The following is a 55,944-nucleotide window of genomic DNA, read 5'->3' as shown; positions in this document are numbered from 1 at the left end:
TGGACGAGGAAGGCCCGTTGGCCGTAGCGGAAGCCGGAAGCCCGCTCCGCGTCGACGGCGACCGGTCCGTGGCCTGCCGCGAGGGCACGCGCCGCACGCCGGAGCCCGGCATCGGTGTTCACAACCGGCGGGACGCCATCGCGCGGTTCCGTCAGCGGGATCGGTTCCGGTACCGGTGGCGCCTGGTCCCCTTCGTCGGTGTGTTCAGGGGTGCTGTCGGTGCGCGAAATGGTCATGATGGAACCAATTCTAGTTGATTTAGTTCCTCCGGCGGAGGGGCAGGGCCGTGACGCCTTCCGGCAGGGGCGGCAGGCCGGCGAACGTGCACACCATGTCGCTCCACGCTTCCAGGTGCGCGCGCACGTCGGGGCCGTCGGGGGTCCAGGAGGCGCGCAACTCGATGTCGATCGTTTCCGCCCGTTTCTGGAGGCTGCCGAAGCTCTGGGAGAGCATGCGCGTCGCCGTGCCCCCGGCCTCGCTGTACCGGGCCTCGTTCTCCCGCAACGCGTCGAGCAACCAGGTCCAGGCGACGGAACCGAGCATCTGGTCGTTGCCCATGGCGGCATCGAGTTGTGCCCGGATATAGGTGACGATCCTGAAGGTTCCCTTCCAGAGATCCGAACCCTGGGGATCGTGGAGCAGGATGAATCGGCCGGTTGCCAGTTCATCCTCGTTGTGGCCCAGGGTGCGCGCCTCGGCCAGGGCAGCGGCAGCCGGTCCGTGGAGGGATCCGTGGCCGGCCGTCGACGGCTCGAACACCTCGGCGGACAGGGCCACGGCGAACGGCGCGAGCCGGGCCGGTGCGGGAATCTCCGCCAGATGCATTTCGGCACGGCAATCCGCCTGACGGAGCGCCGAGAGCGCCGTCATGAAGTCTGGGGGAACCTGCGCCAGGTTGCCAAGAGCGGTCACGCTCCCGGGGGGGGGGGGGGGGGGGGGGGGGGGGGGGGGGGGGGGGGGGGGGGGGGGGGGGGGGGGGGGGGGGGGGGGGGGGCGGTCGGCGGCGCGGTCCGGTCCCGGGAACCCGGGGACCGGTCGTGCACTACGGTGGTCTTCGGAACGGGACCGGCTTCCCGGGCCGCCGGTTTCGCGACGAGACGAGGACGAGGGGGAGGACGATGGTGCAGGCGGTGGCCGCAGCGGTTCCGATACTGGTCGCCGTGCTGTTGTTCTTCCTGGGCGTTCGCGCCACGCGCGTCTCCCTGTGGTCGCTCGGTGCCGGCATCGCCATGGCGCTGGCGTTCTTCCCGACGCCCTGGATGGTGGTCCTGGGATCGCTGGCCGCGTTCGCCCCGACGATCGTGGAGATCCTGCTGATCCTCTATGCCGGGGTCCTGCTCAGCCGCATCATGTCCAGCACCGGGGCCATGTCCGCCATCTCCACCTGGCTGCACTCCAGTGCGCCGTCCACGCACGCAGGGACCGTGCTGGTGGTGTTCGGGCTGGTCCCCTTCGCCGAGTCGGTGACCGGCTTCGGGATCGGCGTCACGGTCGGCGTCCCGATCCTGCGGCTTCTGGGGCACTCGGTGCCGCGTGCGACGATCTTCGCAGTGCTGGGGCTGTTGGCCGTCCCCTGGGGTGCCCTCGGCCCCGGGACCCTGCTGGCCTCGGAACTGTCGGGCACGTCGTTGCAGGACGTCGGCGTCCGCTCCGCCCTGCTGTCCTTGCCGGTGATGCTCGGCGCCGCGCTGCTGTTGACCGTGTTGTTGCGTCACGACGAGCGGATCGGCCGGCTGTTCCTGGCGTCCACCGGCAGTGCGGTGCTGCTCTGGGCGGGGATCCTCGGGGCCAACGCAGCCCTGGGAACTCCTTTGGCCGGCGTGCTCGGTTCGCTGCTGGTCATCGTCGCCCACCTGTTGGCCTACCGGATGCAGGGCAGCCTGGTCGCTGCCGGACGGGCGGTGGTGCGTGCGGCGGCGCCGTACGCCGTCATGGCCGTGGGCTTGTTGGCCGCGCGGGCAGCAACGGCGCCGCTGGAGGCGAACCTGGCGGTCCGGGCTGCCAGCAGTCCAGCAATCTGGCTCATCGTGGCGTGCGTTACCGCGCAGTACGCCGCAGGCCATCGAGGCGGAAGCGGTGGGCCCGAAGCGGGACTTCTCCATCGGGCCGGCCTGGCCTACCGGACGTGGAGGCCCGTGGGTGTCGTGACCTTATGCTTTACGGTGCTGGGATCCCTCCTGGCCGCCACCGGGATGGGGGCAGCCCTGGGCGCGGCATTGGCAGGAGCCGGAGAGGGCTATCTGCTGGCCGCACCGGCCATCAATGCGCTGGCGGGCTTCATCACCGGTTCGAACACGGCGGCCAATGCGATGCTGACCTCCACGCAATCGCAGGTGGCCACCGCGTTGGGCAGTTCGGTGCTGCAGATCGTCGCCGCCACCAACGTCGCGGCATCGCTGGCAACCATGGCATCGCCCTCACGACTCCTGCTGGCCTACGAGTTGGCGGTGGCTACTCCCGCCGGCGTGCGGGCCGTCCCCGTCGTGGGTTCGAGCGCGGACGCACCGGCCGCCGATGCCGAATCGCAGGTCAGCCGCTGGGTCCTGCCGCGGGTCTTCACCCTGGTCCTGGCGGTTTCACTGGTCCTGGGCGTGATCACGGCGTGGGTTTCCTAGCCAGGGGCCTGCGCAGCTGGGATCCGGCCTGTTCCCGGTGTGGTTCTTCCGGCGGATAGACCCAGGTCACCAGCACCACCGAAATGATCATCAGCAGCAGCCACGATCCGAGCTTGGCGATCGACACGGGGTGCCAGCCGTCGAGCTGGTCCGGGTAGGCCCAGGCGTTCGACCACGTGGCGATGTTCTCGGCCAACCAGATGAAGACCGCCACCAGCATGAAGGCGGCCACCAGCGGCATGCGCAGCCGGAGCCGGAAGACCCGGAAGTGCATCCAGCACCTGCCGAAGACCACCAGGACCGCCGCCAGCAGCAGCCAGCGCAGATCCCAGATGTAGTGGTGTGTGAAGAAGTTCAGGTAGATGGCGCCCGCCAGCAGCGCGGTCACCCAACGCCGGGGGTAGCGCTCGAAACGCAGGTCGAAGAGCCGGAAGACCCGGACCATGTAGGAACCCACGGCCGCGTACATGAACCCGCTGTACAAGGGGACGTTGCCGAGATGGAGCCCCCCCTCTCCCTGGTAGATCCACGAGCCGACGCTGGTCTTGAACACTTCCATGCCGGTGCCGACCAGATGGAACAAGATGATGACCCGCAACTCGCGCAGCGTCTCCAGCCGGCAAGCCACCATGAGGACCTGGATGGCCACCGCGGCCAGCGTTGACCGCGTCGTTGCGGGCCAGGGCAGCGCCGTCGGGGTACCAGAGACGCGTGGCGAACAGCACGGCCAGCATCGCTGCGCCGAACACGCAGGCCCAGGCCTGCTTGAGGACGAAGACCGCGAATTCGACGAGGACCTTCGTCGCCGTGCTGTCCGGGAACCGCTCGATCAGCCGGTGGGCTGCCGCATCGATGCGCTGCTCGAGCGGGGTGGTGGAGCGCTTGTTCACGGAAGCTCCTTCGAGCAGGACGGACCGGCGGAGGCCCCCGCCCGGTGAGAGGCGATCATATCCGCCCGGCCAGCGCGAACGGGGCTACCCTTGAAGCGGAATCGGCAGGGAGGGACCGCCATGGCCACGGTCAGGGTCAGATACATCGTCGACGACGTGGAGGAGGCACTGTCGTTCTACTGCACGGAATTGGGGTTCCGCGAGGTCATGCATCCGGCGCCCACCTTCGCCATGTTGTCCCGGGGCGACCTGCAGCTGGTGCTCAGCGCCCCGGGTCCGGAGGGCGGGGGAAGCCAGGGGGCGGCCGACGGACGCCGCCCGATACCGGGCGGATGGAACCGGTTCTCGCTGGAGGTCCCGGACGTGGATGCCACCGTGGCGACGCTGCGCGCGCACGGGGTCCGCTTCCGCAACGATGTGGTCTCCGGGGTCGGGGGCCGGCAGGTGCTGGTCGAGGACCCTTCGGGCAATCCGGTTGAGCTCTTCGAACCGACCATCGCCGAGGCGCGCCTGGGCGGGAGCTGAGGCGTCGGGGACGGCCGCCGTGGCGGCGGCCCCCGACGCCGGGGCCGGAGCTAGCCGGCGGCGACCTGTTCGCGGATCGCGGCGGCGAAGCGGTCGACGTCCTCCTCGGTGGTGTCGAAACCGCACATCCAGCGGACCTCGCCGGCGGCTTCATCCCAGTCGTAGAACCGGAAATCCTCGCGGACGCGGTCGGCCGCAGCCGGGGGCAGCTTCGCGAACACGGCATTCGACTCGGTCGGCTGGGTGACCTCCAGGCCATCGATGTCCTCGACCGCGGCGCGCAGCCGCTGGGCCATGGCGTTGGCGTGGGAGGCCGAGCGGAGCCAGAGGTCGCCGTCGTAGAGGGCGATGAGCTGGGCGGAGATGAAGCGCATCTTCGAGCCGAGCTGCATGTTCATCTTGCGCAGGTACTTCAGCCCGGTGGCCGCCTCCGGATCCAGGACGACGACGGCTTCGCCGTACATCAGGCCGTTCTTGGTCCCGCCCATGCTCAGGATGTCGATGCCCGCGTCGCGGGTGAAGGCGCGGAAGGGGACCCCGAGGGCGGCCGCGGCGTTGGAGAGGCGGGCGCCGTCCATGTGCACCTTCATGCCGCGCTCGTGGGCGTGCGAGGTGATCGCCTTGAGCTCGTCCACCGTGTACAGGGTGCCCAGCTCGGTGGACTGCGTCAGCGACACGGCCAGAGGCTGGGCGCGGTGTTCGTCGCCCCAGCCCCACGCCTCGCGGTCGATCAGCTCCGGGGTCAGCTTTCCGTCGGGTGTCGGCACGGACAGCAGCTTGATCCCGCCGACCCGCTCGGGCGCGCCGTTCTCGTCCACGTTGATGTGGGCGGTCTCGGCACAGATCACGGCACCCCACCGCGGCAACAGTGCCTGCAGCGAGGTCACGTTGGCCCCGGTGCCGTTGAAGACGGGGAAGGCCTCCGTGGCCGGGCCGAAGTGCTTCAGGATCACATGGCCGAGCCGCTCGGTGTATTCGTCCTCGCCGTAGGCGATCTGGTGCCCGCCGTTGGCGGCCGCCACGGCCTCGAGGACCTCGGGATGGACCCCGGAGTAGTTGTCCGATGCGAAGCCGCGGACCATGGTGTCGTGCAGGGAAGTGCTCACGTTTATCCTCAGAAGTTGCTGATCGGGAAATGGTGCCAGTCTATGCCCGCGGCACCAGGGACATGCGGGTCCCGTTCAGTGTCGCCGCATCCGCGTCGAACAGGCCGGCCACCGCGCGGGCGAAGTCGTCCACGTCGGTGAATCCGTCGAAGCCGCGCTCCGGGTCCTGCGCGCGGGCAGCGGCGTCGACGAACGCCTTGATGACCAGGACGACGGCGGCAGAATGTTGGGGCACCGGGTCCGACTTGTTGCCCGATTGGGCCGCCCGCAGCCCGGCGGCGGCGGCCATGGTCCAGGCCTCGGCCGCGGCCTTGGCCGCCACGTAGTTCGCGCCCGAGCCAGTGGGGCGCTGCACGGCTGTGGAGGAGACCACCGCCAGCCGCCCCACCGGCGAGGCGGCGATGTCGGCATAGAAGGCCCGGGAGGTGTTGCGCAGGGTCGTGACCACGTTGCGGTGCAGGAAGTCGTAGTCCTCGTCCGACTGCCCGGCGAGCCCCTTGCCGCCGCGCCAGCCGCCGACCAGGTGGATGAGCCCGTCGATGGGCCCGACCTCGTCGTGGATCCGGTCAGCCAGCGAGACCGTCGCCACGGGATCCGACAGGTCGGCCACGTAGCGTGCCGCGGCGAACGGCAGGCGTTCGGCGAGGCGTTCGGCACTGGTGCCGGCGACGAGGACCCGGGCACCGGCGTCGTGCAATGCCTGTGCGGCGGCGACGCCGGAGGCGGAGGTGGCTCCGGCGATGAGGACGGTGGGGGACTGTGCGGTGGTCATGGGTGCAGTCTAGGCCGCGGCCGGTTCATCGGCTGCGGTGATGCCCACGGTGGATTCGATCACCGGCTTCATCTTCTTGCCCAGCGCCTCGTAGAACATCGAGAGCGGGAACTCGTCGTCCAGGACCTGGTTGGTCATCTCCTTCAGCGGCTCCGTCAACGGCAGCGCGTCCTTGCCCTTGGCCCAGACGGAGGCCGGGTGCGGGGTGACGGTCGCGGAGACCAGCTCGTAGGCGGCCAGCCAGTGGGCCAGCTTCGGACGGTCGATGGAGCGCCAGTAGAGCTCATCGATGGCATCGCCCAGGGCGCTGACGACCTCGGGGACGGCATCCCAGTCGATGGTGAGCTTGGTGTCGGTCCAGTGCAACACGTGGTGCTGGTGCATCCAGGCGAAGAGCAGCTGCCCGCCGAGGCCGTCGTAGTTGCGCACCCGGTTGCCGGTGATGGCGAAGCGGAAGATGCGGTCGAAGATCACCGCGTACTGCACCAGGCGGGCGTGGCGGGCGGCCTCGGGGGCCGAATCCGGGCTGGCGGCGATCTTGACGCATTCGCGGAAGGCCGTCAGGTCGCAGCGCAGCTCCTCGAGCGAGTAGAGGAAGAAGGGCATGCGCTGCTTGATCATGAACGGGTCGAAGGGCAGGTCACCGCGCATGTGGGTGCGGTCGTGGATCATGTCCCACATGATGAACGTCTCCTCGGCCAGCTGCTGGTTGGCGACCAGCTCGGCGGCCTCGGCGGGCAGCTCGAGGTTGGTGGTCTCGGCGGCGGCGGCGACGACGCGGCGGTAGCGGGCCGCCTCGCGGTCCTGGAAGATGGCGCCCCAGGTGAACGCCGGGGTCTCGCGCATCGCGACCGATTCGGGGAAGAGCACCGCGGAGTTGGTGTCGTAGCCGGGGGTGAAGTCCAGGAAGCGCAGTGGCACGAACAGCCGGTTGGAGTAGGCCCCGGCCTCGAGTTCGGCGATGAAGTCGGGCCAGATGACCTCGACCAGGACGGCCTCGACGAAGCGGTTGGCGGAGCCGTTCTGCGTGTACATCGGGAACACGACCAGGTGGCGCAGCCCGTCGACACGGTCCAGCTGCGGCTGGAAGGCCTGCAGGGAGTCGAGGAAGTCGGGGATGCCGAAGCCGCCGTCGGCCCAGCCGCGGAAGTCCTCCACGAGGCGGTCCAGGTAGGCGCCGTCGTGTTCGAAGTGGTGGCGCAGCCCGGCAATGGACGCGGCGATCGTGGCGGTGAGTTCGGCGGCCCGGGCGTGGTCGGACGGCTCGGGCACGGAGCCGTCCTTGACCTGCAGTTCCTGCAGGGCGGTGGCCGCCGCCTTCAGCTCCAGCCAGGCCGGGTCCCGGGCCACGTCGCCGTCGTGTCCGTGGTGGGTCTCGTGCGTGATGGTTGCCTGGGACATCGTCCTGCACCTCGAATCGTCTCCGGGGCCGCGCCGGATGCTGCGGCCTGCTGCCGTGATGGTGCTTCCAGCGTAGGAGAGATCAAGTAGTGCTGGTGCGACAGCTGGCTGAGCCTAAGAATCTGTCGGCCTCTAGGGCGTGAGGGCCGGCGGCAGCCCCACAGACGGCCAGCCTGCTACGACTGCGAGGGCTGTAGCGTCAATGAAACCGAGTTGATGCAGAACCGCTGGTCCGTCGGGGTGTCGTAGCCCTCGCCCTCGAACAGGTGGCCCAGATGCGAATCGCAGGAAGCGCACCTCACCTCGATCCGCTCCATGCCCAGGGACGAGTCATGCAGGTAGCGCACGGTCCCCTCGGCCAGCGGGGCGAAGAAGGACGGCCAGCCGCAATGCGATCCGAACTTCTCGTTGCTGGTGAACAGCTCGGCACCGCAGGCGCGGCAGGCATAGACACCCTCGGTCGTGCTGTCCCAGTACTCCCCGGTGAACGGCCGCTCGGTGCCGGCCTGGCGCAGCACCTGGTACTCCTCGGGCGTCAGCTCGCGCTTCCACTCCTCGTCCGACTTGACCACGGGAAAGGACGGTGCGTTTGAATCAGAAAATGTACTCACACCCGCCTCAACGTCCGACACCGCCCGGCCATTCCCGAATTCGCGGACTCGGTCGATTCCGGCGAAGCCGTCATCGGCGCACGGGCGATCACCGTCGGGCTCTCGGAGGGCGGGGCACCGCCGTCGGCCTTGGTTCTCGTGCGGCCACCGTGGTTCCCAACTGTCCCGACGGGGGACTGTTCGCGGACGCGCGCGTACGATCAGACCCGGGACCGGGTAGCCGGTGCCCGCCACTACCCGATGCCTGGCGGCATCCCGGACGTGAAGGAGGCGTGGACACGATGTTCACGAAAAAGGGCGACGCGGCAGTGCTCGCCAAACTGGGCGCAACCCCGGCACCCTACCGGGAGATCGCAGAGCGCCTGCACCACATCATCCGGGAGAGCGCGCCCTCGCTGGAGCCGTTCCTGCGCTGGGGGCTGCCCTTCTATGTGAAGGACGGCAAGGACGTCTGCTACATCAAACCGGATCAGGACTTCATCGCCTTCGGGTTTGGCGAAGTGGTGAACCCCGCACGTGAGGAAGGTGCCCACATGCATCCGGTGGCGTGGACCATCACCTCCCTCGATGGCGCGACGGAGGCCAGGATCCGCGCGCTCGTCGAGAAGGCGCTTGCCTGAAGAACCGGAGCCACCGTCTGCCTGCGCGCGGTTTCCCCGGGTCCGGTGGTTCCTCTGCTGGCATCGATGCCGGACGACGCCGCGGATCCCGGGGAACTTGGCGGTGACGCGACGGCTTGCGATGATGGGGACATGCGCGAGGACACATCGGACGCCACCCCATCCGCCCTGAGGGCCCCGATGTTGCGGTGGGCGGCACTCGGAGCCGGCGTCGGAGTGGCCGCCGGGTCCGTGTTGGCCGCCAGTGCCTCGGCACTGGCCGGGTACTTCGCCCGACAAGTAGTCATCCCGGTCCGCAAGACGGAGGACCTGGCGATTCTCGCCGTCGTGCAGGGTGACCACTGCCAGGAGGTCATCCTCCCGGCCTCGGCCGACACCACGGCGCCCGGGGTCTATTCGCTCTACTTCGATTCCGGCCGCGGCCATGCCCGCATCGGTGCGGTGCTCTCCTTCACCCCCGCCGAGGGCACCGTCGCCCGCCGGGTCGAGCACGTCTACAGCGGGGACCTGGCCCGCGCCGTCCGCGGTTGGTGGTCGGGAGTGGTCTACGCATCACCGGAGGACGCCGGCTTTGCGGCCAAGGACGTCCTGGTCCCCACCAACGTCGGCGACGCGCCGGCCTGGCTGGTCCCCGGCACCGGCCGCTCCACCACCTGGGCGATCATGGTGCACGGCAGGGGAGCCGTGCGCACCGAGGGCCTGCGCGCCCTGGCCACCACCGACCGGCTCGGGCTGACCTCGCTGCTGGTGTCGTACCGGAACGACGGCGTCGCCCCCTTCGCGGCCGACCAGCGCTATGGACTGGGCAGCACCGAATGGGAGGACATCGAGGCGGCCATCGACTACGCCCTGGCCCACGGGGCACGCGACGTGATCCTCATGGGATGGTCCATGGGAGGGGCGATCTGCCTGCAGGTCGCCGACAAGTCGCGCCACAAGCGCCATATCCAGGCGCTGGTGCTGGACGGGCCTGTGGTCAACTGGATCGACGTGCTGCTGCACCAGGCCAAGCTCAACCGCATCCCGGAGGCCGTCGGGCGGCTGGGCCAATGGCTGCTCTCCAACCGCGCCGGCCGTGCCGTCACCGGGCTCGCCACCCCGGTCGACCTCAAGCAGCTGAACTGGATCGCGAAGGCCGACCAGCTGCGCGTGCCGACATTGATCCTGCACAGCGAGGACGACGACTTCGTGCCCGTCGGACCGTCGGCCCAGCTGGCCGAACTCAATCCCGACATGGTCGCGTTCGAACGCTTCACCGTGGCCGCGCATACCCGCGAATGGAACGTGGACCCGCAGCGCTGGGAACAGGCCGTCGCCCGGTGGCTGGACCGCGTCATGGGGGCACCACGACCTGGCACCAGGACCCCGGCCCGCTAACGGGGCCGGTTGCTACGGCGCAGCCAGCGGCGCCAGCATCGCCCCGGTGAGCCGCACCAGGTCCTCCGGCGGCACCTCGATCTCCAGCCCCCGTCGGCCCCCGGACACGTAGACCGTCGGCCAGTCCGCGGCCGACGCGTCGATGAGCGTGGGGCAGGGGCGGCGCTGGCCCAGCGGGGAGATCCCGCCGAGCACGTAGCCGGTGCGGCGTTGGGCTGCGGCCGGGTCCGCCAGCTGCACCTTCTTCACGCCGAGGGCGGCAGCGGCGGCCTTCAGGTCAAGGGACCCGGACACCGGAACCACAGCCACCGCCAGCGCATCGGCCCCGGGGCGTCCGGTGTCGACGACAAGGGTCTTGAAGACCCGCCCCGACTCGAGGCCCAGGGCCGCTGCCGCTTCCACCCCGTACGACGCCGTTGCCGGGTCGTGGGCGTAGCCGTGGGCCCGGTAAGGGGTTCCGGCGGCATCAAGGGCCAGGGTGGCCGGGGTGCCTGCGGTGTCCGGCGGGCGGTGTGCCTTGGGCATCTCCGGTCGGGACCTATCCGGCCAGCGACTCGTTGATCTTGCGCTTGATCCGGGCGAGCATCGAGGTCATCCCGCGCATTCGCAGTGGGGTGATGGCCCGTGTGAGCCCGAGCCGGTCGGGCATGTCGTCGGGCACGGCGAGGATGTCGGCTGCCGGCAGGCCATCGAGGCCCTCCTGCAGCACTCCGGCGAAACCGCGCGAGGTCGGCGCTTCCGGGGGTGCCGAGAAGTACAGGCTGACCTCGTGGGCATCGGTATCGGCGACCTCAAGGGCCAGGAACAGCGGGGACTGGCATTCCACGACCTGCTCGAGCAGCTCCGGGTGGTCGGAGAAGCGCTCGGGCAAGGCGGGCAGCTCGTCGGAGAATTCCAGCAGCAGTTCCAGGCGTTCACGTTCGGTCACCGCGTTGAAGTCGTCGATGATCTCCGCCAGGGCTGCGGGAACAGCGGCATCGCTCATGGGGGATACTCCTTGGTTGACGGGGTCGGGACGGTCAGTCGCGGGCCGGCGCCGGGGCTTCGCCGCGCTCGGCCCCGACGGTGATGGGCGCGCGGACGGCATTGCCCCATTCGGTCCAGGAACCGTCGTAGTTGCGCACCGTCTCGAAACCGAGCAGGTGCTTGAGCACGAACCAGGTGTGGCTGGAGCGTTCGCCGATGCGGCAGTAGGCGATGACGTCGTCGCCCGGCTGCAGGCCGGCCTCGTCCAGGTACAGGGCCTCCAGCTCAGCCCGGCTGCGGAACGTGCCGTCCTCGTTGGCCGCCTTGCCCCACGGCACCGATGCGGCGGTGGGGATGTGCCCGCCGCGCAACGTGCCCTCCTGGGGGTAGGCCGGCATGTGGGTGCGTTCGCCGGTGTACTCCTCGGCCGAACGCACATCGATCAGCGGCTTGCCGAAATGCGCGTTCACGTCTTCGCGGAAGGCCCGGATGGCATCGTCGTTGCGCGGGACCACGGGGTAGTCCGTGGTCTCGGGCTGCGGGGCCTCGCGGGTGGTACCGCGCTCCTCGGACAGCCACTTGTCGCGTCCGCCGTCCAGCAGGCGGACGTCCTCGTGGCCGAACAGGGTGAATACCCACAGCGCATAGGCTGCCCACCAGTTGCTCTTGTCGCCATAGAGCACCACGGTGGTGTCACGCGCAATGCCCTTGGCGGACATGAGGCGGGCGAACGCCTCGCCGTCGACGTAGTCGCGCGTGACCTCGTCGTTCAGGTCGGTATGCCAGTCGATGTTCACCGCGCCGGGGATGTGTCCGGTCGAGTACAGCAGGATGTCCTCGTTGGATTCCACGACGACCACGTCCGGGTCATCCAAGTGGTCTGCCAACCAGGAAGTGGAGACCAGGCGCTCGGGGTGGGCGTAGGCGGCGAACTTCTCGTTGGCGTCGGCGGCAATGCTCATGACAATTCCTCGATTCACGCGGCGATTGGGGGATCTGCCATCCAGCCTAGCCCTCCGCGGCGTGACGGTGCCTCCGGGCGGTCATCTGCCATGCGATATTGCGCGGGGGGCGTAAACTTGGACGTCATGCGCCTTGCGCGCCACCCGCCCCGACACGAAGGAACCGACGCCGCCCGTGGCACACATCGAACACCTGACCGAACGCACACCTCAGGTCTCCCCGGACGAACTGCTCGCCGGGTTCCACCCGTCGTACCGGTTTGGCGTGGTGTCCTTCGATACGTACCGCCCGGACCCGGCTCAGCCCTCCCAAACCGAGGCGGTCACGGCCCTGCGGGCGTTCGCCGCCGGCATCGGCATGGGCAAGAAATCCCTGATGGGCCGCATCTTCGGCGGCAAGGCCCCGCAGACCAAGGCAGGGATCTACCTCGATGGGGGATTCGGCGTCGGCAAGACCCACCTGTTGGCCTCCCTGTGGCATGCCGCCCCCGGCCCCAAGGCCTTTGGCACGTTCGTGGAGTACACGAACCTGGTGGGCGCGCTGTCGTTCCGCAAGACAGTGGAGGTCCTCAGCAGCTACCAGCTGGTCTGCATCGACGAGTTCGAGCTCGATGACCCGGGGGACACGGTGCTGATGTCCCGGCTCATGCGTGAATTGTCCGACGCCGGTGTGAAGCTGGCTGCCACCTCCAACACCCTGCCTGGCTCGCTGGGCGAAGGCCGTTTCGCCGCCGTGGACTTCCAACGCGAGATCCAGGTCCTCGCCGACCAGTTCGACGTCCTGCGCATCGACGGCGAGGACTTCCGCCACCGCGGCCTGGCCGACGCTCCCGAGCCGGAGGACGACGCCGCCCTCGAGGCCATCGCCACCGACCGCTACCCGGACAAGGTCCTGGCCGTCGACGATTTCGGCGCCCTGGTCAAGCACTTGGCGACCGTACACCCGAGCCGCTACCGCCAACTTGTCGCGGATATCGACGTTCTGGTGCTGCACAACGTGGACACGATCACTGAACAGGCGCTCGCGCTGCGATTCGTGGTCCTGGCCGACCGGCTATATGATAAGGACGTCCCCATTGTCGCGAGCGGCGAGCCGTTTAGCGCGCTCTTCACCGAGGAGATGATGGCAGGCGGCTACCAGAAGAAGTACTTCCGTGCGGTCTCGCGCCTGACTGCACTGGCACGGGAGGGCCAGCAGGTCGAGGAAGCCGCGCTCTAGGAAGCCGCTCCGCCCGCCGGTAGAATGCTTCTCACGGGCCTCTGGCCCACCGCGACCGCGCCCGCGGCCGCGACAGCAGGTGGTGGCGATGAGCGAAGCAATGGCACTCGGGCTGGCGCGAGCGGCCTTCAGGGAACATGCTTGGGCGGAAGCCCACCGGCAGTACGGTATGGTGGATCTCGCCGAAAACCTGGCATCAGCGGATCTGGAATCGTATGCCCAGTCCTCCGCATTGGTTGGCTGCGACGACGCCTGCGTGAAGCTATTGGACCGTGCTTTCCACCAGCGGCTCGACCGTGGGGAATGCGAACAGGCGGCCGAATGCGCCTTTTGGCTGGGGTTCAACTTGATGAACCAAGGCCAGATGGGGCCAGCTGGCGGTTGGTTCGCCCGATCGGAGGAGCTGGCGCAGGCCGGGCCCGGCACCTCAGCGTTGCGCGGCCTGGTGCTCCTGCCACCGGCGCTGCAGGCACTCATGCAAGGAGACGGGGCGAGCGCACTCGGACTTTTTTCAAGGGCCCATGAGTTGGGGCGCTCCGTGGGACAGCCCGAACTGTTGGCCCTGAGCGGCTTGGGTATCGGCCAGGCGAAGATCGCCTTGGGTGAGTGGGGCGCCGGCTTGGCAAAACTGGATGAGGTCATGGTCGCTGTCACGGCCGGCGAAGTCTCACCGATCGTCTCGGGGTTGGTGTACTGTGCGGTCATCGTCGCCTGCCATGACACCTTCGACGTCCGTCGAGCTGCGGAATGGACCGGGGCGCTCAGTCGGTGGTGCGAAGCGCAACCGGACCTGGTCCCCTTTCGGGGTGAATGCCTCGTCCACCGCGCCCAGATCCTCATCTTGAACGGCGATTGGCATGAAGCGACGGAGCAGGTGCGCGTGGCCTGCCGTCGTCTGGAGTCCCCTCCCGGCCAACCCGGAATCGGCACGGCCTATTACGAGGCGGGCGAGCTGCACCGGCTGCGTGGCGAACATGCAGCCGCCGAAAACTCGTATCGTCGTGCGAGCGCGTGCGGTCACGAGATCCAGCCGGGTTTTGCCTTGCTCCGCCTTGCCCAGGGCCGATTGGATGCGGCGGTTTCCGGGATCCGGCGGGCGCTGGACGAACCGGGGCAGGCGTTTCACCGCCCACGGGTCCTGGCCGCTTCGGTGGAGATTGCGTTGGCAGCCGGTCAGCTCTCGGACGCACGGGCTGCGGCTGAAGAACTCGCCGCAATCGCGGCCGCGGGGGAGGTGAGGTTCCTGCAGGCGATGTCCACCCAAGCCGTCGGTGCGGTGCTCCTCGCCGAGGGGCAGCCCCGCGAGGCACTCGACGAACTGCGCCGTGCCTCGGACAGCTGGCGGGACCTCAGCGCGCCCTACCAGAGCGCCCGCGTTCGTGTCCTCCAAGGCCGATGCTGCCGGGAACTGGGGGATCTGGACGCCGCTCAAATGGAGTTCGATGCCGCCGCCGCTGCCTTCGGGCAACTGGGCGCCAGGCCGGACACGATGGCCTTGCGGCGTGTGGCCACTCCGGGCGTCGAAGCAGAGTCCCGCGGCCTCACGCCCCGTGAGATCCAGGTGCTGCGCGCGGTGGCCACGGGGAACACCAACCGGGCGATCGCGGAGACGCTGTTCCTCAGCGAAAAGACCGTTGCCCGGCACCTCAGCAACATCTTCTCCAAACTCGACATTTCGTCGCGATCCGCCGCCACCGCCTATGCCTACCAGCATGAACTGATGTAGCTGCCGGTTCCTCCCACGCTGGCCTACATGAATTGACCCATGCCCCGGGGCATCCTGAATGGGGCGTTCTCCCGATGCGCCGACGGTCTCCACCGGCCTAACTTTAAGGAGTTGACGAGGCGGACGGGAGGTGGGTGTGGTGGAGCTGACCCTTCCCTTGCTCGCCGGCTCGCTGTCCACGGCGATCTTCGCCATCAGCACGCTGCCGATGCTCGTCAAGGCGGGACGGAGCAAGAACATGGCCTCCTACAGTCTTGGGAACCTCGCGCTTGCCAACGTCGGAAACATGGTGCACTCCGTGTACGTGTTCAGCCTGCCGGTCGGCCCCGTATGGGTCCTGCACTCCTTCTACCTCGTGTCCACGGTGCTGATGCTGATCTGGTACCTCCGCTACGAGGGCTCCGTGGGACGCAGGAAGGCCCATTCGGGCAGCCATCCGGCTCAGGCTCACGCCCCGGCCGGTGCCCCGGTCCCGCAACCACTGCGCTGACCGGCCACATCACTACTCAGGAGAAGTCATGAACACCCACGCAGAACACCCGAACCAACACCTCGACGCCGTCGTGATCGGCGCGGGCCAGGCAGGACTGGCCGCCGGATACCATCTCAAACGCCGAGGGGCGAAGTTCATCATTGTCGATTCCAACGACCGCGTCGGTGACAACTGGCGGTGCCATTGGGACTCGCTCAGGCTGTACAGCCCGGCAGGATACGACGGCCTCCCGGGGCTTGACTTCCCGGCGGAGCCGCACTCGTATCCGACGAAGGACGAAGTGGCCGACTATCTGGAATCCTATGCCGGGCGATTCGACCTTCCGGTGCGCCACGACAGCCCGGTGCGGCGCGTGGCGCGCAGCGGACCAGGATACGTCGTGGAACTTCCCGACCGCCGGTACGAAGCCGACAACGTCGTGATCGCGACGGGTACCTTCGGCCGCAGCCCGCGCCTGCCGTCGGCCGGTGCCGACCTCGACCCGCAGATCGTCCAGCTGCACTCGAGCGAGTACCGCAACCCCGGGCAACTGCGCGACGGAAAAGTGCTGGTCGTGGGGGCTTCGCACTCCGGTGCGGACATCGCCATCGAAGTGGCACGGTCCCATGAAACGGTCCTCTGCGGCCGCGACACCGGTCGGATCCCCATCCGCCCGGAATCCCTTCGATTTCGGGTCGTCTTCCCCATCATGTGGCAGGTGTGGGGGCACGTCCAGTCGGTGCGGACCCCGATTGGGCGTAAGGCACGGGCCTTCGTGCGTGCCCATGGTGCCCCTCTTCTCCGAGTCACCAATTCGGATCTGGAGGGCGCAGGCGTCGGACGCGTGGTCGAACGGCTGACCGGCGTTCGCGGGGGGCTCCCGGTCCTCGGCGAGGACCAGGTGGCCGACGTTGCCAACGTGGTCTGGTGCACTGGTTTCCAGCACGACTTCTCCTGGATTGATCTGCCGGTCATCGGTGACGACGGGTGGCCGATGGAGGAGCAGGGAGCGGTGCCCTCAGCGCCGGGACTCTATTTCACTGGCCTGTCGTTCCAGTCCTCGTTCCGGTCGATGTTGATCGGGGGCGCGGGGGCCGATGCCGAGTATGTCGTCAACCACCTGCTGTCTCGGCCCAATGCCGGCCAATCGTTCTCTGTGGCAGCGGCCTGAGGTTGACCACCGCGGTGACCCGGCAGCGGGGGAGCGGCAGCCCTCGGTCCGCCACAGTGTCCTCCGTGGCTCGGTGGCTCTTGGAATCTCGGCGCAACGGCACCGATTCCCGGTGTGGGGCTACTGCGTGGTGATCGGACCGGAGCGGCACGCCTCGCACGGGCAGCAATCGGCATCTCGACGCGAGTTGTCCTCGTCGCGGGGCGGGCCCTCGTTGGTCCAACCAACAACCCCGGCCTAGTCGTGGCGGGCGCAGGATCATTGACCCGGAAATCGACTGGTAGACATCTCTACTCGTTTGGCGACCATGCGGGAGGCGGGCTGACCATCATCGACCCAGCGCGGCCAGCATCGTCCGGACATAGCGAGGTGCCGGTCCCGCCTCGCGGCGGTACCGGCACCTCGTTGCCGCGCTCGTGGGCCGGCTTGCGTCCGACGCGGACGCTGGAAAATCTAGGCTGGGGTATCGGTGTCGGAGACGCCGGCCTTGTCGAGCAACCCGATGGCCGATTCCTGCAGGTGGTTCACCTGGTCGGAGTACTTGCCACCGGTCTTCTCGTCGACAAAATCGCCAACGCCATCCACGGCACCGCGGAGCATTTCGGCTCCGCCCTCGGCCACCTCGGTGGCCCTGTCCTTGAACTCCCCGGCCTTGCCCTTGAGCTCGTCAAAAAAAGCCAAGTGGCACCTCCTCTCTTCCGGGAGGCCAGCTACCGCCTCCGTGTAGACAACATCCTACGGAGGTGAGGCCCGCCAGTTCGAGGGTTGCGGGTGAAAAACTTCTGCGCCATCGGCGTAATGGGTGGTGCCTCATCCCGACATCCACCCCTCCCGGGGCCGGAATACAGAAAACCGCCGAACGGAATCAGCGTCCGTCCGGCGGTTGTGGAGCGGACAACGAGATTCGAACTCGCGACCTCCACCTTGGCAAGGTGGCGCTCTAGCCAGCTGAGCTATGTCCGCATAAAAAAACTCCGCCGTGGCGGAGCCTTTTCAGTGGGCGATACTGGGTTCGAACCAGTGACCTCTTCCGTGTCAGGGAAGCGCGCTACCGCTGCGCCAATCGCCCTCTTCAGGGTTGCAACATTACCGTATGCGAGGTGGGGACGGGATTCGAACCCGCGTATACGGCTTTGCAGGCCGCTGCCTAGCCACTCGGCCACCCCACCGTGACCCGAACTGGTTTCCCAACTCCGGCTTGATCGACGAATCGACCATTACAGTGACTTGCGAGCGGACAACGAGATTCGAACTCGCGACCTCCACCTTGGCAAGGTGGCGCTCTAGCCAGCTGAGCTATGTCCGCATGTTGATTTCCTGCACCGTTCCGACCCTTTCCGAGCTGCCGTTCCGCTGCGTTCCAACGAGTAAAAACTCTATACGACGTTTCCCCGAAGTTCCAAATCGTTGTGCCCGTCGCAACGTGTCCCGCGGTTTTCCGCGGAAATTCCCCTCCCGCGGGGGAGGACCACAAGGCACGACGCAGGTGCGCAACCCGTCGGAAGGTCATGCCAGAATCGTGGTCATGACTTCACCTGCCCTGGCCCACCAAACCTCTTATGGCCGCATGTACTCCCGCAAGATCGACGGCCTGCCCGAGGTTCCCTCGATCACCACCGTGATCGGCCAGGCGTCCACGTCTTTGGACGGTTGGATCGGGCACATGGCGGCCACCGCGGTCACCAAGGACGATCGCCTGCCGGCTGCTGTCGGCAATGCCGCCAAGATGCGCACCGTCGCCCGCGATGCCTCGAACGCCGCAGAGGTGTACCGCAATTCCGCAGCCGAACGGGGTGACCGCGTCCATACCTACTGCGAGCAGGTGGCCCTCCGGGCACTGGGCCGACCCCACAGCGCCGCCGAGGCGCGCGAGGCCCTCCTGGAGAAGGACGAGGGAGGGTTCGCCTCGAGGTTCGATGACTGGTGGGACCAATACCGGGTCGAACCCATCGCGGCAGAGGTCACCATCTGGAACCACACCGTCGGCTACGCCGGCACGCTGGATCTCGTGGCGCGCATCGGTGGACGGCTGTGCCTCATCGACTACAAGACCAAGGGCACCGACCGGGACGGGCGCGTCAAGGCCCTCGACCCGAAGGTCGTCATGCAGCTGGCTGCGGGCTACAAGGCCGAAGAAGTGGTGGTTGATGCGGCGGCGGGCACGTGGGAGCCGTGGCCGCACGGAGAGGACCCCATGCTGCTCGGTGTCGCGGTGGGCGAGACCGAGGTGCGTACCCTGATGGCCGCTCCCGAGGTCCTTCCCGCCTACTGGAGCAGGTTCTTTGCCTTGCGTCGGGTCTGGGAATCGGGCCTGAAGGTCGCCGAGGCAGGGGCGCCGCTCCGTCCCGTGGGCCCGCCTCCGGCCCCGTAGGTAGACTGGTGGGGCGCACCGGCCCCGCCCCCAGGGGCCCCATGCGACCTTCCACAGCACATTGCCGGGCACTCGGCGTCAGGAGCATGAAGTCATGACGATTCTCGAAATCCGCATCGTGGGCGACCCCGTGTTGCGCACTCCCGCCTCCGAGGTCACGACCTTCGGGCCGGAGCTGGCCCGGCTCGTGGAGGACATGGCCGAAACGATGGACGCCGTCGACGGGGCCGGCCTGGCAGCACCACAGGTGGGCGTCGGCCTCCGCGTCTTCACCTACCGGGTCGACGGATACGAGGGCCACGTCGTCAACCCCGTCCTGGAAGTCGGTAGCCAGGACGACGCCGCTGCCTCCGAAGGGTGCCTCTCCGTTCCAGGACTCGGCTACCCGCTTCCCCGGGCCAATTGGGCACGTGTTACCGGAATGGACGTGACGGGCGAACCGCTCACCGTTGAAGGCGAGGGAATGCTCGCCCGTTGCCTGCAGCATGAAACGGACCACCTCGACGGCCGTCTCTACATCGACCGGCTCCGCGGCGCCGACAAGAAGGACGCCTTGGGCAAGATCCGTGCGCTCGGCTACAACGATGTCGCCCATCGCACCCGCAGCAGCCGGGCGATATCGGTGGGTTCGAGCTTTGGTGGCGGCATCCACGGAGCCGGGCTGTGAAGGTCCTGTTCGCCGGCACCCCGCACGTGGCCGTGCCTTCCCTGGACCGGCTCGTTGCCGATGGGTTCGACGTGGTCGCCGTCTTGACACGCGAGGACGCACCCCAGGGCCGCAAACGGGTCCTGGCCCCGTCGCCGGTGGCTTCGCGCGCCGCTGAGTTGGACTTGCCCGTCATCAAGGCCAACCGCATCGATGCCCACGCCATCGAGCAGATCGCCCTCGTCGGCGCCGAGGTTGCCGCCATCGTCGCCTATGGGGGGCTGGTCCCCCCGGCCGCACTGGAGATGCCACGCCACGGCTGGGTCAACCTCCACTTCTCGCTTCTGCCGGCCTGGCGCGGGGCGGCGCCGGTCCAGCATGCGGTGATCAACGGCGACGACCTCACCGGAGCGGCGACCTTCCGCCTGGAGAAGGGCCTGGACACCGGCCCGGTCTACGGCACGCTGACCGAAGACATCAGGCCCGACGACACCGCCGGCGCATTGCTGGAGCGGCTGGCGGAGAGCGGCTCGGTCCTGCTGTCGCAGACACTGCAGGGCATCGACATCGGCATGCTGGAACCGGTGGCGCAAACCGGCGACGTCAGCCTTGCCCCGAAACTGACCCTCGAGGACGGACATATCACCTGGGACCAGCCGGCGCTGGGAATCCGCCGACGCATCAACGGCACGACCCCCGAACCGGGCCCTTGGACGAGCCTGGACGGCCAACGGTTCAAACTCGGTGCCGTGGACCTGCTGCCCGAGGTGGAGGACCTGGCCCCTGGGGCCGTCCGCATACTGCCGGGACGCAAGCCCCGCGTACTCGTGGGAACCGGCTCGCATGCCATCGAGCTCCTGCAGGTACAGCCGGCCGGGAAGAAGATGATGCCCGCCGCCGACTGGGCCCGGGGACTCGAATCGGCCGAAGGCGACGCAACACGAAAGCAGGTCATCTTCGCATGAGCAACGAACCACGCGACCCACGCCGCAACGAAGCCGGACGCCAGCGCAACCGCGGCGGATCCGGTACCCGCCACTTCAGCGCAGCCGCACCCTCGCAGCGCCGGCGGATCGCCGATCCGGCACGTCTGGCGGCGTACGAGGTGTTGCGCGCCGTGGACGAACAGGACGCGTACGCTAACCTGGTCCTGCCGGCCCGGTTGCGCGAACACGGCCTCTCCGGCCGGGACGCCGGATTCGCCACCGAACTCGCCTACGGCGCCTTGCGCGGCCGGGGACTCTACGACGCCATCCTGGCCCGCTGCGTCGACCGGCCGCTGGCCAACCTCGAACCGGCGATCCTCGACGCTCTCCGGCTGGGCGCACACCAGCTGCTGGCCATGCGCGTTCCGCACCACGCGGCCCTTGACGAAACCGTCGGCCTGACCCGTGCGGTCATCGGTGCAGGTCCCTCGGGGCTCGTCAACGCGGTCCTGCGCAAGGTCTCGCGCCAGGACGCGGCCGCATGGACCGCCGAACTGCTCGACGGGCTCGAGGACCCGGTGGCCCGACTCGCCCTCGAACACAGCCACCCCGAATGGGTCGTCCGCGCCCTGCGGCAGGCACTGGTCGCCCATGGACGCGATGCCGGGGAAATCAGCGCATTGCTCGAGGCCGACAACCTCGCCCCCGTGGTGAACCTCGTGGCCCTGCCGGGCATCGGGACCCTCGATGAGGCGCTCGACCACGGAGCCACCCCCGGCACCTTGGCGCCCGACTCCGCCTACTACAGCGGCGGGGACCTGTCGCGGCTGTCGTCGATCCACCGTGGCACCACCCGGGTCCAGGACGCCGGATCGCAGCTGCTGGCACGCGCCCTGGCCGGAGTGGGCATCGAGGGCCGCGACACCGACTGGCTCGACCTGTGCGCGGGACCGGGCGGCAAGGCGGCACTACTGGCGGCGCTGGCCGCCGGGCAGGGGGCCGAGGTCACCGCCAACGAACCAGCCGCACACCGTGCCGAACTGGTTCGCAAGGCCCTGCGGCCGGTGGACCACGACGCCTGGAACGTCGTGGTGGGCGACGGGAGACGCTACCTGCAGATCCCGGCCGAGCAGCGCTTCGACCGCATCCTCGTCGATGCACCGTGCAGTGGGCTGGGGGCCCTGCGCCGCCGCCCCGAATCCCGCTGGCGCAAGAGCCCAGCCGATGTGGCGGACCTGACCGTCCTGCAAGGTGAACTCATCGACGCCGCCCTGGCCGCCCTGCGACCCGGAGGCGTGCTGGCGTACGCGACCTGCTCCCCGCATCCGGCCGAGACGCTGGCAGTGCTCGACGACGCGCTGCGGCGCCACCCCCGCGTCCGGCTGCTCGACACCGCGGCCGCGGTCAACGCCGTCACGGTCGATGGCGGCATCGAGGGGACCGTCCACGCCTCCGGTGGCAACACCGTCCAGCTCTGGCCCCACCTGCACTCGACCGACGCCATGTTCCTTGCCCTGATCAGGAACGACGGCGACACCACACCGACCCTGCCGACGAAAGGCTGACCCATGGGCTCCTGCCGGATCCACCCCAGCATCCTCTCCGCGGACTTCGCCAACCTCGAGTCCGAATTGCGCCGCATCAGCACCGCCGACGCCGTCCACGTGGACGTCATGGACAACCACTTCGTCCCGAACCTCACCATCGGGCTCCCGGTGGTCAAGCGCATCGGGGAAGCCAGCGAGCTGCCGCTGGACGTGCACCTGATGATCAACGACGTGGACCGCTGGGCGCCCGGGTACGCCGACCTCGGCGCCGACTCGGTGACCTTCCACGCCGAGGCCTCGGCCGCACCGATCCGGCTCGCCCGCGAGCTGCGCTCCCGCGGCACCAAGGCAGCCATGGCGCTTCGCCCGGCCACCGCCGTCGAACCCTATCTGGACATGCTGCCGGAACTGGACATGCTCCTGCTCATGACCGTCGAACCCGGTTTCGGCGGCCAGGCGTTCCTGGACGTCATCCTGCCCAAGATCAGGCGCGCCCGCGCCGCGATCGACGGCTCCGGCCTGCCCGTGGCACTGCAGGTCGACGGCGGGATCACCCGGGACACCATCCTGCGGGCCGCCGAGGCCGGGGCGGATGTCTTCGTGGCCGGTTCCAGCGTGTATGGAACCGAGGACCCCGACGCGGCCATCGACGCATTGCGACATGTAGTCGCCCCGACCGGAACGGGACTATAGTTTAGGAACACAAGTAAACACACGTGCTCCGGGGTCGGTGAAAGTCCGAACCGGCGGTCAAAGTCCGCGACCCGCGGTGCCTCACGGCACCCCGGTTGAACCGGTGGAATTCCGGTACCGACAGTTAAAGTCTGGATGGGAGAAGCACGTACAGAACGGGTCCGTCGACCGGTTGCCTGCGGGTATCCGGCGATCCGAACCCCACTGTCGTACCCCCGGAGCTGCCGCAGCTCACGAGGAGGAACGATGGACGCCCTGCGGTGGCTCATAGACATTTTCAACGCCGACATCCCCGTCGGCGGCAGTTCGCTGCTGGTGCGCGAAGTCGTCGGCAACATCTTCGGACTGGCCAGTGCCGTCGGCGGCATGCGACGCAAGGTCTGGGCCTGGCCCGTCGGCATCGTGGGGAACCTGCTGCTGCTGACCGTCTTCCTCGGCAGCATCTTCGACACCGGCCACGCCGCCAACCTCCTGGGCCAGGCCGGACGGCAGATCATGTTCATCGCCGTCTCCGTCTACGGCTACCGCCGCTGGAAGCAGGCGCGCGACGGCGCAGGGACGGCGATCTCGCCCCGGTGGGCCACGCCGCGCGAACGCGGCGCGCTGGCCGTCATCCTTGTCCTCGGCACCGTGGCCCTGACACCGCTGTTCCGCATCCTCGGCTCCTACGAACCCGTCTGGGCTGACGCCTGGACGTTCGTCGGCTCCCTGCTGGCCACCTACGGCATGGCCAAGGGATGGGTGGAGTTCTGGCTGATCTGGGTCGCCGTCGACGTGGTGGGGGTCCCCTTGCTGTTCAGCGCCGGATACTTCGCCACCGCCTTCATGTACCTCTTCTACGGCTGCTTCACCCTGGTGGGCTTCTTCGTCTGGTGGCGGGCCCGGAACCACGAACGCGCCCTGGTCCAGACGGCGATGCCCGATCCGATCACCCGGAGGACGCCATGAACCCCGGCGACGCACCGCGGTCCGGCACGCGGGAGCAACCACCCGCCGGGGGATTCACCGCCGCCGAAAACGCCGGCATGGAACTCGCCCTGGAACTGGCAGGCCGCGGGGTGCGGGGGGCCAACCCCGTGGTCGGGGCCGTGGTCCTGGATGCCTCCGGCCGGCCGATCGCCCGGGGCTGGCACCGTGGCGCCGGAACGCCGCATGCCGAAGCGGCCGCGCTGGAAGACCTCGGCCCGGTCAGCGCCGAGCGCGCCGCAGAGTTGACCCTGCTGTGCACCCTGGAACCGTGCAGCCACACCGGCCGCACCGGCCCGTGCGCCGAGGCCATCGCCCGGACCGGCATCGGACGCGTGGTCTACGCCACCGCCGACGGCACACAGCGTGCCGGCGGCGGCGGGGCACTCATGCAGCGGGCGGGGATTGAAGTCGGCGTTGGCCTGCTCGGCGACCGGGCCCGGGAACTGAACCACCGCTGGTTCGCCGCCCGGGCCGCAGGCCGGCCCTTCACCACCCTGCATCTGGCCCAGACGCTGGACGGGCGGATCGCCGCCGCGGACGGCACCAGCCAATGGATCACCGGGACCGCCGCGAGGCAGCATTCCCACGGCATCAGGGCACGGGCCGAAGCCATCATCGCCGGGACCGGAACCATCCACGCGGACAACCCCCGACTCACAGCCCGCTCCGCCGACGGGACGGACCTGGCACGGCAACCGCTGCGCGTGGTGATGGGACACCGCGCACTGCCGCCGGGAGCCGCCATCGCCGCCGACGACCACTACCTCCACCTGCGCGAGCACGACCCGCGAACGGTCCTGGCAACCCTGGCGGGGCAGAGCATCGACCACGCCATGATCGAAGGCGGCGCCTCCATCGCCACCGCCTTCCTGGCCGCCGGCCTCGTCGACGAGCTCTGGCTCTACCAGGCCCCCCTCCTGCTGGGCGCCGGACGACGCGCCGTCGGCGACCTCGGCATCGCCACGCTGTCCGATGCAGGCCGCTGGCGCTACGACGACGTGGGCGGGCCAGCGCACCAGCTGCTGGGATCCGACGTCGTACTCCACCTTGAACCACACCCGGGATCCGAACGGATCCCAGAGAACGAAAGGACCCGCTAATGTTCACGGGCATCATCACCGGGCAGGGCCGCGTCAAAGACGTCGCGGACGTTCCCGGACACGACGCGGCGGTCCTGCGGATCAGCGCACCGGGCCACGCCGCAGACCTCGGCCTGGGCGGATCGCTGGCCGTCAACGGCGTCTGCCTGACGGCGACGGCGATCGAGGGGGACACCGTCGCCCTGGACGTGATGGGCGAATCCCTCCGCCTGACCACCACCGGCGCGCTGCGCCCCGGGGACGCGGTCAACCTCGAACGCTGCGTACCGGCCGGAGGACGGCTGGACGGGCACGTCGTGCAGGGCCACGTCGACGGGACCGGGACCGTGCTCGAACGCGAGGACGAGGGCAACTGGGTCCGCCTGCGGTTCGGCCTGCCCCGCGAACTCGCCCGCTACGTCGCCCGCAAGGGATCCGTCGCCGTCGACGGGGTGTCCCTGACCGTGACCGCCGTTTCCGAGGCCGCGGAGCCCGAACAGTACTTCGAGGTCGGCGTCATCCCGACGACGCTGCGCGAAACCGTCCTCGGGGCGCGGAGGCCCGGTGACGACGTGAACCTCGAAGTCGACGTCATGGCCAAGTACGCCGAACGCCTGGCCGCCTTCAGTGCCGAGGCAGCCCGATGAGCGCCCCGGATCGCCGCCACCCGTCCGAGCAGTCCGCTGGTCCCCGCGACGGCAGCATCCTGGACCCGGTCGCCGCGGCCGTGGCGGCAATGGCCGCCGGCCGGCCCGTCGTCGTGGTCGATGACGAGGACCGCGAGAACGAAGGCGACATCATCTTCGCCGCCGAGTTCGCCACCCCCGAACTGCTGGGCTGGACGATCCGCTACTCCTCGGGCGTGCTGTGCGCGCCGATGCCCGGCGAACGCGCCGACCAGCTGGGCCTGCCGCCCATGGTGGAGGTCAACCAGGACGCCAAGGGCACCGCCTACACGGTCTCCTGCGACGCCGCATCCGGCGTCACCACCGGCATCAGCGGCGCCGACCGCGCCCTGACCGCCCGCGTGCTGGCCGATCCGGACAGCACCGAGCGGGCCATCAACCGCCCTGGCCACATGTTCCCGCTGCGCGCCGTCGACGGGGGCGTCCTCGAGCGCCGGGGCCATACCGAGGCCAGCGTCGACCTCTGCCGCCTGGCCGGGGTGCAGCCGGTCGGGGTCATCGCCGAACTCGTGCACGACGACGGGACGATGATGCGCCTGCCGGCACTGCGGGCCTTCGCCGACGAGTTCTCCATCCCGCTGATCAGCATCGAGGACCTGGCCACCCACCTCGGGCAGGAGCAGGACGCCGCCCCCGAGCCCGCCGCGCCGTCCGCGGTGCTCGGCGGCCCCGTGGTCGCCGTGCCGACCGCCCACGGGACCTTCGCCGTGCAGGCCTGGTCCGAACGCGCGACCGGGCTGGAACACCTGGTCCTGACCGCGCCGACCCCGCAGCACGCCGGAGGGGAGGCGCCGCTGGTCAGGCTGCATTCGGAATGCCTGACCGGGGACGTCTTCGGCTCCTACCGGTGCGACTGCGGGGAACAACTTGACGCGGCCCTGGCGGCCATCGCCGCCTCGGGCGGGACCGTCATCTACCTGCGCGGCCACGAGGGCCGGGGGATCGGCCTGGCCAACAAGATCCGCGCCTACTCCCTACAGGACGGCGGGGCGGACACCGTCCAGGCCAACGAGCAGCTGGGGCTGCCCGTCGATGCCCGACGCTACGACGCCGCCTCCGCCATCCTGCACAGCATGGGGCTGGAGCGGATCCGCCTGATCACCAACAACCCCCTGAAGGCCAGCTGGCTGCGCGAGGCCGGGATCGACGTCGTCGACATGGTCCCGAGCACGATCGCCGCCCGGCCGGAAAACACGCGGTACCTGCAGACGAAACGCGAACGCATGTCCCACCAGATCCTCGCCGAGGCCTTCGCCGCGGCCACGCCCGACACCCACGGAACCACCACGACCAAGGAGCAGCACTGATGAGCGGACACGGAGCACCCACCACCGGCACGGAAGAACTCGCGGCGGCAGGACGCGCCGGACTGCGCGCCGTCGTCATCGCCGCCAGCTGGCACCAGCAGGTGATGGACGGGCTGGTCGACGGGGCCCTGCGGGCGGCAGCCGAGGCCGGCATCTCCGACCCTGAGGTCATCCGCGTGCCGGGGACCTTCGAACTGCCCGTCGCCGCGGCCCGCTTCGCCCACAACTTCGACGCCGTCGTGGCCCTGGGCGTCGTCATCCGCGGTGGCACCCCGCATTTCGACTTCGTCTGCCAGGGCGCGACGGCGGGGCTCACCGATGTCTCGGTGCGCACCGGAACCCCTGTCGGCTTCGGCGTGCTCACCTGCGACACCGAACAGCAGGCCCTGGACCGCGCCGGCCTGCCCGGCTCCGTGGAGGACAAGGGGCATGAGGCGATGTCGGCGGCCCTGCTGACGGCCCTGGCCCTGGCCGGCAAGTAGCCTGCCGGCCTGCCGCCCCGCCGTCGGGTTTGTCACATTGATTCGGGCGAGTCGGGGCGGCGGCCGGCCAGCGGCTACCCTTGAGGGGTGAAAACCTTTGACACCCTCTTTGCCGAACTGGCCGAAAAGGCGCGGGAACGCCCCACCGGATCCCGCACCATCACGGAGCTGGATTCGGGTGTCCACGGCATCGGGAAGAAGATCGTGGAGGAGGCGGCCGAAGTCTGGATGGCCGCCGAATACGAGACCGCTGATGAAGCAGCCGAGGAGATCTCGCAGCTGCTCTACCACCTGCAGGTGATGATGCTGGCCAAGGGCCTGTCGCTGGAAGACGTCTACAAGCATCTCTAGCCGCCACACCCCGCCAGCAGCGGGGCCGGCGGCCCGGGACGCAGATCCACCAGCCACAGCCAGCACAGAAAAGAGCACCACCATGTTGCGAGTAGCCGTACCGAACAAGGGCGCCCTCTCCGAGGCCGCCACCGCCATGCTCAGCGAATCCGGATACCGCCAGCGCCGCGACAACCGCGAACTGGTCATGGTCGACCCGGACAACGACGTCGAGTTCTTCTACCTCCGTCCCCGCGACATCGCCGTCTATGTCGGACGCGGCATCCTCGATGTCGGCATCACCGGACGCGACCTCTTCCTCGACGCCGGCGTCAACGGCGACGCGGAGGAACTGCTGCCGCTGGGGCTGGGCGCCTCGACGTTCCGCTTCGCCGGGCCCGTGGGGGACTTCTCCGCCGTCGGGCAACTGACCGGCAAGCGCATCGCCACCAGCTACGACGGCCTGCTGCGCAGCTACCTCGACCGGGAGGGCATCGATGCCTCCGTGGTCCGCCTCGATGGAGCCGTCGAATCATCGGTCCGCCTCGGCGTCGCCGATGCCATCGCCGACGTCGTGGAGACCGGGAGCACCCTGCGCGCTGCCGGCATGGAAACGTTCGGCGAGCCGATCCTGGAGTCCGAGGCGGTGCTCATCGGGCGCACGGGGGAGAGCCCGCACGGCCTGGAGATCCTGACCCGCCGCCTGCAGGGCGTCCTGGTCGCCCGCCGCTACGCGATGCTGGACTACGACATCCGCAAGGACCTCGTAGAGCAGGCCTGCGCGCTGACGCCCGGCCTCGAATCGCCCACCGTCTCGCCGCTTCAGGACGGCGACTGGGTCGCGGTCCGCTCCATGGTCAAGCAGGCCCAGGCGAACAACATCATGGACGAGCTCTATGACCTCGGCGCACGGGCCATCCTCGTGACCAACATCCACGCCATCCGCATCTAGGGGAGCGTTTCGTGAGCGTAGCCATCCGTGTCATCCCCTGCCTGGACGTCGACGCCGGCCGCGTCGTCAAGGGCATCAACTTCGAGGGATTGCGTGACGCCGGCGACCCGGTCGAACTGGCCAAGCGCTACAACGCCGCCGGCGCCGACGAACTGACCTTCCTCGACGTCACTGCCAGCTCGGGCAACCGGGAGACCACCTTCGAGGTCGTGCGCACCACCGCCGAGGAGGTCTTCATCCCGTTGACCGTCGGCGGCGGCGTCCGCTCGGCGGATGACGTCGACCGGCTGCTGCGCGCCGGCGCCGACAAGGCCTCGATCAACACCGCCGCCGTGAACCGGCCGGAGGTCATCCGCGAGATCACCCACCGCTTCGGCTCCCAGGTCCTGGTCCTGTCGGTCGATGCCCGGCGGACCACCGACCCCGCCCTGCCGTCGGGATTCGAGGTCACCACACACGGGGGACGGACCGGATCCGGGAAGGACGCCGTCGCCTGGGCCCGTGAAGCCGCAGACGGCGGCGTCGGGGAGATCCTGTTGAACTCCATCGACGCCGACGGGACGAAGAACGGCTTCGACGTCGAAATGATCTCGGCAGTGCGAGCGGCGGTCAACGTGCCGATCATCGCCTCCGGCGGTGCCGGCGCGCCCGAACATTTCCCCGCGGCCATCGCCGCCGGCGCCGACGCGGTCCTGGCCGCCTCGATTTTCCACTTCGGCCCGGTCGACATGATCGCGCGGGTCAAGCAGGCCATCAAGGAGGCAGGTTACCCTGTTCGCTGAACCAGAAGAACTCGACCGTTTGATGGACGCCGCGTGGCCGGCACTGGAAAAGAGCGCCCTGGGCGGATGGACCCTCAGGTTCTCCGCCGGCATCACCCAACGGGCCAATTCCGTCCTCCCCGCGGCGGCACCGAACGACCTCGAAGCGGCAGTCGCCGAAGTCGAGACCCGCAGCGCGGCACGCTGGTTGAATTCCACCTTCCAGGTCAGCCCCGCCGCACAGCCGGCGGAGCTGGACGACTACCTGGCCGCCCGGGGCTACACCGTGGGCACCCCCACCCTGGTCCAGGTCATGGACGGCTCGGAGCTGGGACGCTTTGCCGCCACCACGCCCGATCCGCGGATCGAATTCACCGACGAACCGTCCCGGGAATGGCTCGAGGTGTTCTGGTACCAGGATGGTCCGGCCGCGCCGGATGACCGGGAGGTCTCCCGGCGCATCCTCAAGGGTTCCCCCGCCGTCTACCTCGGGCTGCGGGTGGACGGGCGCATCGAGTCGATCGCCAGGATGGCCATCGTCGGGGAATACGCGGGCATCTACTGCGTGACCACCCGCCCCGAGGCCCGGCGCCGCGGCTACTCGCGCCTCATCATGGAAGCCGTGCTGCACGAGGCCTACCAACGGGTCCTGGGCGGGGTCTGGCTGCAGGTCCGGGAATCGAACGTCGGGGCCATCGTGCTCTACAACGCCCTGGGGTTCAGCACCGCGTCCAGCTACCACTACCGCACCCGGGCCCTCTAGGACCGGTGCCACCGGCGGGGGCCGGAGGTGCTACTGGCCCGAACTGGAGAACAGGGCCAAGGCGTCCGGCGACCCCTCGAAGGTCACCAGCGCATGCTCCCGGCGGCCGTTGGCGTGCATCAACAGCTCACCCGGCGCACCGGTGATGGCCACCGACGTCGCGGCCTTCCGCACCACATGGCGCTGGCCGCCCGGACGGCGCAGGATGATCCCCACGTCGACGCCGCGGTAGTACACGGCCGCACGGCGGATGAGTGCCTCCCACAGCACGTCCGCGTACTCGTCGTCCAGGATGCGCGGGGCCCACCGGTCGGCCGAACGGCGGACATCCTCGGTGTGGACGAAGAACTCGATCAGGTTGGCCGCATGCTCCAGGGCCGGCAGTGCCAGCGGGGACAGCACGGCAGGTCCGCGGCGGAACCGGTCGACGAGTTCGGCGTAGTGCCCCGGATCCTCGACGCGGCGGGCCGTCTGCGCCAACCGTCGTTCCATGGGGGCCCGCAGCGGCGCGATGCCGAGCCCGGCCGCCCAGGGGCTGTGTTCGCGCAACACCAGGTGTGCCGCCAGGTGGCGTGTCTTCCAGCCGGCGCACAACGTCGATTCGTCGGGCCCGGCGGCCAGCAGGACCTCGGCGAGGACTTCACGTGACGGGGGTACGTATCGCATCACCTTGAAACTAGCACGATCCCGGCGATCCGGAGCGGATGGCGCGGTCACCGACTGCACGGCGTGCCCCCGCGGCCAGTAGACTGGGGTCGATGCCGCAGAACCCAGCCCCCTTGTCCCCGGAAGCCGCCTTGGACCCCGCCATCGCCACCCGCCTGAAGCGCGATGCCGACGGCCTGGTGGCGGCGATCATCCAGCAGGACGACACCGGCGAGGTCCTGATGCTCGGATGGATGGACGACGAGGCCCTGCACCGGACCCTGACCACCGGCCGGGTCACGTTCTGGTCACGGTCCCGGCAGGAATACTGGCGCAAGGGCGACACCTCGGGCCACCAGCAACTCGTCCGCTCTGCAGCTCTGGATTGCGACGGCGATGCACTGCTCATCAGGGTCCACCAGATCGGCGCCGCCTGCCACACCGGGACGCGGACCTGCTTCGAGGGCCGGGCGCTGCCTGCCGTCGCGGGGCCGGACCCGGCCACTGTCTAGCCACCCCACCCGCATACGCAAGGAAACCCAGTACAGCATGCATGAATTCGGGGTCATTTCCCCCAGCCTCGAGGAGTTCCGGGAACTCGCCCAGGGGCGCAGCGTCATTCCGGTGAACCTGCGCGTCCTGGCCGACCACCTGACCCCCATTGCCGTCTACGAACGGCTCGCCGGGGGACGCCCGGGCACCTTCCTGATGGAAAGCGCCGCCGCAGGCGGGGTGTGGAGCCGGTATTCCTTCATCGGGTGCGGCTCCCGCGCCACGTTGACCACGCGGGACGGGGCCGCCCACTGGATCGGGGTCCCGCCGGCAGGGGTGCCCACCGAGGGCAGCCCGGTGGAGGTGCTGCGCGACACCGTCGCCATGCTGCGCACCGAACCCCTCGACGGACTGCCGCCCTTCACCTCGGGCATGGTCGGGTTCGTCGGGTGGGAGTGCATCCGGCACTGGGAACGGTTGCCGGAACCACCGCCCGACGACCTGGGGCTTCCGGAACTGGCCATGAACCTGGTCGGCGAGATGGCGGTGCTGGACAACCGCGACTCGACCGTGACGCTGATCGCCAATGCGATCAACCAGGACGGGGCCGACACCGGGGTCGACGAGGCCTACGCCGATGCCGTGTCCCAACTAAACGCCATGCTCGATGCGCTGTCCGCCCCCGCGTCCGGAACGGCCGCGGTCTTCAGCGGAACGCAGGTCCCCGCGGCGGAGCTCATGGAAGCCGTCACGCACAGCTGGGACGAGGACGGCTACCGCCGGGCGATCGTCCGCGGCAAGGAGGCCATCGTGGACGGGGAGGTCTTCCAGGTCGTCGTCTCCCGCCGGTTCGAGCTCGACTGCACCGCCGACCCGCTCGACGTCTACCGCATCCTGCGCACCACCAACCCCAGCCCCTACATGTACCTGTACAACCTCGAGGATTCCGACGGCGGCACCTATGCCATCGTGGGATCCTCCCCGGAGGCCCTGGTCACCGTGAACGAACGCCACGTCGTGACCCACCCGATCGCCGGCTCACGGCCGCGCGGCGCCACCTACGAGGACGACCTGCTGCACGAAAAGGACCTCCTCTCCGACGAGAAGGAGCGGGCGGAGCACCTGATGCTGGTGGACCTGAGCCGCAACGACCTGTCCAAGGTCTGCGAACCGGGCACCGTCGAGGTCACCCAGTTCATGGAGGTCGAACGCTTCAGCCACATCATGCACCTCGTATCGAACGTGGTCGGCCGGCTCGATGGGCAGGCCAGCTCCTACGACGTGCTGGCCGCGACGTTCCCCGCCGGAACGCTGTCCGGGGCTCCGAAGCCCCGAGCCCTGCGCCTGCTGGACGAGGTCGAACCGTACCGCCGGGGCGTCTACGGTGGCGTGGTCGGATACCTGGACTTCGCCGGCGACATGGACATGGCCATCGCGATCCGCTCCGCGCTGCTCAAGGACGGCCGGGCCTACGTGCAGGCCGGCGGCGGGATCGTGGCCGACTCGGACCTGGACGCCGAATCGCAGGAAAGCATCAACAAGGCGGCCGCGCCGCTCCGGGCGGTCTGGGCCGCCCGGACCCTGCGCCCGGCGGCCCACGGGGAGGACGCATGAGCACGCACGCGACGGGCACCGCACTGACCCGCACATCGGCCAGGTGGATGTCCAAACGCTACGTCGTGTTCGCCGGGGTCATCGGCGGCATCGCGGGCCTGGCCATGAGCACCCGCACCTGGATCCACGTCGTCCCAGCCCAGGGGGCCATCAACGTCCAGCCCTTCGACGTTTCCGGCCAGGACGCCGCCACCGCGGTGGCGGCGCTGGCGGTCGTGGCCCTGGCCGGCTCCGTCGCCGCCGCCATCGCCGGCCGCTTTGCGCGATGGGTCATTGCCGTCCTGGTCTTCCTCTCCGGGCTGGGCATCACCGGGTCCGCGGCGACCGCCTTGTCGGACCCCGTCGCCGCCGCCGTGTCCAAGGTCGGCACGGCGGCCGGCACCCTGCGCATCCAGGGCGACTACCAGGTGACCTTCTGGCCATGGTGCACCCTGGTGGTTGGGATCTGGATCATGGGCGCGGCGATCTGGCTCGCCGTCGCCTCCCGCCGGTGGAAGACCAGCCGCAAATACACCCCTGCCACGGCAGCAACCGGCGTGGCCGGTGCCGCGCCCGGCCCGACGGCACCCGACGATGGGGGAGCGGCCCGGGACGACGAGGCCGGCCGCGCCGGGACGATGGACGAAATCGACGGGTGGGACAGCCTCTCGCGCGGCGACGACCCCACCCGCTGACGCCGTGGCTTCGCGGGCCGCAACATGGCGCCGCCCCGGCCAAAACAATGGCAGAATAGAAGACAGTTTGGCCCGGTACAACCGGGATACCTGAGGCACCGAGGAGTAGAAAAATCATGGCAAGCAACGCGACCGCCCAGAACGCACAGGGGCTGGACCCGGTTCTGAGCGAACCCGTCGGACACGGCAACAGCGTCGCGGCCTGGACGGCCGTGGCGATCATGCTCATCGGCTCGCTCGTCAGCTGCATCGCCTTCGCCCTGCACGCGCCTATCGGCGTCTACATCGGCATCGCCGTCATCATCGTCGGCCTGATTGTCGGCGGCGTCATGCGCAAGGCCGGCTTCGGCGTCGGCGGCCACCGGTCGAACAACGACGGCCACTAGGCGTGACCGTTCTCGAGGACATCATCACCGGCGTTCGCGAGGACCTGCACGAACGCCGCCTGCAGGTGGGCGATGCGGCCATCCGGGCCCGCGCCCAGGCGGCACCGCCGGCCCGCGATGCCTACGCGGCCCTGGGCGGACATGCCGACCAGTCCCAGCGCGACGCGACGCTGCGGGTGATTTCCGAGGTCAAGCGCCGCAGCCCCTCCAAGGGGTCGCTGGCCGACATCCCGGAACCCGCGGAGCTGGCCCGCCAGTACCGCGAGGGCGGGGCCACCGCCATTTCCGTGCTGACCGAACAGCGCCGCTTCGGCGGGTCGCTGGCGGACTTCGACGCAGTACGCGCCGCAGTTGACCTGCCGCTGCTGCGCAAGGACTTCACCGTGGACGCCTACCAGATCCACGAGGCCCGGGCCCACGGGGCCGACCTGGTCCTGCTCATCGTCGCGGCCCTGGACGACCACGAGCTCTCCGCGTTCCTGGACCTGACGCACGACCTGGGCATGAACGCGCTCGTGGAGACCCACACGGACGAGGAAATCGAGCGCGCCCTGCGCGTCGGGGCCCGCATCATCGGCGTGAACGTGCGCAACCTCAAGACCCTCGACGTCGACCGGGAGAACTTCGCCCGGCTGGCCGGGTCCATCCCGGACTCCGTGGTCATCGTCGCCGAATCCGGCATCCGGGACAGCAACGACGTCGCCCTCTACGGTTCGCATGGAGCCGACGCCGTCCTGGTCGGGGAAGCGCTGGTCAAGGACAACGACCCGGTCGCCGCCCTGCGCACCTTCATCGAGGCCGGCAGCGCGGCCAAGCCCCCACGCGGGCGCTGACCAAGTCCACCGAACCGCCATCCACCCCGCCAGCAGCAAAGGACGGCCCCGCATGAGCCAGACCCCAGAAGACCCCGCGCCAACGGCCGGGCAGCCCGCCGACGCCTTCCTGGCCGGCCAACCGAGCCTGCGCCACGCACCCGGACCCTACTTCGGCGATTTCGGTGGCCGCTGGATGCCCGAATCCCTGATCGCCGCCCTCGACGAGCTCAACGACACGTTCGAGAAGGCCAAGGCCGATCCGGAATTCATCGCCGAGGTCAACGACCTGAACCGCAACTACTCGGGCCGGCCCTCGCTGCTGACCGAGGCCAAGCGCTTCTCCGAACACGCCGGGGGCGTGCGGGTCTTCCTCAAACGAGAGGACCTCAACCACACCGGCAGCCACAAGATCAACAACGTGCTCGGCCAGGCCCTGCTGGCCAAGCGCATGGGCAAGACCCGCATCATCGCGGAAACCGGCGCCGGCCAGCACGGCGTGGCCAGCGCCACCGCCGCTGCCCTGCTAGGCCTGGAATGCGTGGTCTACATGGGAGCCGAGGACACCCGCCGCCAGGCCCTGAACGTGGCCCGCATGAAGCTGCTCGGCGCCGAGGTCGTCCCCGTGACCGTCGGATCCCAAACGCTGAAGGACGCCATCAACGAGGCGCTGCGCGACTGGGTGGCCAACGTGGGGACCACCCACTACCTGCTCGGCACAGCCGCCGGCGCCCACCCGTTCCCCGCCATGGTCCGGTACTTCCACGAGGTCATCGGCGAGGAGGCCCGCGAGCAGATCCTGGCGCAGACCGGCAGGCTGCCCGACGCCGTGTGCGCCTGCATTGGCGGCGGCTCCAACGCCATCGGCATCTTCCACGGCTTCCTCGACGACCCCTCGGTGGCCATCTACGGCTTCGAGGCCGGCGGCGACGGCGTCGATACCGAACGCCACGCCGCGACCATCACCCTGGGCCGCCCCGGGGTTCTGCACGGTGCCCGGAGCTACCTCATGCAGGACGAGGACGGCCAGACCATCGAATCGCACTCCATCTCCGCCGGTCTGGACTACCCGGGCGTCGGCCCGGAGCACTCCTACCTGCACGACATCGGGCGGGTCACCTACGAGCCGGTCACCGATGCCGAGGCGATGGACGCGTTCAGCCTGCTCTGCCGCACCGAGGGCATCATCCCGGCCATCGAATCCGCCCACGCCCTCGCCGGGGCGCTGCGGGTCGGCCGGAAGCTGGCCGAAGCCGGTGGGGACCCCCAGGAGAAGATCGTCATCGTGAATCTCTCGGGCCGCGGCGACAAGGACGTGGGAACCGCCGCCGAATGGTTCGACATCATCGACGACGAAGGGCAGGCCCAGTGAACCGCATGAGCTCCGAGGCCGCCATCGAACGCGCCCGCAGCCAGGGCCGACCCGCCCTGGTCGCCTACCTGCCCGCCGGTTTCCCGGACGTGCAGACCACCATCGACGCCGCCGTCGCCGTGGCCGAGAACGGTGCCGACGTCATCGAGATCGGCATCCCCTACTCGGACCCCGTGATGGACGGCTCCGTCATCCAGGCCGCCACCGTCCAGTCCCTGGCGCAGGGCTTCCGCGTCGCCCAGGTCTTCGACGTCGTGCGCGGCATCACCGAACGCTGCGATGCCGCCGTGCTGGTGATGACGTACTGGAACCCCGTCATGCGGATGGGGGTCGACGAGTTCTCCCGCCGCCTGGCAGAGGCCGGGGGAGCAGGCCTGATCACCCCGGACCTCGTCCCCGACGAGGCCGCCGAATGGATCGTCGCCTCGGACAAGCACGGCCTGGAACGCATCTTCCTCGTCGCCCCCAGCTCCACCCCCGAGCGCATGCACACCACGGTCCAGGCCAGCCGCGGCTTCGTGTACTGCGTGTCCGTCATGGGCGTCACCGGGGCCCGCACCTCCGTCTCCTCCGCGGCCCGGGCCGTCGTCGAGGCCGCCCACGCGGCCGGGGCACCCCGGGCCTGCGTCGGCCTGGGCGTCTCGAAGGCCGAGCACGTGCGCGAGATCGGCGAGTACGCCGACGGCGTCATCGTCGGCACGGCCCTGGTCGCCGCCCTGCGCGACGGCGGCGTCGAAGCCGTGGCGGCCCTCGCCGCGGAACTCAGCGGCCGCGGCGCCTCCCCGGCCCGCGCCTGAGCACCCGCGCCGGGGGACACCGGCGCGCAGCTGGGAACAGCGGACGACGGCGGGGCGCCCCGCCGTCGTTCGCTGTCCTGTGCGGGGCCCCGCAGCTGCCTGCCCTGGAACCGGCCTGCCCCGAGAACCGCCCTTCCGCAGGCCGCGACACAATGGGCCGTCATATGTAAACGTTATGTTTCCGGCCCCGGTTGCTGGACGCGGGGGTGCTAATCTCCCTTTACGTTGTTCGCACGATCCGCCCGCGGTCGGGGAGCAGCCCATGCAGCCCCACCGGCCACCACGAATGGACGCGGCTGCCCTTCACGACGACGTGGACACACCGGCCCGGCCACGATGCGCGATCCCAGGCATCGACCCCCCGGCCGGCTGAAGGCCATGTTGCTCCACACCCCCGGTTCACCGACCTTCAGGACACCTGCCTGCGCCGGCGGTGCCCGTCGTCTTCGACGGCACCGCGCCCTTCCTGATTGAGAGGACCCCATGAACCTGACTGGAGACCAGCAGAATGCCTCGCGAGTCCAAGGCGGGGACGTGACCTCGCCCTTCACCCGCTATTCGGCACTACCCGAGGCCCAGGGCCTGTACCACCCCGAGCAGGAAAAGGACGCCTGCGGGCTGGCCATGGTGGCCACCTTGCACGGCAGGCCCACGCACCAGATCGTGGACAACGCACTGCGCGCACTGCGCAACCTCGAACACCGCGGCGCGGTCGGAGCCGACGAAGGCTCCGGCGACGGCGCCGGGATCCTGACCCAGCTGCCCGACGCCTTCTTCCGGGCCGTGGTCGGCTTCGACCTCCCGGCCGCCGGCCGGTACGCCGCCGGAACCGCCTTCCTGCCGGACGACCCGGCAGCGGAGGCCGCCACCCGCGCCGGCATCGAGGACCTGGCCGCCCAGCAGGACCTGGAGGTCCTGGGCTGGCGCGAGGTCCCGATCACCGAGGGCCTCATCGGCGCCATGGCCCGCTCCTGCATGCCGCGCCTGGTCCAGCTGTTCATCACCCCGGCGGGCGGCGAGGACACCGGCACCGCCGAACTCGACGCCCGGGCGTTCCGGTTGCGCAAGCGCGCCCAGAACAAGCTCGGCGTGTACTTCCCCTCGCTGTCCTCCCGGACCATCGTCTACAAGGGCATGCTCACCACCGCCCAGCTCGAACCCTTCTTCCCGGACCTGTCGGATCCACGCTTCGCCAGCGTGCTGGCGATCGTCCACTCCCGGTTCTCCACGAACACCTTCCCCTCCTGGCCGCTGGCCCAGCCGTTCCGCACCATCGCCCACAACGGGGAGATCAACACGGTGCGCGGCAACCGCAACTGGATGCGGGCCCGCCAGTCCCAGCTGGCCGCCCCGTTGCTCGGGGAGGACCCCGAGGAGCTGTTCCCGATCTGCACCCCCGGTGCCTCCGACTCCGCCTCGTTCGACGAGGTCGCCGAGCTGCTCATGCTCTCCGGGCGGCCGCTGACCCACGCGATCATGATGATGATCCCCGAAGCGTGGGAAAACCACACCACCATGGACGAGGACCGCAGGGCCTTCTACCGGTACCACTCGATGCTCATGGAACCCTGGGACGGCCCGGCGGCCGTCTCCTTCACCGATGGCCGCCTGGCCGGGGCGGTGCTCGACCGCAACGGCCTGCGCCCGGCCCGCTACTGGGTCACCGACGAGGGCCTGGTCGTCCTGGCCTCCGAGGTCGGCGTGCTGGACATCCCCGAGGAGCGCATCGTGCGCAAGGGCCGGGTCTCGCCGGGCCGGATGTTCCTGGTCGACACCGACGCCGGGCGCATCGTCGAGGACGAGGAGATCAAGGCCGAGGTCGCCGCCGCCAACCCCTGGCGCGACTGGGTCCGGGAGAACCTCATCTCGCTGGCGGACCTGCCCGAGCGCGAGCACGTCACGCACAACCCCGCCTCCGTCCAGCTGCGCCAGCGCACCTTCGGCTACACCGAGGAGGAGAAGCGCATCCTGCTCGCCCCGATGGCCCGCACCGGGGCCGAACCGCTCGGCGCCATGGGCACCGACACCCCGATCGCGGTGCTCTCGCAGCGGCCCCGCCTGCTGTTCGACTACTTCGTGCAGTCCTTCGCCCAGGTCACCAACCCGCCGCTGGACTCCATCCGCGAGGAACTGGTCACCAGCATGTCGACCTCCATCGGGCCCGACGGCAACCTGCTGGACCTGTCGCAGGTCGGCAGCCGCCACGTGGCCCTGGACTTCCCGGTCATCACCAACGACGAACTGGCCAAGATCGCCAACATCCGCACGCCGGATGGCGCCAAGGCCTCGCTGAAGGTCCGCGGCCTGTACCGCGCCGATGGCGGCGCGGAGGAACTGAAGAACCGCCTGCAGGAGATCTGCGAACAGGTCTCCGCCGCGATCAACCGCGGGGTGAAGTACTTGGTGCTCTCCGACCGCGACTCGAACGCCCAATGGGCGCCGATCCCGTCGTTGCTGCTGACCTCGGCGGTCCACCACCACCTGCTGCGCAGCGCCAACCGGACCAAGACGTCGCTGGTCATCGAGGCCGGCGACGTCCGCGAGGTCCACCATGTGGCCGTGCTCATCGGCTACGGGGCCTCGGCGGTCAACCCCTACCTGGCCCTGGAGACCGTCGAGGAGATGGCCGAGGCCGGCATCCTCGATGGCGTCGACGTCGCGGCGGCCCACCGCAACCTGATCAAGGCGCTGGGCAAGGGGGTGCTGAAGATCATGTCGAAGATGGGGATCTCCACGGTGGCCTCCTACTGCGGGGCCCAGACCTTCGACGCGCTCGGCCTTTCGGCCCAGGTGATCGACCAGTACTTCACCGGGACCCACTCCCCGCTGGGAGGGGTCGGGCTGGAGGTCATCGCCGCGGAAACGGCCGCCCGGCACCGCTTCGCCTACCCCGCAGACGGGGTCGAGGAACCGCACAAGCGCCTCGAGACCGGCGGCGAGTACCAATGGCGCCGCGACGGGCCGGCCCACCTGTTCAACCCGGAGACGGTGTTCCGCCTGCAGCACGCCACGCGCGAGCGCCGCTACGACATCTTCCAGGCCTACACCCGGGGCATCGACGACCAGTCCCGCGAGCTGATGACCCTGCGCGGGCTGCTCAAGCTCAAGACCGGGGTCCGCGCACCGGTCCCGATCGACGAGGTCGAGCCGGTCTCGGAGATCGTCAAGCGCTTCGCCACCGGGGCGATGAGCTACGGCTCCATCTCCCAGGAGGCCCACGAGACGCTGGCGATCGCCATGAACCGGCTCGGCGGCAAGTCGAACACCGGCGAGGGCGGGGAGGACGTCGACCGGCTGCTGGACCCCGAACGCCGTTCGGCCGTCAAGCAGATCGCCTCCGGCCGCTTCGGGGTGACCAGCCTGTACCTGACCCAGGCCGACGACATCCAGATCAAGATGGCCCAGGGCGCCAAGCCCGGCGAGGGCGGCCAGCTGATGAGCCAGAAGGTCTACCCGTGGGTGGCGCGCACCCGGCACTCGACCCCGGGCGTCGGGCTGATTTCCCCGCCGCCGCACCACGACATCTACTCGATCGAGGACCTGGCCCAGTTGATCCACGATGCCAAACGGGCGAACCCGCGGGCCCGCGTGCACGTGAAGCTGGTCTCGGGGATCGGGATCGGCACGGTGGCGGCCGGCGTGACCAAGGCCCATGCCGACGTCGTGCTCGTCTCGGGGCACGACGGCGGAACCGGTGCCTCGCCGCTGAACTCGCTCAAGCACGCCGGGGCCCCCTGGGAGCTCGGGCTGGCCGAGGCCCAGCAGACGCTGCGGCTGAACGGGCTGCGCGACCGCGTGGTCGTGCAGGTCGACGGGCAGCTGAAGACCGGCCGCGACGTCGTCATCGCCGCGCTGCTCGGGGCCGAGGAATTCGGCTTCGCGACCGCCCCGTTGGTGGTCTCCGGCTGCATCATGATGCGGGTCTGCCACCTGGACACCTGTCCGGTGGGCGTGGCCACGCAGAACCCGGTGCTGCGCTCGCGCTTCACCGGCAAGCCGGAATTCGTGGTCAACTTCTTCGAGTTCCTGGCCCAGGAGGTGCGCGAGCTGCTGGCCTCGCTGGGGTTGCGCAGCATCGAGGAGGCCATCGGGCAGGCACACCTGCTGGACACCGCCGAGGCGATCCGGCACTGGAAGACCGAGGGCCTGGACCTTGCGCCCGTGCTTGACGACTCCGTCGGCGGGGACGCCCCGGTGCGGAACCTGGTCCCGCAGGACCACCAGCTGGAGGCGCACTTCGACAACCGGCTCATCGAGCTCAGCACCGAGGCCCTGCAGGGCCGGGCACCGGTGCGCATCTGCCTGGACGTGGTGAACACGGACCGGTCGGTCGGCACGATGCTCGGGCACGAGGTCACCCGGCGGTTCGGCATCGAGGAATTGGCGACCGACACCATCGACGTGACCCTCTCAGGCAACGCCGGCCAATCGCTGGGGGCCTTCCTGCCCGCCGGCATCACCTTGCGGCTGAACGGCGACGCGAACGACTACGTGGGCAAGGGGCTTTCCGGCGGGCGCGTGATCGTGCGCCCCGGCCGGTCCAGCCGGCTGGTGGCCGAGCAGAACGTGGTGGCCGGGAACGTGATCGGCTACGGGGCCACCAGCGGGGAGCTGTTCCTGCGCGGGGTCGTCGGCGAGCGCTTCCTGGTCCGCAATTCCGGGGCCACAGCGGTCGTCGAGGGCATCGGGGACCACGGCTGCGAGTACATGACCGGCGGCACGGCCCTGGTGCTGGGCCCGACCGGGCGCAACTTCGGTGCCGGCATGTCCGGCGGCATGGCCTACCTGCTCGACGCCGACCGCGGTGCCTTCAACCGGCAGGCACTGGAGGGCGGGGAACTGCACCTGCGCGCTCTGGATGCCACCGACCGGGACATCGTCAAGACGCTGCTGACCCGGCACGCCGAGGAGACCGGCTCCACGCTGGCCGCCGCGTTGCTGCTCGACTTCCCCGACACGGCGGCCCGCATCACCGCCGTCGTGCCCGCGAACTACGCAGCGGTGCTGGCGACCCTGCAGGACGCCGAACGTGAAGGACTCGATCCCGACGGCGATGCCGTCTGGACCCGGATTTTGGAGGCACACCATGGCTGATCCCCGCGGATTCCTGACCATCACCGAACGGGTGACCCCGCCGCGCCGCCCGGTGCCGGTGCGCATCCTGGACTACCGGGAAGTCCATGAACGCCAGCAGGACGACGTCCTGAAGGAGCAGGCCTCGCGCTGCATGGACTGCGGGATCCCGTTCTGCCACCAGGGCTGCCCGCTGGGCAACCTCATCCCCGAGTGGAACGACCTGACCTGGCAGGGCCGGCGGGCCGAGGCCGCCGACCGGCTGCACGAGACCAACAACTTCCCGGAATTCACCGGGCGGCTGTGCCCGGCCCCGTGCGAGAGCTCCTGCGTGCTGGGCATCAACCAGCCGGCGGTGACCATCAAGCAGGTCGAGGTCTCCATCGCCGAGCAGGCCTTCGAGGACGGCTCCGTCGTCCCGATCCCCGCCGAACGCCATACCGACCAGACGGTCGCGATCGTCGGGTCCGGCCCGGCCGGCCTGGCCGCGGCCCAGCAGCTCACCCGCGCCGGGCACACCGTTGCGGTCTACGAGCGGGACGACGCCATTGGCGGGCTGCTGCGCTACGGCATCCCGGACTTCAAGATGGAAAAGCACGTGCTGGAGCGCCGGCTGGAGCAGATGCGTGCCGAGGGAACCCGCTTCCGCACCAACGTGGAACTCGGGCGGGACATCTCCTGGGAGCAGCTGCGGCGCCGATACGACGCCGTCGTGGTCGCCACCGGTGCCACCATGCCCCGTGACCTGCCCATCCCGGGCCGGGAGCTGGACGGCGTGGAGTTCGCGATGGACTACCTTGTTCCCTCCAACCGGGCCGTGGCCGGGCAGTCGGACCCCGGGCTCATCAACGCGGAAGGCAAGCACGTCGTCATCCTCGGCGGCGGTGACACCGGTGCCGACTGCATCGGCACCGCGCACCGCCAGGGTGCCGCGTCCGTGACCACGCTGGCGATCGGCAAGCAGCCTCCGGGGGAGCGGCCGGTGCACCAGCCTTGGCCGATGTTCCCGACGTTGTTCGAGGTGGCTTCGGCCCATGAGGAAGGCGGTGAACGCACGTATCTCGCATCTACGGTAGAGTTCCTTGGAGAGGACGGTCGTGTGACCGGCGTCATGGTTTCGGAAACGGAATTCGTTGACGGTGCCCGTCGGCCCCAGGCCGGGACGGAGCGCGTGATTCCCGCCGACCTCGTGCTGCTGGCCCTGGGCTTCACCGGGCCGGAACCCGCCGGCCTGGATGAACAGGCCGGGATCGATTTTGATGACCGGGGCAACGTCGCCCGTGACGGTTACTACATGACCAACACGCCCGGCGTGTTTGCTGCCGGCGATGCCGGACGCGGACAGTCGCTGATCGTGTGGGCCATCGCGGAAGGGCGCTCCTGTGCCGCCGCGGTGGACAAGTACCTGATGGGTGAGACCCGGCTGCCCGCCCCGGTGGCGCCAACCGACCAGCCCATCGGCATGATCTGATGGGGTGCGGATCCGTCCGCACCCCTCTTCCGGACGAGTAAAGGCGGATAGGCTTTCGGTATGAGACGCGCAAAGATTGTGGCCACTTTCGGGCCGGCCATTGGGACCTTCGAAAAGACGCTGCAGGCCATCCAGGCAGGTGTCGACGTGGCGCGGCTGAACATGAGCCACGGCGAGTATTCGACGCACGCGGAAAACCTGGCCAACGTCCGACAGGCCTCCGAAAAGCTCGGGCGCCCGGTCGGCGTCTTCGCCGACCTGCAGGGGCCGAAGATCCGGCTGGGACGCTTCTCCGACGGACCGCACCTGCTGGCCGTGGGTGACCGGTTCACCATCACCATCGACGACGTCGAGGGCACCAAGGACATCTGCTCGACCACGTTCAAGGGGCTGCCCCAGGACGTCGAGGTCGGGGACCGGCTGCTCGTCAACGACGGCCGCGTCGCACTGCGGGCCGTGGAGGTCGACGACCGCCAGGTCGTCACCGAGGTCGTCACCGGCGGCGAGGTGTCCAACAACAAGGGCATCAACCTGCCCGGTGTGGCCGTCAACGTCCCCGCGTTGAGCGAAAAGGACGAGGACGACCTGCGCTGGGCTCTCCGGGCCGGCGTCGACATGATCGCCCTGTCGTTCGTGCGCAACGCCTCGGACATCGAGCGCGTGCACGAGATCATGGACGAGGAGGGCCGCCGCCTTCCGGTCATCGCCAAGATCGAGAAGCCGCAGGCCGTCGACAACCTCGAGGAGATCATCGACGCGTTCGACTCCATCATGGTCGCCCGCGGCGACCTCGGCGTCGAGCTGCCCCTGGAGCAGGTCCCGCTGGTGCAGAAGCGCGCCGTGGAGCTGGCCCGTCGCTGGGCCAAGCCGGTGATCGTTGCGACTCAGGTCCTGGAATCCATGATCGATTCGCCCACGCCGACCCGCGCCGAGGCCTCGGACTGCGCCAACGCGGTCATCGACGGCGCCGATGCCGTCATGCTCTCCGGCGAGACCTCGGTGGGCGCCTACCCGATCGAGACCATCGAGACGATGGCCCGCATCATCACCGCCACGGAGGACCACGGACTGGAACGCATCCCCCCGCTGGGCACGCGACCGCGCACCCGTGGCGGCGCCATCACCCGGGCGGCAGTGGAGATCGCGAACCAGCTCGACGCGAAGTTCATCGTTGCCTTCACCCAGTCGGGTGACTCGGCCCGCCGGCTCTCCCGCCTGCGGCCGTCGAAGCCCGTTCTCGGGTTCACCCCGTTGAAACAGACGTACAACATCATGACGTTGGTCTGGGGGGTCCAGCCCCGGCTGGTGGCCTTCGCCGACCACACGGACAAGATGACCGCCCAGGTCGACGAGGCGCTGCAGAAGGAGGGCCTGGCTGACGTCAACGACCTGGTCGTCATCGCCGCCGGCTCCCCTCCCGGGCAGGCCGGTTCGACCAACTCCTTGCGCATCCACCGCGTGGGCGACATCGCCGACGCCGGGCAGTTGCTCAACGGCAGCAAGAACCAGCTGCCGTCCAAGGAAAAGGTCGGCCCGTGGCGCACCAAGGAGCAGGCAGCCGAGGACCACTAGCCCGGCCGCCGCAAAGGCGGCCGGGGCTGGCAATGTCCGGTCAGGTCGTCGGACTGCGCGGATCTGGTTCACCCGGCGAAGATCCCGAACGGGTGGAAGCGCATCGGTGCTTGCCCGCCTCGGGGGTCTTCGCGTCACTCGCTCGGTAGGCGCACCGCGAGGCGATTCACCGTATCCGCCCCTTGACCAGGAGTGTCGGCCCGTTGTGGGGCCTGCCACCAGGGGTAATTTGGTCTACCGGTTGATGTCTGGCATACCTGCGGTCGCGTTGATGGTGGCGCGGGTTCCGGGCGGGTTCCCCGGCACCGTGCCGGAAGCGGTCGCACCACCGAACGCGCCGCCTGTGCGCCATCCCGACGGCAGGTCCCGGACCGGGGCCGTTCCACCGGAGAATCACGTTGCGCTCGTGGGCGAGATCGCTGCTGGCCTCGAAGCGACGGTCCCCCCCCCGGGATCGACGTGCAGAACTATGCCCTCGCGTCCGTCGGCACGGGGGCGGGGTTCTCCTCGGATGATTGCCGGTCGTGTCAGGACCTTATGGCGGAATCCGACCATGGCCATGGTTCGGGACGGCTCCACGACGGGCAGTTTTCGGTGGCGAAGGTGCCCGGGAAGCACGCATGCCTCCGACGGTGGAAGCGGGAAGCAAGCGTCGGCCTTGGCCTGCGGATGGAACGGTGCGCCGGCACCGCCAAGACCGCTGCTGGTTCCACGGCCGGTCGACCGCCCGGGATACGTGCCAGAGGGGACCAGCTGGGGGAACGGCGAGGGCCCCGGCCGCTTGCCGTGCAAGAGCCGGGGCCCATTGGTGCCCGAGGTGGGACTCGAACCCACACGGGTTTCCCCGCCGCATTTTGAGTGCGGTGCGTCTGCCATTCCGCCACTCGGGCCCGCAAGAGGTCCTGCAGATGGGACCGGTCGCCAGGACCGGTAAACATCACAGGGATGCGTTGCGCTAAACAACTCTACATGCCGATAGGCTTGATCCTGAATCCGAGAACCCCACCGCCCCCTTTCCCCGGGGAGCTAGGAGCACCACCATGGCAGACGCCGCAGCCGAGGCCACGTCGACCCCCGTACGCCGGGTAGTTGTCGCGGAAGACGAAACCCTCATCCGGCTGGACATCGTCGAGATCCTGACGGGCGAAGGGTTCGAGGTCGTCGGCGAAGCCGACAACGGCGAAAAAGCCGTGGCGCTCGTCCGAGAGCACCGTCCTGACCTGGTTCTCATGGATGTGAAGATGCCCGTCATGGATGGCATTTCTGCTGCGGAGGCCATTGTCAAGGAACGCATCGCGCCGGTCGTGCTGCTGACCGCCTTCAGCCAGAAGGAGCTCGTGGAGCGGGCACGCGAAGCAGGGGCCATGGCCTACGTGGTCAAGCCGTTCAGCCCCAACGATCTCATCCCGGCCATCGAGATCGCCATGTCGCGACATGAGGAGATCATCGCCCTGGAAAAGGAGGTCGGGGACCTGCAGGACCAGTTTGCCACGCGCAAGCTCGTCGAACGCGCGAAGTCGGTCCTGACCACCAAGATGGGCCTGACCGAGCCCGAGGCCTTCCGCTGGATCCAGAAAACCTCGATGGACCGCCGTCTGAGCATGCGCGAGGTCGCCGAGACCATCATCGCGCAGGTGAAGTAGCGCCGAAAGCCCGTCTCGCTGAGGGGCGCTGCTCCACCGCGGCCTCCGTCTCCGCTCGCATGGCTGGAAGCCTGGCACCCGGCGGGGAAGGACCGTTCCTGTTCCGGACATTTCCCCACGGCGCACCACGATCAGCAGGGTTGCCGGCATCGCGGGCGCCGGCGTGTTGCCCCGGGCTTCAGCGTCGGCGGAGACCCGTCCCCCTGATCCCGAAGGGATGGTCTGCCCGGGTCCTCGATTACCTGACAGCCGAGGACTACGGTTGAACCGTGAGTGATCGCCCCGATATCTCCACCCTTGCTGGACTGCGCGCCTCCGGCCATGTGCGCCGTGATCTGCGCCATGAAATCCGTTCGAACCTGCTGGATGCACTCTCCGGGGGACGGGATCCGTGGCCGGGGATGTACGGATTCGGGCGCACGGTCCTTCCACAACTCGAACGGGCGTTGATCGCCGGGCACGACGTGGTGCTGCTCGGCGAGCGCGGACAGGGCAAGACCAGGTTGCTCCGCACCCTGGTCGGCCTCCTCGACGAATGGTCTCCGGTAATCGAGGGGTCCGAACTGAACGAGCACCCCTATGAGCCGATCACGCACGCCTCCTGTGTCCGCTGGCGTTCACAAGGGGACCAACTGTCCATCGCATGGCGCCATCGATCGGAACGCTATGTGGAAAAACTTGCCACACCCGATACATCCGTCGCCGACCTGATCGGGGATGTGGATCCGATGCGGGTGGCCGAGGGCCGCCGCCTCGGCGATCCGGAGACGATCCATTATGGCCTCGTCCCGCGCGCCAACCGCGGGATCATCGCCATCAACGAACTGCCCGACCTGGCCGAGCGGATTCAGGTTTCCATGCTCAATGTCATGGAAGAGCGTGACATCCAGATCCGTGGCTATGTGCTCCGGCTGCCCCTGGACGTCCTGGTCGTGGCCTCTGCCAACCCTGAGGATTACACCAACCGTGGACGGATCATCACGCCGCTGAAGGACCGCTTCGGCGCCGAGATCCGCACGCACTACCCGGAGGACCTCGAGGACGAGGTGGCCGTGATCCGGCAGGAAGCCCGGCTCGTCGCCGACGTACCGGCCGTGATGCTGGAGATCCTGGCCCGCTACACGCGGGCCCTGAGGCTGTCACCGGCCATCAACCAGACCTCGGGCGTCTCGGCGCGGTTCGGCATCGCGGGGGCCGAGACGGTCGCCTCCGCGGCCCGGCGCCGCGCAGCCCTGCGGGGCGAGTCCGAATCGGTTGCGCGCCTCGTAGACCTGCAGAGCGCGGTGGACGTGCTCTCGGGCAAGATCGAATTCGAATCCGGTGAGGAGGGCCGCGAACAGGCGATCCTGGAACATCTGGTCCGCACATCGACGGCCGATGCGGTGCGCCTGCATTACCGCGGCCTCGATTTCGGACCCCTCGTGGAGGCGTTGGATGGACTCACCACGGTGACGACGGGGGAGCAGGTCACGGCACAGGAGTTCCTGTCCAATCTGCCCTCCCTCGATGGATCGACCCTGTACGACGAGGTGGCCGCCCGGGCCGGCGCCATCAACGAGGGCCAACGTGCCGCCGCCATTGAGCTGGCCCTCGAGGGGCTCTTCTTGGCCCGTCGGATCTCGAAGGAGTCCGACGAAGACGAAACGATCTACGGCTAGGCAGGGGACAGGAAAGAGGCAGCAACATGGTGGCCCGCAACCGCTCCTCCCGTTATGGCCGATACATCGGCGGACCGGATCCGCTGGCTCCACCCGTTGACCTCGCGGAGGCGCTGGATGCGGTGGCCGAGGACGTGATGGCAGGGTATTCCCCCCGACAGGCCCTCCAGGAATACCTTCGCCGTGGCGGGCGCACGGGTGTAGGACTCGACGACCTGGCCGGCCGCGTCCAACAGCGCCGTCGTGAACTGCTGGGCCGCCACCGTCTGGATGGCACGCTCAACGAGGTCCGGCGGCTCGTGGACACGGCAGTGCTCGAGGAACGAAAGCAACTCGCCCGGGACGCCTCGATGGACAACACCGAGCGCTCCTTCCGTGAGATGCAGCTGCAGGACCTCTCTCCCTCCACCGCAGCTGCCGTCAATGAGCTGGCCGCCTATGAGTGGCAATCCACGACCGCCCGGGATGCCTACGAGCAGATCAAGGACTTGTTGGGCCGCGAGCTCCTTGATCAGCGGTTCGCCGGCATGAAACAGGCCTTGGAGAATGCGACGGACGCGGATCGTGCCGCAGTGGACGGGATGCTACGCGATCTCAACGCACTACTGGCCAAGCGCCGGCGCGGCGAGGACACCGATGCCGACTTCGAGGAGTTCATGGAGCGTCACGGCCGCTTGTTCCCCGAGCAACCGCAGTCCCTCGACGAACTCGTCGACGTTTTGGCAGCGCGATCGGCTGCCGCCCAACGGATGATGCGGTCCATGTCCCCGGAACAGCGCGATGAATTGATGCAATTGTCGGCGCAGACGTTCGGCTCGCCCGACACGATGGCACAGTTGGACGAGCTCGCTGCGAGTTTGCGCGCCTTGCGCCCCGGGGAGGACTGGTCCGGTGCCGAACATTTCGAGGGCCAGGAGGGGCTGGGGCTGGGCGACGGCACGAGCGTGCTGCAGGACCTTGCCGACCTCGAGCAGATGTCGGAGCAGCTGTCCCAGTCCTATGAAGGATCCCGGCTGGACGACCTGGACCTGGAGGTGCTGGCCCGCCAGCTCGGTCCCGAAGCCGTAGCCTCCGCCCGCACCCTGGCGGACATCGAACGGACGCTGCAGGACGCTGGATACCTGCAGCGCGATGCCGAAGGCGACCTCCGGGTGTCACCGCGGGCCATGCGTCGACTCGGGAAATCACTCTTGCACGATGCCGCCCGCCAGCTGACGGGCAGACAAGGGAGCCACGAGGCCCTCGGTGCCGGGGCGTTCGGTGACCTGACTGGTTCAAGCCGGAGCTGGCAATTCGGGGACACCGAGCCGTGGGACGTCACCCGGACAATGACCAATGCCATCCAACGCACCGTGGCCGGAGGCGGGGACGCACTCCATGGGCTGCGCCTGGCACCCGAGGACATCGAGGTCACGGAAACCGAGGCACGGGCCCAGGCGGCCGTCGCACTGCTCGCGGATGTGTCCTTCTCGATGGCCGCGGAGGGGCGGTGGGTGCCGATGAAACGCACCGCCCTCGCCCTCCACCACCTCATCTCCACGCGCTTCCGCGGGGACCGGCTGCAGGTGATCACCTTTGGACGCTACGCACAGACCATGGATATCGGGGACCTCATATCCCTTCCGGCGCGGCGTGAACAAGGGACGAACCTGCATCACGCGCTGCTGCTGGCGAACCGCTTCTTCCGGCAGTATCCCTCCATGCAGCCCATTCTCCTGACAGTGACCGATGGCGAACCCACAGCGCATCTCCTGGCGGACGGCGGGTCGTGGTTCTCCTGGCCGCCCGAACCCGAGACCATCCGCCTGACCATCAGTGAGTTGGACCGCCTCGGAAGAGCCGGGGCGCAGGCGTCGTTCTTCAGGCTCGGCGATGATCCGGGGCTGGAGGTTTTCGTCGAGCGCATCGCCCGGCGCATTGGTGGTCGCGTCGTGGCCCCGGAGGCCGGAGACCTCGGGGCCGCCGTGGTGGGGGCCTACCTGCGCGCCCACCAGAAGCGCCCGGAGGGCGACGACCCCCTGGCCTGAGGGGCCCGGCATGGGACGCTACTCAACGTGCCGACCACCCACCATCCATCGCGAAGGAAGCTCCGGTGGTCATGCCGGCATCCTCGGAAGCCAGCCAGGCTGCCAGGGACGCGACCTCCCGCGGTTCCACGAGCCTCTTGACGGCGCTTTCCGTCAACATGATCTTTTCGACAACCTCCGATTCGGGGATGCCATGCAACCGCGCCTGGTCGGCGATCTGCTTTTCGACCAAGGGGGTACGAACATATGAGGGGTTCACGCAATTGCTCGTGACTCCGTGTGTCGCGCCCTCCAGCGCCGTCACCTTGGAGAGTCCCTCGAGCCCGTGTTTGGCGGCCACGTAGGCGCTCTTGAACTCCGAGGCACGCAGTCCATGCACCGAGGAGATGTTGATGATCCGTCCATAGCCGCGCTCGTACATGCCGGGCAGCACGGCCCGGATCAGCAGGAACGGTGATTCGAGCATGAGCCGGTGAATCAGCCGCCACGCGTCGGGTGCGAACTCGTGGATGGGTGCGACGCGCTGGATGCCGGCGTTGTTGACGAGGATGTCGGCATCGATCTCCAGGTCCTCCAGTGCCGCGGTATCGCTCAGGTCCAGGGGCCACGCCGTGCCGCCGATTTCGGAAGCCAACTTCTGCGCCGCCTCGGCATTGAGGTCTGCCACCGTGACGCGGGCTCCACGTTCGGCAAAGGATCGTGCGCAGGCCTCCCCGATGCCGCTGGCACCGCCGGTCACGATGGCCGTGCGTCCTTCCAAGGAGGGACCGCTCCGCTGGGGGGAGAGATTCTGCTCAGTCATTCTGTTTGCCTTTCTGCGATGTTGTTCAACACACGACGGTATCGGGAGCCAGGGCCCGCTCGATGAGATCCATCATGTCGTCAAAAAGCGGATCTGGGAGGCCATTTCCGTCGAGGGACCCCTCGGCCGCGCCACGGCATCTGCGTCAAGAGACATCCTGTGTCCTTGCCAGCAACCCGGGAAGCCGATGCGCAGATGCACCGCCGCGCTGCTGTGTGGTCCCCTCGTCGGCTGGTTTCGCGCGGCGGAGAGACGGAGTGGAGATGGCCCGAGGTCTGTTCTCTGCATAGGATCGGCAGGGGCGACGGCGCCGTGCCGTCGCCGTCGACGAGACCCGCGAAAAGGACAACAATGAGCCAATCGACGCCGACCGGGCACGCAGCCACCTCCGACGTACTGGACCTCGACGGACTGCTGAGCCCTGCCGAGCTCGAGCTGCGCGACACCGTCCGGGGTTTCGTCGATGCCCGGATCCGACCGAACATCGCCTCCTGGTACGAGGACGCCCACTTCCCCGTGGAGATCGCCCAAGAAATGGGTCAGCTCGGCCTGCTGGGCATGCACCTGCACGGCTACGGCTGCCCCGGACGCACGGCCGTCGAATACGGCATCGCCGCCATGGAACTCGAAGCCGGAGACTCCGGCATCCGCACCTTCGTCTCCGTCCAGGGCTCCCTGGCCATGTCGGCCATCCACAAGTTCGGCTCCGAGGACCAGAAGAACACCTACCTTCCCGGGATGGCGGCCGGCGAAATCATCGGCTGCTTCGGCCTCACCGAACCCACCGCCGGATCCGACCCCTCCTCCATGGCCACCACCGCCACCGAACAACCCGACGGGACCTGGATCCTCACCGGCACCAAACGCTGGATCGGCCTGGCCTCCATCGCCCACATCGCCGTCATCTGGGCCATGACCGAGGCAGGGGTGCGCGGCTTCCTGGTCCCCACCGACACCACCGGGTTCACCGCCACCGTCATCGAACCCAAGCTCTCGATGCGCGCCTCCATCCAATGCGACATCACCCTGGACGGCGTCCACCTGCCCGCCACCGCGATCCTGCCCGGGGCGAAGGGACTGCGTGGGCCGTTCTCCTGCCTGAACGAGGCCCGCTACGGAATCATCTGGGGCGCCATGGGCGCCGCCCGCGACTCCTACGAGGCCGCACTTGAGTATTCGAAGGAGCGGATGCAGTTCGACAAGCCGCTGGCCGCCTACCAGATCACCCAGACCAAACTCGTGGACATGCTGCTGGAGATCCAGAAGGGCACCCTGCTGGCCATCCACACCGGACGCCTCAAGGGCGCCGGCACCCTGCAACCGGTCCAGATCTCGGTGGGCAAGCTCAACAACTGCCGCGAGGCCATCCAGATCTGCCGCGACGCCCGCGCCATCCTCGGCGGCAACGGCATCACCCTGGATTATTCGCCGCTGCGGCACGCGAATAACCTGGAATCCGTGCGCACCTACGAGGGCACCGACGAGGTCCACACCCTTATCCTGGGCAACCACATCACCGGCACCCCGGCGTTCCGCTGACCGGCAGGGGGCACCGCCGTCGTGCCTTGTCCTATTCGAAGGGGGAGGAGTCGCCCATGCCGACCCGCAGGATCTCGGGGGTCCCGCTGGAGAAGTCGACCACCGTGGTCGGTTCGGTGCCGCATTCCCCGGAATCGACCACCGCGTCAACCTGGTGGTCCAGGCGCTCCTTGATCTCCCACCCCTGTGTCAGGGGTTCCTCCTCGTCCGGCAACAGCAGCGTCGTGGAGAGCAGCGGTTCACCGAGGGCCGAGAGCAGGGACTGCACGACGGCGTTGTCCGGGATGCGCACACCCACCGTCTTCTTCTTCGGGTGCAGCAGGCGACGCGGGACCTCGGGGGTGGCCCTGAGGATGAAGGTGTAGCTCCCGGGTGTGGCGGCTTTCAGGCTGCGGAAGACGGAGTTGCCCATCTCCACGAACTGGCCCAGCTGGGCGAAGCTGCTGCACATCAGGGTGAAGTGGTGCTTGTCGTTCAGGTGCCGGATGGTCCGGATCCGGTCCAGGGCGTCGCGGTTGCCGAGTTGGGCGCCGAGGGCGTAGCAGGAGTCGGTGGGGTAGGCGATGAGCGCCCCCTGCTGCAGCATGTCGACGATCTGGCCCACTGCACGCGGCTGCGGGTCCTGCGGGTGGACATCGAAGAATCTGGCCATGACAGGAGACTACGACCCCGCGGGTGATCGTGCACACCTTGAGGGTGTCGTGGGGGTTCGTCGAATTGACTGCTGCCCGGCCCCATCTATGATGAATGGTGCGCCGCGGGTAGCGAACGTGTGACCATGGAATGAATTCCTGGTTGGACGCCTTTCAGCGGACTGCCTGTGCACCTCTGCCATCTCCAGATTGGTTCCTTGATGGAAATCACGCTCATCGTTGTCCTGGTCATCGCATTGGCACTGTTCTTCGACTTCACCAACGGTTTCCATGACACGGCCAACGCCATGGCGACCCCGATCGCTACCGGGGCCATCAAGCCGAAGACCGCAGTGGCCTTGGCCGCAGTCCTGAACCTGGTGGGTGCCTTCCTCTCGACGGAGGTCGCCACGACCATCTCGGGCGGTCTGCTCCATGAGGGGGAAGGCGGATTCTCGATCGGCCCGGGCATCATCTTCGCGGGCCTCATGGGCGCAGTTGTCTGGAACATGCTCACTTGGTTGCTGGGGTTGCCTTCCAGCTCCTCGCACGCACTCTTCGGTGGCCTGATCGGCGCGGCGATCGTCGGTGCGGGATTCGGGGTGGTGAACTACGGGACCGTGGTCTCCAAGGTCCTGCTCCCCGCGCTGCTCGCGCCGTTGATAGCCGGCCTGGCCGCTTACCTGTGCACCAAGCTGGCCTATGGGATCACCAAGCGGCCCTCCGGGGTCTCCTCGCCCAAACGCGGGGGCTTCCGCGTGGGCCAGATCTTCTCCTCCTCCCTGGTGGCCCTGGCGCACGGCACCAATGACGCGCAGAAGACCATGGGCGTCATCACGCTCGCACTGGTGGCCTCGGGCCTCCAGGAGTCCGGCACGCATGTCCACTTCTGGGTCATCGCCGCCTGCGCCTTGGCCATCGCGCTGGGGACCTACGTCGGCGGGTGGCGCATCATCGCCACCATGGGAAAGGGCCTGACCGAGGTCAAGCCCGCCCAGGGGTTCTCGGCCGAATCCTCCACGGCGGCCGCCATCCTGGCCTCCTCCCACCTGGGATTCGCCCTCTCGACCACCCAGGTCGCCTCCGGATCCGTCATCGGCTCCGGGCTGGGGCGCAAGGGCGCGTCCGTCCAATGGCGGACCGCCGGCAGGATCGCCACCGGCTGGCTGTTCACCCTTCCCAGCGCCGCCATCGTCGGGGCCGCAGCCGCCGCCCTGACCTACCTGGGTACCCCGGGGCTCATCCTCGTGGCCGTCATCGGCTTCGGCGTCGTGCTCTTGATCTGGTGGCTCTCGCGCAAGGACGTCATCGGCCCGCACCACGCGGTCTCCGACGTCGACGAGGCCGGTGCCGCCGTGAACATCCCGACCAAAAAGCAACGCCGCAAGATGCGCAAGAAACAGCGCGAAGCCGAGCGGGCCGAGGCCGATCGCATGGTGCGTGAGGCCAAGAAGAAGAACAACAAGGCACCGAAGGACACCGCGCGGACCGACCGCCCGGACAAGGCCCCGTCGGCTTCCGCAGCCCGGAACGCCACCGGAGCCGCGCCCGGCGACGACAACCACGGCCCGGAGGGGACCCGATGAACATCCAATGGCTCTCGTTCGTGACCGTCACCGTCGTCACCCTCATCGCCTCGTTGTCGCTGGTGACGCTGTACTCCCTGGCCGTGCGGCTGAAGGCCATTGCCGAGGATGGGGGCCGGGGTGCAACGACCGCCAAGGGTGGAGCCGTCGCGTGCTTCATCCTCTGCGGCTGCGTCGTGCTGCTGGGCATCTACCTGATCGTGCCCCAGCTCGGCGGATCCGGGGGACACTGACGCCGACTCCTGCCCTGCGGCGTCCCATGTGACAGCATGGGCCCATGACACGCTTCCGCTACCTTGTGGCCGCCAGCGTCGATGGCTACATCGCCGACGAGCACGATTCGCTGGACTGGCTCTTCGCCTACGACGACTACCATGCCGGGATCGGGGATCCGGTGGCCGATTTCCTGAAGGAGATCGGTTCCCTGGTCATGGGCGCCGACACGTACCGCTGGCTCACGGCCCACCTGCGGGCCACCGGCGACCCCTGGCCCTATACGGGGGTTCCCTGCTGGGTTTTCACGCACCGCGAGCTCGCCGCCGAGCCGGGGACCGACCTGACGTTCATCCGTGGTGACGTCGGCGAATGGGTGGAGGACATCGCCGCCGATGCAGGCACCCGCGATGTGTGGGTCCTCGGGGGCGGGGGACTGGCAGGCCAACTCGCCGAGGCCGGGCATCTGGACGAGCTGGTCCTCTTCACCATCCCCGTGCTATTGGGTGGCGGACGGCCGCTGGCCAGCCTCAGGGCACCCCTGGCCCTGGCTCCAACCTCGACCCGCGACTATGGCAAGGGGGTGCGCGAGACACGCTACGACGTGGCGCCGCCCCCACCGCCCGGACGCGCCGGGGGCTAACCGACGACTGGCGCAGCGGAGTCGGCGGCCATAGGCTCGAAGAGGACCTTTGTACGCAGCGAAAGGACAAGACCCATGAAACTCAGCCACCTGCCATTGCGCCTGACCACCGGTGCCTTCATCCTGAATTCCGGCGTGGGCAAGCTCCAGATCGACGGCGAATCCGCCGCCGGCCTGCAGAAGATGGGCGCCTCGGCGTTCCCCCAGCTCGCGGACCTGGATCCGGAGCAGTTCGGAAAGTTCCTCAGCGCGGCGGAAATCGCCTTGGGCACGGCGCTGCTGTTGCCGTTCGTCCCCAGCCGCCTGGCCGGCCTGGGCCTGACGGCCTTCTCGGCCTCCATGGTCACG

Annotated in this window: 53 protein-coding genes, 5 tRNA genes, 1 pseudogene and 1 riboswitch (2 of these 60 running past the window's edge); of the genes and pseudogenes, 40 read left to right on the top strand and 19 right to left on the bottom strand. The window is 68.8% G+C overall.

Annotated elements, in window-relative coordinates:
- Positions 1-236, bottom strand: the beginning of a protein-coding gene (locus AB8M85_RS05710) for an HRDC domain-containing protein (RefSeq protein WP_372697818.1). Its footprint begins 1,057 nt before the window's first position; the window shows 236 of its 1,293 coding nt (coding positions 1-236); it begins with the start codon at positions 234-236; the stop codon falls past the left edge of the window.
- Positions 237-258: 22 nt separating this feature from the next.
- Entirely contained in the window at positions 259-870 is a 612-nt protein-coding gene (locus AB8M85_RS05705; protein ID WP_372698529.1) for a DUF3000 domain-containing protein, read from the bottom strand.
- A 260-nt stretch (positions 871-1,130) separates the two neighbouring features.
- On the opposite strand from AB8M85_RS05705, the gene AB8M85_RS05700 reads away from it, so the two are divergent.
- On the top strand, positions 1,131-2,615 hold the full coding sequence (locus tag AB8M85_RS05700) for an L-lactate permease (protein WP_372697817.1): 1,485 nt from the start codon (positions 1,131-1,133) through the stop codon (positions 2,613-2,615).
- On the opposite strand, the pseudogene AB8M85_RS05695 reads toward AB8M85_RS05700, so the two are convergent.
- Positions 2,596-3,505, bottom strand: a pseudogene (locus tag AB8M85_RS05695) (DUF817 domain-containing protein). The gene AB8M85_RS05700 and the pseudogene AB8M85_RS05695 overlap by 20 nt on opposite strands.
- Before the next feature lie 120 nt (positions 3,506-3,625).
- Here AB8M85_RS05695 and AB8M85_RS05690 point away from each other — a divergent pair.
- The gene (locus tag AB8M85_RS05690) at positions 3,626-4,030 is read left to right on the top strand and encodes a VOC family protein (RefSeq protein ID WP_372697816.1); all 405 of its coding nucleotides are present in this window, start codon (positions 3,626-3,628) and stop codon (positions 4,028-4,030) included.
- 50 nt (positions 4,031-4,080) lie between these two features.
- Here the strand turns inward: AB8M85_RS05690 and AB8M85_RS05685 are convergent, their stop codons facing one another.
- The 4 genes from AB8M85_RS05685 to msrB form a co-directional block, all read right to left on the bottom strand.
- Positions 4,081-5,112, bottom strand: a complete 1,032-nt coding sequence (locus AB8M85_RS05685; RefSeq protein ID WP_372698528.1) for a low specificity L-threonine aldolase — start codon at positions 5,110-5,112, stop codon at positions 4,081-4,083.
- 64 nt (positions 5,113-5,176) lie between these two features.
- Positions 5,177-5,908 carry an SDR family NAD(P)-dependent oxidoreductase gene (locus tag AB8M85_RS05680; protein ID WP_372697814.1) on the bottom strand — a complete coding sequence of 244 codons (732 nt, stop codon included), beginning with the start codon at positions 5,906-5,908 and terminating at the stop codon, positions 5,177-5,179.
- A 9-nt stretch (positions 5,909-5,917) separates the two neighbouring features.
- Positions 5,918-7,309, bottom strand: a complete 1,392-nt coding sequence (locus AB8M85_RS05675; RefSeq protein ID WP_372697813.1) for a DUF6421 family protein — start codon at positions 7,307-7,309, stop codon at positions 5,918-5,920.
- A 176-nt stretch (positions 7,310-7,485) separates the two neighbouring features.
- Positions 7,486-7,920 (bottom strand): peptide-methionine (R)-S-oxide reductase MsrB, encoded by a 435-nt coding sequence (gene msrB, locus AB8M85_RS05670; protein WP_372697812.1) that lies wholly within the window; start codon positions 7,918-7,920, stop codon positions 7,486-7,488.
- A 281-nt stretch (positions 7,921-8,201) separates the two neighbouring features.
- On the opposite strand from msrB, the gene AB8M85_RS05665 reads away from it, so the two are divergent.
- Together AB8M85_RS05665 and AB8M85_RS05660 are read left to right on the top strand one after the other, a co-directional pair.
- On the top strand, positions 8,202-8,540 hold the full coding sequence (locus AB8M85_RS05665; RefSeq protein ID WP_372698527.1) for a DUF1801 domain-containing protein: 339 nt from the start codon (positions 8,202-8,204) through the stop codon (positions 8,538-8,540).
- Between the two features lie 132 nt (positions 8,541-8,672).
- The gene (locus AB8M85_RS05660) at positions 8,673-9,917 is read left to right on the top strand and encodes an alpha/beta hydrolase family protein (RefSeq protein WP_372697811.1); all 1,245 of its coding nucleotides are present in this window, start codon (positions 8,673-8,675) and stop codon (positions 9,915-9,917) included.
- A 12-nt stretch (positions 9,918-9,929) separates the two neighbouring features.
- Here the strand turns inward: AB8M85_RS05660 and ybaK are convergent, their stop codons facing one another.
- From ybaK to AB8M85_RS05645, 3 genes are read right to left on the bottom strand one after another with little or no spacing between them, the layout of a single operon-like run.
- On the bottom strand, positions 9,930-10,442 hold the full coding sequence (gene ybaK, locus AB8M85_RS05655; protein WP_372697810.1) for a Cys-tRNA(Pro) deacylase: 513 nt from the start codon (positions 10,440-10,442) through the stop codon (positions 9,930-9,932).
- A 13-nt stretch (positions 10,443-10,455) separates the two neighbouring features.
- Positions 10,456-10,902: a SufE family protein gene (locus AB8M85_RS05650; RefSeq protein ID WP_372697809.1), complete on the bottom strand. Its 447-nt coding sequence runs from the start codon at positions 10,900-10,902 to the stop codon at positions 10,456-10,458.
- A 34-nt stretch (positions 10,903-10,936) separates the two neighbouring features.
- Positions 10,937-11,845 (bottom strand): sulfurtransferase, encoded by a 909-nt coding sequence (locus AB8M85_RS05645; protein ID WP_372697808.1) that lies wholly within the window; start codon positions 11,843-11,845, stop codon positions 10,937-10,939.
- Positions 11,846-12,020: 175 nt separating this feature from the next.
- Here AB8M85_RS05645 and zapE point away from each other — a divergent pair, with 175 nt between their 5' ends.
- The 4 genes from zapE to AB8M85_RS05625 all read left to right on the top strand — a co-directional run bounded on the left by zapE (position 12,021) and on the right by AB8M85_RS05625 (position 16,433).
- On the top strand, positions 12,021-13,064 hold the full coding sequence (gene zapE / locus AB8M85_RS05640; protein WP_372697807.1) for a cell division protein ZapE: 1,044 nt from the start codon (positions 12,021-12,023) through the stop codon (positions 13,062-13,064).
- An 88-nt stretch (positions 13,065-13,152) separates the two neighbouring features.
- On the top strand, positions 13,153-14,790 hold the full coding sequence (locus tag AB8M85_RS05635; protein WP_372697806.1) for a LuxR C-terminal-related transcriptional regulator: 1,638 nt from the start codon (positions 13,153-13,155) through the stop codon (positions 14,788-14,790).
- Between the two features lie 139 nt (positions 14,791-14,929).
- Complete coding sequence (locus tag AB8M85_RS05630; protein ID WP_372697805.1) at positions 14,930-15,280, top strand: hypothetical protein; 351 nt, start codon at positions 14,930-14,932, stop codon at positions 15,278-15,280.
- A gap of 28 nt (positions 15,281-15,308) precedes the next feature.
- The gene (locus tag AB8M85_RS05625; protein WP_372697804.1) at positions 15,309-16,433 is read left to right on the top strand and encodes a flavin-containing monooxygenase; all 1,125 of its coding nucleotides are present in this window, start codon (positions 15,309-15,311) and stop codon (positions 16,431-16,433) included.
- 453 nt (positions 16,434-16,886) lie between these two features.
- Here the strand turns inward: AB8M85_RS05625 and AB8M85_RS05620 are convergent, their stop codons facing one another.
- The 5 genes from AB8M85_RS05620 to AB8M85_RS05600 all read right to left on the bottom strand — a co-directional run bounded on the left by AB8M85_RS05620 (position 16,887) and on the right by AB8M85_RS05600 (position 17,739).
- Positions 16,887-17,114 carry an antitoxin gene (locus tag AB8M85_RS05620; RefSeq protein ID WP_372697803.1) on the bottom strand — a complete coding sequence of 76 codons (228 nt, stop codon included), beginning with the start codon at positions 17,112-17,114 and terminating at the stop codon, positions 16,887-16,889.
- Between the two features lie 205 nt (positions 17,115-17,319).
- Positions 17,320-17,396: transfer RNA gene (locus AB8M85_RS05615), tRNA-Gly, on the bottom strand.
- A gap of 34 nt (positions 17,397-17,430) precedes the next feature.
- A tRNA-Val gene (locus tag AB8M85_RS05610) sits at positions 17,431-17,502 on the bottom strand.
- 29 nt (positions 17,503-17,531) lie between these two features.
- Positions 17,532-17,602: transfer RNA gene (locus AB8M85_RS05605), tRNA-Cys, on the bottom strand.
- Between the two features lie 63 nt (positions 17,603-17,665).
- Positions 17,666-17,739 (bottom strand) — tRNA-Gly (locus AB8M85_RS05600).
- A gap of 219 nt (positions 17,740-17,958) precedes the next feature.
- Here AB8M85_RS05600 and AB8M85_RS05595 point away from each other — a divergent pair.
- From AB8M85_RS05595 to AB8M85_RS05530, 14 genes are all read left to right on the top strand, one after another.
- A complete protein-coding gene (locus AB8M85_RS05595; protein WP_372697802.1) occupies positions 17,959-18,804 on the top strand; it encodes a cytochrome in 846 nt (281 codons plus the stop codon).
- Positions 18,805-18,898: 94 nt separating this feature from the next.
- Entirely contained in the window at positions 18,899-19,471 is a 573-nt protein-coding gene (gene def / locus AB8M85_RS05590; RefSeq protein ID WP_372697801.1) for a peptide deformylase, read from the top strand.
- Positions 19,468-20,415 (top strand): methionyl-tRNA formyltransferase, encoded by a 948-nt coding sequence (gene fmt / locus AB8M85_RS05585; RefSeq protein WP_372697800.1) that lies wholly within the window; start codon positions 19,468-19,470, stop codon positions 20,413-20,415. The genes def and fmt overlap by 4 nt, the downstream gene beginning before the upstream one ends.
- On the top strand, positions 20,412-21,941 hold the full coding sequence (locus tag AB8M85_RS05580) for an RsmB/NOP family class I SAM-dependent RNA methyltransferase (RefSeq protein ID WP_372697799.1): 1,530 nt from the start codon (positions 20,412-20,414) through the stop codon (positions 21,939-21,941). Before fmt ends, AB8M85_RS05580 begins: the two co-directional genes overlap by 4 nt.
- 3 nt (positions 21,942-21,944) lie before the next feature.
- Positions 21,945-22,616, top strand: a complete 672-nt coding sequence (gene rpe, locus AB8M85_RS05575) for a ribulose-phosphate 3-epimerase (protein WP_372697798.1) — start codon at positions 21,945-21,947, stop codon at positions 22,614-22,616.
- A 19-nt stretch (positions 22,617-22,635) separates the two neighbouring features.
- Positions 22,636-22,768: riboswitch (FMN riboswitch) on the top strand.
- Between the two features lie 94 nt (positions 22,769-22,862).
- The gene (gene pnuC, locus AB8M85_RS05570) at positions 22,863-23,564 is read left to right on the top strand and encodes a nicotinamide riboside transporter PnuC (RefSeq protein WP_372697797.1); all 702 of its coding nucleotides are present in this window, start codon (positions 22,863-22,865) and stop codon (positions 23,562-23,564) included.
- Positions 23,561-24,685 carry a bifunctional diaminohydroxyphosphoribosylaminopyrimidine deaminase/5-amino-6-(5-phosphoribosylamino)uracil reductase RibD gene (gene ribD, locus AB8M85_RS05565; RefSeq protein WP_372697796.1) on the top strand — a complete coding sequence of 375 codons (1,125 nt, stop codon included), beginning with the start codon at positions 23,561-23,563 and terminating at the stop codon, positions 24,683-24,685. The genes pnuC and ribD overlap by 4 nt, the downstream gene beginning before the upstream one ends.
- Positions 24,685-25,311, top strand: coding sequence for a riboflavin synthase (locus AB8M85_RS05560; protein WP_372697795.1), 627 nt, complete (start codon positions 24,685-24,687; stop codon positions 25,309-25,311). Before ribD ends, AB8M85_RS05560 begins: the two co-directional genes overlap by 1 nt.
- Complete coding sequence (gene ribB / locus AB8M85_RS05555; RefSeq protein ID WP_372697794.1) at positions 25,308-26,657, top strand: 3,4-dihydroxy-2-butanone-4-phosphate synthase; 1,350 nt, start codon at positions 25,308-25,310, stop codon at positions 26,655-26,657. Before AB8M85_RS05560 ends, ribB begins: the two co-directional genes overlap by 4 nt.
- On the top strand, positions 26,657-27,139 hold the full coding sequence (gene ribH / locus AB8M85_RS05550) for a 6,7-dimethyl-8-ribityllumazine synthase (protein ID WP_372697793.1): 483 nt from the start codon (positions 26,657-26,659) through the stop codon (positions 27,137-27,139). The genes ribB and ribH overlap by 1 nt, the downstream gene beginning before the upstream one ends.
- An 87-nt stretch (positions 27,140-27,226) precedes the next feature.
- Entirely contained in the window at positions 27,227-27,490 is a 264-nt protein-coding gene (locus AB8M85_RS05545) for a phosphoribosyl-ATP diphosphatase (RefSeq protein WP_372697792.1), read from the top strand.
- Positions 27,491-27,572: 82 nt separating this feature from the next.
- Positions 27,573-28,421, top strand: a complete 849-nt coding sequence (gene hisG, locus AB8M85_RS05540; RefSeq protein WP_372697791.1) for an ATP phosphoribosyltransferase — start codon at positions 27,573-27,575, stop codon at positions 28,419-28,421.
- A gap of 11 nt (positions 28,422-28,432) precedes the next feature.
- Complete coding sequence (gene hisF, locus AB8M85_RS05535) at positions 28,433-29,203, top strand: imidazole glycerol phosphate synthase subunit HisF (protein ID WP_372697790.1); 771 nt, start codon at positions 28,433-28,435, stop codon at positions 29,201-29,203.
- Positions 29,204-29,225: 22 nt separating this feature from the next.
- Positions 29,226-29,945: a GNAT family N-acetyltransferase gene (locus tag AB8M85_RS05530; RefSeq protein ID WP_372697789.1), complete on the top strand. Its 720-nt coding sequence runs from the start codon at positions 29,226-29,228 to the stop codon at positions 29,943-29,945.
- A gap of 30 nt (positions 29,946-29,975) precedes the next feature.
- Here the strand turns inward: AB8M85_RS05530 and AB8M85_RS05525 are convergent, their stop codons facing one another.
- Positions 29,976-30,611 (bottom strand): TIGR03085 family metal-binding protein, encoded by a 636-nt coding sequence (locus tag AB8M85_RS05525; protein WP_372697788.1) that lies wholly within the window; start codon positions 30,609-30,611, stop codon positions 29,976-29,978.
- Between the two features lie 92 nt (positions 30,612-30,703).
- Between AB8M85_RS05525 and hisI the strand changes: the two genes are divergently transcribed.
- From hisI to pyk, 10 genes are all read left to right on the top strand, one after another.
- Positions 30,704-31,102 carry a phosphoribosyl-AMP cyclohydrolase gene (gene hisI / locus AB8M85_RS05520; RefSeq protein ID WP_372697787.1) on the top strand — a complete coding sequence of 133 codons (399 nt, stop codon included), beginning with the start codon at positions 30,704-30,706 and terminating at the stop codon, positions 31,100-31,102.
- 37 nt (positions 31,103-31,139) lie between these two features.
- A complete protein-coding gene (locus tag AB8M85_RS05515) occupies positions 31,140-32,696 on the top strand; it encodes an anthranilate synthase component I (protein ID WP_372697786.1) in 1,557 nt (518 codons plus the stop codon).
- Positions 32,693-33,370, top strand: a complete 678-nt coding sequence (locus AB8M85_RS05510; RefSeq protein WP_372697785.1) for a Trp biosynthesis-associated membrane protein — start codon at positions 32,693-32,695, stop codon at positions 33,368-33,370. Before AB8M85_RS05515 ends, AB8M85_RS05510 begins: the two co-directional genes overlap by 4 nt.
- Positions 33,371-33,486: 116 nt before the next feature.
- The gene (locus tag AB8M85_RS05505) at positions 33,487-33,756 is read left to right on the top strand and encodes an HGxxPAAW family protein (RefSeq protein WP_372697784.1); all 270 of its coding nucleotides are present in this window, start codon (positions 33,487-33,489) and stop codon (positions 33,754-33,756) included.
- Positions 33,757-33,758: 2 nt separating this feature from the next.
- On the top strand, positions 33,759-34,589 hold the full coding sequence (trpC, locus tag AB8M85_RS05500; protein ID WP_372697783.1) for an indole-3-glycerol phosphate synthase TrpC: 831 nt from the start codon (positions 33,759-33,761) through the stop codon (positions 34,587-34,589).
- A 52-nt stretch (positions 34,590-34,641) separates the two neighbouring features.
- A complete protein-coding gene (gene trpB / locus AB8M85_RS05495; protein ID WP_372697782.1) occupies positions 34,642-35,940 on the top strand; it encodes a tryptophan synthase subunit beta in 1,299 nt (432 codons plus the stop codon).
- 5 nt (positions 35,941-35,945) lie between these two features.
- A complete protein-coding gene (gene trpA, locus AB8M85_RS05490; RefSeq protein WP_372698526.1) occupies positions 35,946-36,737 on the top strand; it encodes a tryptophan synthase subunit alpha in 792 nt (263 codons plus the stop codon).
- Between the two features lie 483 nt (positions 36,738-37,220).
- Positions 37,221-41,831 (top strand): glutamate synthase large subunit, encoded by a 4,611-nt coding sequence (gene gltB, locus AB8M85_RS05485; RefSeq protein WP_372697781.1) that lies wholly within the window; start codon positions 37,221-37,223, stop codon positions 41,829-41,831.
- Positions 41,824-43,281 carry a glutamate synthase subunit beta gene (locus AB8M85_RS05480; protein ID WP_372697780.1) on the top strand — a complete coding sequence of 486 codons (1,458 nt, stop codon included), beginning with the start codon at positions 41,824-41,826 and terminating at the stop codon, positions 43,279-43,281. Before gltB ends, AB8M85_RS05480 begins: the two co-directional genes overlap by 8 nt.
- A gap of 60 nt (positions 43,282-43,341) precedes the next feature.
- Positions 43,342-44,853: a pyruvate kinase gene (pyk, locus tag AB8M85_RS05475; RefSeq protein WP_372697779.1), complete on the top strand. Its 1,512-nt coding sequence runs from the start codon at positions 43,342-43,344 to the stop codon at positions 44,851-44,853.
- 806 nt (positions 44,854-45,659) lie between these two features.
- Here pyk and AB8M85_RS05470 read toward each other — a convergent pair.
- Positions 45,660-45,743, bottom strand: a tRNA-Leu gene (locus AB8M85_RS05470).
- A gap of 150 nt (positions 45,744-45,893) precedes the next feature.
- On the opposite strand from AB8M85_RS05470, the gene AB8M85_RS05465 reads away from it, so the two are divergent.
- The 3 genes from AB8M85_RS05465 to AB8M85_RS05455 all read left to right on the top strand — a co-directional run bounded on the left by AB8M85_RS05465 (position 45,894) and on the right by AB8M85_RS05455 (position 50,181).
- On the top strand, positions 45,894-46,496 hold the full coding sequence (locus AB8M85_RS05465; protein ID WP_372697778.1) for an ANTAR domain-containing response regulator: 603 nt from the start codon (positions 45,894-45,896) through the stop codon (positions 46,494-46,496).
- 269 nt (positions 46,497-46,765) lie between these two features.
- Positions 46,766-48,154 carry a sigma 54-interacting transcriptional regulator gene (locus tag AB8M85_RS05460; RefSeq protein ID WP_372697777.1) on the top strand — a complete coding sequence of 463 codons (1,389 nt, stop codon included), beginning with the start codon at positions 46,766-46,768 and terminating at the stop codon, positions 48,152-48,154.
- A 26-nt stretch (positions 48,155-48,180) separates the two neighbouring features.
- Entirely contained in the window at positions 48,181-50,181 is a 2,001-nt protein-coding gene (locus tag AB8M85_RS05455) for a VWA domain-containing protein (RefSeq protein WP_372697776.1), read from the top strand.
- Positions 50,182-50,203: 22 nt separating this feature from the next.
- Here the strand turns inward: AB8M85_RS05455 and AB8M85_RS05450 are convergent, their stop codons facing one another.
- Complete coding sequence (locus tag AB8M85_RS05450) at positions 50,204-50,983, bottom strand: 3-hydroxybutyrate dehydrogenase (RefSeq protein ID WP_372697775.1); 780 nt, start codon at positions 50,981-50,983, stop codon at positions 50,204-50,206.
- A 351-nt stretch (positions 50,984-51,334) separates the two neighbouring features.
- Between AB8M85_RS05450 and AB8M85_RS05445 the strand changes: the two genes are divergently transcribed.
- Entirely contained in the window at positions 51,335-52,522 is a 1,188-nt protein-coding gene (locus tag AB8M85_RS05445) for an acyl-CoA dehydrogenase family protein (protein WP_372697774.1), read from the top strand.
- Positions 52,523-52,553: 31 nt separating this feature from the next.
- Here the strand turns inward: AB8M85_RS05445 and AB8M85_RS05440 are convergent, their stop codons facing one another.
- Entirely contained in the window at positions 52,554-53,174 is a 621-nt protein-coding gene (locus AB8M85_RS05440; RefSeq protein ID WP_372697773.1) for an L-threonylcarbamoyladenylate synthase, read from the bottom strand.
- A 201-nt stretch (positions 53,175-53,375) separates the two neighbouring features.
- Here AB8M85_RS05440 and AB8M85_RS05435 point away from each other — a divergent pair, with 201 nt between their 5' ends.
- The 4 genes from AB8M85_RS05435 to AB8M85_RS05420 all read left to right on the top strand — a co-directional run.
- Complete coding sequence (locus tag AB8M85_RS05435) at positions 53,376-54,740, top strand: anion permease (RefSeq protein WP_372697772.1); 1,365 nt, start codon at positions 53,376-53,378, stop codon at positions 54,738-54,740.
- Positions 54,737-54,973 carry a hypothetical protein gene (locus AB8M85_RS05430; protein ID WP_372697771.1) on the top strand — a complete coding sequence of 79 codons (237 nt, stop codon included), beginning with the start codon at positions 54,737-54,739 and terminating at the stop codon, positions 54,971-54,973. Before AB8M85_RS05435 ends, AB8M85_RS05430 begins: the two co-directional genes overlap by 4 nt.
- Positions 54,974-55,017: 44 nt before the next feature.
- Positions 55,018-55,596, top strand: coding sequence for a dihydrofolate reductase family protein (locus AB8M85_RS05425; RefSeq protein WP_372697770.1), 579 nt, complete (start codon positions 55,018-55,020; stop codon positions 55,594-55,596).
- Positions 55,597-55,671: 75 nt separating this feature from the next.
- Positions 55,672-55,944, top strand: partial view of a hypothetical protein gene (locus AB8M85_RS05420; RefSeq protein WP_372697769.1) — the 5' portion only. 147 nt of this gene lie beyond the right edge of the window; 273 of the gene's 420 nt are visible here — the first part of the coding sequence; its start codon is at positions 55,672-55,674; the stop codon falls past the right edge of the window.

It is taken from the genome of Arthrobacter sp. JSM 101049 (assembly GCF_041679245.1).
GTDB lineage: Bacteria > Actinomycetota > Actinomycetes > Actinomycetales > Micrococcaceae > Arthrobacter_H.
The sequence above is the reverse complement of the archived record's forward strand: the minus strand, read 5'-3'. Positions and strand labels throughout refer to the sequence as shown.

What these genes read in the sequence shown, in the direction of transcription:
- AB8M85_RS05705 (WP_372698529.1), bottom strand. Translation starts at nt 870, where the DNA reads ATGACGGCGCTCTCGGCGCTCCGTCAGGCGGATTGCCGTGCCGAAATG.
- AB8M85_RS05690 (WP_372697816.1), top strand. Translation starts at nt 3,626, where the DNA reads ATGGCCACGGTCAGGGTCAGATACATCGTCGACGACGTGGAGGAGGCA.
- AB8M85_RS05685 (WP_372698528.1), bottom strand. Translation starts at nt 5,112, where the DNA reads ATGGTCCGCGGCTTCGCATCGGACAACTACTCCGGGGTCCATCCCGAG.
- AB8M85_RS05680 (WP_372697814.1), bottom strand. Translation starts at nt 5,908, where the DNA reads ATGACCACCGCACAGTCCCCCACCGTCCTCATCGCCGGAGCCACCTCC.
- AB8M85_RS05675 (WP_372697813.1), bottom strand. Translation starts at nt 7,309, where the DNA reads ATGTCCCAGGCAACCATCACGCACGAGACCCACCACGGACACGACGGC.
- AB8M85_RS05665 (WP_372698527.1), top strand. Translation starts at nt 8,202, where the DNA reads ATGTTCACGAAAAAGGGCGACGCGGCAGTGCTCGCCAAACTGGGCGCA.
- AB8M85_RS05660 (WP_372697811.1), top strand. Translation starts at nt 8,673, where the DNA reads ATGCGCGAGGACACATCGGACGCCACCCCATCCGCCCTGAGGGCCCCG.
- ybaK (WP_372697810.1), bottom strand. Translation starts at nt 10,442, where the DNA reads ATGCCCAAGGCACACCGCCCGCCGGACACCGCAGGCACCCCGGCCACC.
- AB8M85_RS05650 (WP_372697809.1), bottom strand. Translation starts at nt 10,902, where the DNA reads ATGAGCGATGCCGCTGTTCCCGCAGCCCTGGCGGAGATCATCGACGAC.
- AB8M85_RS05645 (WP_372697808.1), bottom strand. Translation starts at nt 11,845, where the DNA reads ATGAGCATTGCCGCCGACGCCAACGAGAAGTTCGCCGCCTACGCCCAC.
- AB8M85_RS05635 (WP_372697806.1), top strand. Translation starts at nt 13,153, where the DNA reads ATGAGCGAAGCAATGGCACTCGGGCTGGCGCGAGCGGCCTTCAGGGAA.
- AB8M85_RS05625 (WP_372697804.1), top strand. Translation starts at nt 15,309, where the DNA reads ATGAACACCCACGCAGAACACCCGAACCAACACCTCGACGCCGTCGTG.
- AB8M85_RS05595 (WP_372697802.1), top strand. Translation starts at nt 17,959, where the DNA reads ATGACTTCACCTGCCCTGGCCCACCAAACCTCTTATGGCCGCATGTAC.
- def (WP_372697801.1), top strand. Translation starts at nt 18,899, where the DNA reads ATGACGATTCTCGAAATCCGCATCGTGGGCGACCCCGTGTTGCGCACT.
- AB8M85_RS05580 (WP_372697799.1), top strand. Translation starts at nt 20,412, where the DNA reads ATGAGCAACGAACCACGCGACCCACGCCGCAACGAAGCCGGACGCCAG.
- rpe (WP_372697798.1), top strand. Translation starts at nt 21,945, where the DNA reads ATGGGCTCCTGCCGGATCCACCCCAGCATCCTCTCCGCGGACTTCGCC.
- pnuC (WP_372697797.1), top strand. Translation starts at nt 22,863, where the DNA reads ATGGACGCCCTGCGGTGGCTCATAGACATTTTCAACGCCGACATCCCC.
- ribD (WP_372697796.1), top strand. Translation starts at nt 23,561, where the DNA reads ATGAACCCCGGCGACGCACCGCGGTCCGGCACGCGGGAGCAACCACCC.
- AB8M85_RS05560 (WP_372697795.1), top strand. Translation starts at nt 24,685, where the DNA reads ATGTTCACGGGCATCATCACCGGGCAGGGCCGCGTCAAAGACGTCGCG.
- ribB (WP_372697794.1), top strand. Translation starts at nt 25,308, where the DNA reads ATGAGCGCCCCGGATCGCCGCCACCCGTCCGAGCAGTCCGCTGGTCCC.
- ribH (WP_372697793.1), top strand. Translation starts at nt 26,657, where the DNA reads ATGAGCGGACACGGAGCACCCACCACCGGCACGGAAGAACTCGCGGCG.
- hisG (WP_372697791.1), top strand. Translation starts at nt 27,573, where the DNA reads ATGTTGCGAGTAGCCGTACCGAACAAGGGCGCCCTCTCCGAGGCCGCC.
- AB8M85_RS05530 (WP_372697789.1), top strand. Translation starts at nt 29,226, where the DNA reads ATGGACGCCGCGTGGCCGGCACTGGAAAAGAGCGCCCTGGGCGGATGG.
- AB8M85_RS05525 (WP_372697788.1), bottom strand. Translation starts at nt 30,611, where the DNA reads ATGCGATACGTACCCCCGTCACGTGAAGTCCTCGCCGAGGTCCTGCTG.
- hisI (WP_372697787.1), top strand. Translation starts at nt 30,704, where the DNA reads ATGCCGCAGAACCCAGCCCCCTTGTCCCCGGAAGCCGCCTTGGACCCC.
- AB8M85_RS05515 (WP_372697786.1), top strand. Translation starts at nt 31,140, where the DNA reads ATGCATGAATTCGGGGTCATTTCCCCCAGCCTCGAGGAGTTCCGGGAA.
- AB8M85_RS05510 (WP_372697785.1), top strand. Translation starts at nt 32,693, where the DNA reads ATGAGCACGCACGCGACGGGCACCGCACTGACCCGCACATCGGCCAGG.
- AB8M85_RS05505 (WP_372697784.1), top strand. Translation starts at nt 33,487, where the DNA reads ATGGCAAGCAACGCGACCGCCCAGAACGCACAGGGGCTGGACCCGGTT.
- trpB (WP_372697782.1), top strand. Translation starts at nt 34,642, where the DNA reads ATGAGCCAGACCCCAGAAGACCCCGCGCCAACGGCCGGGCAGCCCGCC.
- trpA (WP_372698526.1), top strand. Translation starts at nt 35,946, where the DNA reads ATGAGCTCCGAGGCCGCCATCGAACGCGCCCGCAGCCAGGGCCGACCC.
- gltB (WP_372697781.1), top strand. Translation starts at nt 37,221, where the DNA reads ATGAACCTGACTGGAGACCAGCAGAATGCCTCGCGAGTCCAAGGCGGG.
- AB8M85_RS05480 (WP_372697780.1), top strand. Translation starts at nt 41,824, where the DNA reads ATGGCTGATCCCCGCGGATTCCTGACCATCACCGAACGGGTGACCCCG.
- pyk (WP_372697779.1), top strand. Translation starts at nt 43,342, where the DNA reads ATGAGACGCGCAAAGATTGTGGCCACTTTCGGGCCGGCCATTGGGACC.
- AB8M85_RS05465 (WP_372697778.1), top strand. Translation starts at nt 45,894, where the DNA reads ATGGCAGACGCCGCAGCCGAGGCCACGTCGACCCCCGTACGCCGGGTA.
- AB8M85_RS05455 (WP_372697776.1), top strand. Translation starts at nt 48,181, where the DNA reads ATGGTGGCCCGCAACCGCTCCTCCCGTTATGGCCGATACATCGGCGGA.
- AB8M85_RS05450 (WP_372697775.1), bottom strand. Translation starts at nt 50,983, where the DNA reads ATGACTGAGCAGAATCTCTCCCCCCAGCGGAGCGGTCCCTCCTTGGAA.
- AB8M85_RS05445 (WP_372697774.1), top strand. Translation starts at nt 51,335, where the DNA reads ATGAGCCAATCGACGCCGACCGGGCACGCAGCCACCTCCGACGTACTG.
- AB8M85_RS05440 (WP_372697773.1), bottom strand. Translation starts at nt 53,174, where the DNA reads ATGGCCAGATTCTTCGATGTCCACCCGCAGGACCCGCAGCCGCGTGCA.
- AB8M85_RS05435 (WP_372697772.1), top strand. Translation starts at nt 53,376, where the DNA reads ATGGAAATCACGCTCATCGTTGTCCTGGTCATCGCATTGGCACTGTTC.
- AB8M85_RS05430 (WP_372697771.1), top strand. Translation starts at nt 54,737, where the DNA reads ATGAACATCCAATGGCTCTCGTTCGTGACCGTCACCGTCGTCACCCTC.
- AB8M85_RS05425 (WP_372697770.1), top strand. Translation starts at nt 55,018, where the DNA reads ATGACACGCTTCCGCTACCTTGTGGCCGCCAGCGTCGATGGCTACATC.